At 60.3% G+C, this 57,671-nt stretch carries 49 protein-coding genes and 3 pseudogenes (1 of these 52 running past the window's edge); 36 read left to right on the forward strand and 16 right to left on the reverse strand.

Annotated elements, in window-relative coordinates; all coding sequences use genetic code 11:
• Positions 1–750: 750 nt before the first annotated feature.
• Together NKI50_RS07345 and NKI50_RS07350 are read left to right on the forward strand one after the other, a co-directional pair.
• Positions 751–1,350 (forward strand): thermonuclease family protein, encoded by a 600-nt coding sequence (locus NKI50_RS07345; RefSeq protein WP_352704221.1) that lies wholly within the window; start codon positions 751–753, stop codon positions 1,348–1,350.
• Positions 1,351–2,030: 680 nt separating this feature from the next.
• Positions 2,031–3,107, forward strand: a complete 1,077-nt coding sequence (locus NKI50_RS07350) for a type I restriction enzyme HsdR N-terminal domain-containing protein (protein WP_352704219.1) — start codon at positions 2,031–2,033, stop codon at positions 3,105–3,107.
• 687 nt (positions 3,108–3,794) lie between these two features.
• On the opposite strand, the gene gmd is transcribed toward NKI50_RS07350, so the two are convergent.
• The 3 genes and pseudogenes from gmd to NKI50_RS07365 form a co-directional block, all read right to left on the reverse strand.
• The gene (gmd, locus tag NKI50_RS07355; RefSeq protein ID WP_352716045.1) at positions 3,795–4,865 is read right to left on the reverse strand and encodes a GDP-mannose 4,6-dehydratase; all 1,071 of its coding nucleotides are present in this window, start codon (positions 4,863–4,865) and stop codon (positions 3,795–3,797) included.
• A 159-nt stretch (positions 4,866–5,024) separates the two neighbouring features.
• Positions 5,025–5,328 (reverse strand): annotated as a pseudogene (locus NKI50_RS07360) (nodulation factor ABC transporter ATP-binding protein NodI); the annotation flags it as partial.
• 320 nt (positions 5,329–5,648) lie between these two features.
• Positions 5,649–6,113: a hypothetical protein gene (locus tag NKI50_RS07365; protein ID WP_352716048.1), complete on the reverse strand. Its 465-nt coding sequence runs from the start codon at positions 6,111–6,113 to the stop codon at positions 5,649–5,651.
• Between the two features lie 853 nt (positions 6,114–6,966).
• On the opposite strand from NKI50_RS07365, the gene NKI50_RS07370 reads away from it, so the two are divergent.
• Positions 6,967–7,956, forward strand: coding sequence for a nodulation protein NodZ (locus tag NKI50_RS07370; protein ID WP_352716051.1), 990 nt, complete (start codon positions 6,967–6,969; stop codon positions 7,954–7,956).
• Positions 7,957–8,198: 242 nt separating this feature from the next.
• A complete protein-coding gene (locus NKI50_RS07375) occupies positions 8,199–9,614 on the forward strand; it encodes a mannose-1-phosphate guanylyltransferase/mannose-6-phosphate isomerase (RefSeq protein WP_352622068.1) in 1,416 nt (471 codons plus the stop codon).
• 1,105 nt (positions 9,615–10,719) lie between these two features.
• Here the strand turns inward: NKI50_RS07375 and NKI50_RS07380 are convergent.
• From NKI50_RS07380 to NKI50_RS07390, 3 genes are all read right to left on the reverse strand, one after another.
• Positions 10,720–11,490 (reverse strand): DUF3800 domain-containing protein, encoded by a 771-nt coding sequence (locus NKI50_RS07380; RefSeq protein ID WP_352716054.1) that lies wholly within the window; start codon positions 11,488–11,490, stop codon positions 10,720–10,722.
• Position 11,491: 1 nt separating this feature from the next.
• Complete coding sequence (locus NKI50_RS07385; RefSeq protein ID WP_352716057.1) at positions 11,492–12,247, reverse strand: DUF4145 domain-containing protein; 756 nt, start codon at positions 12,245–12,247, stop codon at positions 11,492–11,494.
• A gap of 865 nt (positions 12,248–13,112) precedes the next feature.
• Complete coding sequence (locus tag NKI50_RS07390) at positions 13,113–14,138, reverse strand: LacI family DNA-binding transcriptional regulator (protein WP_352716059.1); 1,026 nt, start codon at positions 14,136–14,138, stop codon at positions 13,113–13,115.
• Positions 14,139–14,342: 204 nt separating this feature from the next.
• On the opposite strand from NKI50_RS07390, the gene NKI50_RS07395 reads away from it, so the two are divergent.
• From NKI50_RS07395 to NKI50_RS07425, 7 genes are all read left to right on the forward strand, one after another.
• On the forward strand, positions 14,343–15,374 hold the full coding sequence (locus tag NKI50_RS07395; protein WP_352610209.1) for a sugar ABC transporter substrate-binding protein: 1,032 nt from the start codon (positions 14,343–14,345) through the stop codon (positions 15,372–15,374).
• A 38-nt stretch (positions 15,375–15,412) separates the two neighbouring features.
• Positions 15,413–16,429 (forward strand): ABC transporter permease, encoded by a 1,017-nt coding sequence (locus NKI50_RS07400; RefSeq protein WP_352610212.1) that lies wholly within the window; start codon positions 15,413–15,415, stop codon positions 16,427–16,429.
• A gap of 16 nt (positions 16,430–16,445) precedes the next feature.
• Positions 16,446–17,222 carry an ATP-binding cassette domain-containing protein gene (locus tag NKI50_RS07405; RefSeq protein WP_352610215.1) on the forward strand — a complete coding sequence of 259 codons (777 nt, stop codon included), beginning with the start codon at positions 16,446–16,448 and terminating at the stop codon, positions 17,220–17,222.
• Positions 17,222–18,196, forward strand: a complete 975-nt coding sequence (locus tag NKI50_RS07410; RefSeq protein WP_352610218.1) for an ABC transporter permease — start codon at positions 17,222–17,224, stop codon at positions 18,194–18,196. Before NKI50_RS07405 ends, NKI50_RS07410 begins: the two co-directional genes overlap by 1 nt.
• Positions 18,197–18,206: 10 nt before the next feature.
• Complete coding sequence (locus NKI50_RS07415) at positions 18,207–19,229, forward strand: Gfo/Idh/MocA family oxidoreductase (RefSeq protein WP_352610234.1); 1,023 nt, start codon at positions 18,207–18,209, stop codon at positions 19,227–19,229.
• 83 nt (positions 19,230–19,312) lie between these two features.
• Complete coding sequence (locus tag NKI50_RS07420; RefSeq protein ID WP_352716062.1) at positions 19,313–19,567, forward strand: MurR/RpiR family transcriptional regulator; 255 nt, start codon at positions 19,313–19,315, stop codon at positions 19,565–19,567.
• Entirely contained in the window at positions 19,564–20,523 is a 960-nt protein-coding gene (locus tag NKI50_RS07425; protein WP_352610224.1) for a sugar phosphate isomerase/epimerase family protein, read from the forward strand. Before NKI50_RS07420 ends, NKI50_RS07425 begins: the two co-directional genes overlap by 4 nt.
• An 87-nt stretch (positions 20,524–20,610) precedes the next feature.
• Here the strand turns inward: NKI50_RS07425 and NKI50_RS07430 are convergent.
• The 3 genes and pseudogenes from NKI50_RS07430 to NKI50_RS07440 all read right to left on the reverse strand — a co-directional run.
• A pseudogene (locus NKI50_RS07430) lies at positions 20,611–20,774 on the reverse strand (IS3 family transposase); the annotation flags it as partial.
• Positions 20,775–21,114: 340 nt separating this feature from the next.
• On the reverse strand, positions 21,115–21,390 hold the full coding sequence (locus tag NKI50_RS07435; protein WP_352639326.1) for a hypothetical protein: 276 nt from the start codon (positions 21,388–21,390) through the stop codon (positions 21,115–21,117).
• Between the two features lie 276 nt (positions 21,391–21,666).
• Positions 21,667–22,428: a helix-turn-helix transcriptional regulator gene (locus tag NKI50_RS07440; protein ID WP_352639328.1), complete on the reverse strand. Its 762-nt coding sequence runs from the start codon at positions 22,426–22,428 to the stop codon at positions 21,667–21,669.
• A gap of 148 nt (positions 22,429–22,576) precedes the next feature.
• Here NKI50_RS07440 and NKI50_RS07445 point away from each other — a divergent pair, with 148 nt between their 5' ends.
• Together NKI50_RS07445 and NKI50_RS07450 are read left to right on the forward strand one after the other, a co-directional pair.
• Positions 22,577–23,635: a sugar phosphate isomerase/epimerase family protein gene (locus NKI50_RS07445; protein WP_352716065.1), complete on the forward strand. Its 1,059-nt coding sequence runs from the start codon at positions 22,577–22,579 to the stop codon at positions 23,633–23,635.
• A gap of 9 nt (positions 23,636–23,644) precedes the next feature.
• Complete coding sequence (locus tag NKI50_RS07450; RefSeq protein ID WP_352639331.1) at positions 23,645–24,526, forward strand: alpha/beta fold hydrolase; 882 nt, start codon at positions 23,645–23,647, stop codon at positions 24,524–24,526.
• A 114-nt stretch (positions 24,527–24,640) separates the two neighbouring features.
• On the opposite strand, the pseudogene NKI50_RS07455 reads toward NKI50_RS07450, so the two are convergent.
• Both NKI50_RS07455 and NKI50_RS07460 read right to left on the reverse strand, forming a co-directional pair.
• A pseudogene (locus tag NKI50_RS07455) lies at positions 24,641–24,844 on the reverse strand (FAD-dependent oxidoreductase); the annotation flags it as partial.
• Between the two features lie 61 nt (positions 24,845–24,905).
• Positions 24,906–25,718: a class I SAM-dependent methyltransferase gene (locus NKI50_RS07460; protein ID WP_352639333.1), complete on the reverse strand. Its 813-nt coding sequence runs from the start codon at positions 25,716–25,718 to the stop codon at positions 24,906–24,908.
• Between the two features lie 143 nt (positions 25,719–25,861).
• On the opposite strand from NKI50_RS07460, the gene NKI50_RS07465 reads away from it, so the two are divergent.
• The 3 genes from NKI50_RS07465 to NKI50_RS07475 are packed head-to-tail and all read left to right on the forward strand — an operon-like array spanning position 25,862 to position 28,873.
• A complete protein-coding gene (locus NKI50_RS07465; RefSeq protein WP_352639478.1) occupies positions 25,862–26,971 on the forward strand; it encodes an ABC transporter substrate-binding protein in 1,110 nt (369 codons plus the stop codon).
• Complete coding sequence (locus NKI50_RS07470; RefSeq protein ID WP_352589389.1) at positions 26,961–28,040, forward strand: FecCD family ABC transporter permease; 1,080 nt, start codon at positions 26,961–26,963, stop codon at positions 28,038–28,040. Before NKI50_RS07465 ends, NKI50_RS07470 begins: the two co-directional genes overlap by 11 nt.
• Positions 28,034–28,873, forward strand: coding sequence for an ABC transporter ATP-binding protein (locus tag NKI50_RS07475; RefSeq protein WP_352639335.1), 840 nt, complete (start codon positions 28,034–28,036; stop codon positions 28,871–28,873). Before NKI50_RS07470 ends, NKI50_RS07475 begins: the two co-directional genes overlap by 7 nt.
• Before the next feature lie 88 nt (positions 28,874–28,961).
• On the opposite strand, the gene NKI50_RS07480 is transcribed toward NKI50_RS07475, so the two are convergent.
• Entirely contained in the window at positions 28,962–29,840 is an 879-nt protein-coding gene (locus tag NKI50_RS07480) for a GNAT family N-acetyltransferase (protein ID WP_023718606.1), read from the reverse strand.
• Between the two features lie 238 nt (positions 29,841–30,078).
• On the opposite strand from NKI50_RS07480, the gene argE reads away from it, so the two are divergent.
• From argE to NKI50_RS07505, 5 genes are all read left to right on the forward strand, one after another.
• On the forward strand, positions 30,079–31,203 hold the full coding sequence (gene argE, locus NKI50_RS07485; protein WP_352483201.1) for an acetylornithine deacetylase: 1,125 nt from the start codon (positions 30,079–30,081) through the stop codon (positions 31,201–31,203).
• A gap of 17 nt (positions 31,204–31,220) precedes the next feature.
• Entirely contained in the window at positions 31,221–32,144 is a 924-nt protein-coding gene (locus NKI50_RS07490; RefSeq protein ID WP_352483202.1) for a 2-hydroxyacid dehydrogenase, read from the forward strand.
• 14 nt (positions 32,145–32,158) lie between these two features.
• Entirely contained in the window at positions 32,159–32,515 is a 357-nt protein-coding gene (locus NKI50_RS07495; RefSeq protein ID WP_023718603.1) for a cupin domain-containing protein, read from the forward strand.
• Positions 32,516–32,688: 173 nt separating this feature from the next.
• Positions 32,689–33,732, forward strand: coding sequence for a tartrate dehydrogenase (locus NKI50_RS07500; RefSeq protein ID WP_352639336.1), 1,044 nt, complete (start codon positions 32,689–32,691; stop codon positions 33,730–33,732).
• Positions 33,733–33,750: 18 nt separating this feature from the next.
• Entirely contained in the window at positions 33,751–35,226 is a 1,476-nt protein-coding gene (locus NKI50_RS07505) for an NAD-dependent succinate-semialdehyde dehydrogenase (RefSeq protein WP_352483203.1), read from the forward strand.
• A gap of 156 nt (positions 35,227–35,382) precedes the next feature.
• Here NKI50_RS07505 and NKI50_RS07510 read toward each other — a convergent pair whose 3' ends face one another.
• Positions 35,383–36,072 (reverse strand): haloacid dehalogenase type II, encoded by a 690-nt coding sequence (locus tag NKI50_RS07510; RefSeq protein ID WP_352639337.1) that lies wholly within the window; start codon positions 36,070–36,072, stop codon positions 35,383–35,385.
• 426 nt (positions 36,073–36,498) lie between these two features.
• Between NKI50_RS07510 and NKI50_RS07515 the strand changes: the two genes are divergently transcribed.
• Entirely contained in the window at positions 36,499–37,875 is a 1,377-nt protein-coding gene (locus NKI50_RS07515) for an aspartate aminotransferase family protein (RefSeq protein WP_352639339.1), read from the forward strand.
• Positions 37,876–38,206: 331 nt separating this feature from the next.
• Here NKI50_RS07515 and NKI50_RS07520 read toward each other — a convergent pair whose 3' ends face one another.
• Both NKI50_RS07520 and NKI50_RS07525 read right to left on the reverse strand, forming a co-directional pair.
• A complete protein-coding gene (locus NKI50_RS07520) occupies positions 38,207–38,683 on the reverse strand; it encodes an Lrp/AsnC family transcriptional regulator (RefSeq protein ID WP_023718597.1) in 477 nt (158 codons plus the stop codon).
• A 10-nt stretch (positions 38,684–38,693) separates the two neighbouring features.
• Entirely contained in the window at positions 38,694–39,767 is a 1,074-nt protein-coding gene (locus NKI50_RS07525; RefSeq protein WP_352639340.1) for a tartrate dehydrogenase, read from the reverse strand.
• A gap of 846 nt (positions 39,768–40,613) precedes the next feature.
• On the opposite strand from NKI50_RS07525, the gene NKI50_RS07530 reads away from it, so the two are divergent.
• The 5 genes from NKI50_RS07530 (at position 40,614) to NKI50_RS07550 (ending at position 47,275) form a co-directional block, all read left to right on the forward strand.
• Positions 40,614–42,278 (forward strand): ABC transporter ATP-binding protein, encoded by a 1,665-nt coding sequence (locus NKI50_RS07530; protein ID WP_023718595.1) that lies wholly within the window; start codon positions 40,614–40,616, stop codon positions 42,276–42,278.
• Positions 42,279–42,301: 23 nt separating this feature from the next.
• Positions 42,302–43,972: a peptide ABC transporter substrate-binding protein gene (locus tag NKI50_RS07535; RefSeq protein WP_352639341.1), complete on the forward strand. Its 1,671-nt coding sequence runs from the start codon at positions 42,302–42,304 to the stop codon at positions 43,970–43,972.
• Positions 43,973–44,050: 78 nt separating this feature from the next.
• Positions 44,051–45,001 (forward strand): ABC transporter permease, encoded by a 951-nt coding sequence (locus NKI50_RS07540; protein WP_023718593.1) that lies wholly within the window; start codon positions 44,051–44,053, stop codon positions 44,999–45,001.
• 32 nt (positions 45,002–45,033) lie between these two features.
• The gene (locus NKI50_RS07545) at positions 45,034–45,912 is read left to right on the forward strand and encodes an ABC transporter permease (RefSeq protein WP_031193877.1); all 879 of its coding nucleotides are present in this window, start codon (positions 45,034–45,036) and stop codon (positions 45,910–45,912) included.
• A gap of 112 nt (positions 45,913–46,024) precedes the next feature.
• Positions 46,025–47,275 (forward strand): NAD(P)/FAD-dependent oxidoreductase, encoded by a 1,251-nt coding sequence (locus NKI50_RS07550; protein ID WP_502897710.1) that lies wholly within the window; start codon positions 46,025–46,027, stop codon positions 47,273–47,275.
• A 278-nt stretch (positions 47,276–47,553) separates the two neighbouring features.
• Here the strand turns inward: NKI50_RS07550 and NKI50_RS07555 are convergent, their stop codons facing one another.
• Positions 47,554–48,492 (reverse strand): ornithine cyclodeaminase family protein, encoded by a 939-nt coding sequence (locus NKI50_RS07555; protein ID WP_352639343.1) that lies wholly within the window; start codon positions 48,490–48,492, stop codon positions 47,554–47,556.
• Positions 48,493–48,613: 121 nt separating this feature from the next.
• Between NKI50_RS07555 and NKI50_RS07560 the strand changes: the two genes are divergently transcribed.
• The 9 genes from NKI50_RS07560 to NKI50_RS07600 all read left to right on the forward strand — a co-directional run.
• A complete protein-coding gene (locus NKI50_RS07560; RefSeq protein WP_352716079.1) occupies positions 48,614–49,651 on the forward strand; it encodes a GNAT family N-acetyltransferase in 1,038 nt (345 codons plus the stop codon).
• Positions 49,652–49,662: 11 nt separating this feature from the next.
• Positions 49,663–50,841, forward strand: a complete 1,179-nt coding sequence (locus tag NKI50_RS07565) for an alanine racemase (protein WP_352639480.1) — start codon at positions 49,663–49,665, stop codon at positions 50,839–50,841.
• A 59-nt stretch (positions 50,842–50,900) separates the two neighbouring features.
• Positions 50,901–52,175 carry an NAD(P)/FAD-dependent oxidoreductase gene (locus tag NKI50_RS07570; RefSeq protein WP_352639344.1) on the forward strand — a complete coding sequence of 425 codons (1,275 nt, stop codon included), beginning with the start codon at positions 50,901–50,903 and terminating at the stop codon, positions 52,173–52,175.
• Positions 52,172–53,626: an aldehyde dehydrogenase family protein gene (locus NKI50_RS07575; protein WP_352639345.1), complete on the forward strand. Its 1,455-nt coding sequence runs from the start codon at positions 52,172–52,174 to the stop codon at positions 53,624–53,626. Before NKI50_RS07570 ends, NKI50_RS07575 begins: the two co-directional genes overlap by 4 nt.
• 335 nt (positions 53,627–53,961) lie before the next feature.
• Positions 53,962–55,284, forward strand: coding sequence for an NAD(P)/FAD-dependent oxidoreductase (locus NKI50_RS07580; protein WP_352639482.1), 1,323 nt, complete (start codon positions 53,962–53,964; stop codon positions 55,282–55,284).
• Complete coding sequence (locus tag NKI50_RS07585) at positions 55,271–55,414, forward strand: hypothetical protein (protein ID WP_352639346.1); 144 nt, start codon at positions 55,271–55,273, stop codon at positions 55,412–55,414. Before NKI50_RS07580 ends, NKI50_RS07585 begins: the two co-directional genes overlap by 14 nt.
• A gap of 298 nt (positions 55,415–55,712) precedes the next feature.
• The gene (locus tag NKI50_RS07590) at positions 55,713–55,997 is read left to right on the forward strand and encodes an NAD(P)-binding domain-containing protein (protein ID WP_352716083.1); all 285 of its coding nucleotides are present in this window, start codon (positions 55,713–55,715) and stop codon (positions 55,995–55,997) included.
• 10 nt (positions 55,998–56,007) lie between these two features.
• Positions 56,008–56,358 carry an NAD(P)-binding domain-containing protein gene (locus NKI50_RS07595; RefSeq protein WP_352716086.1) on the forward strand — a complete coding sequence of 117 codons (351 nt, stop codon included), beginning with the start codon at positions 56,008–56,010 and terminating at the stop codon, positions 56,356–56,358.
• On the forward strand, positions 56,351–57,671 hold the 5' portion of the coding sequence (locus tag NKI50_RS07600) for an aldehyde dehydrogenase family protein (RefSeq protein WP_352639349.1). 179 nt of this gene lie beyond the right edge of the window; 1,321 of the gene's 1,500 nt are visible here — the first part of the coding sequence; it begins with the start codon at positions 56,351–56,353; its stop codon lies off the right edge, out of view. Before NKI50_RS07595 ends, NKI50_RS07600 begins: the two co-directional genes overlap by 8 nt.

Consider the following 57,671-nt stretch of genomic DNA (forward strand, 5'->3'; position numbering starts at 1 on the left):
GAGAAGCGGCTACGTTTCATGTCCTGGTCCTCTCGATGGGCCAGAACGAACTTCAAACCGGATTAGATCAGAGGGGCAAGGTCAGTTGGAATACCGAGTAAAAGTAAAAGAGTGGCAACGTCAAGGCGCGCCAATTTCACGAGGCGCCGCCATTCTCCGGAGGATGGAATTAGTTCACGGTGCTACCCGGGCGTAGGGAGCCTGTCAGGCAATCTGTCACATCGCTAATATTACAGATTTCCACGACGACTTAAATATCGATCGGCCGCCATACCACGTACGCAAAAACGGCGGCCACTGAGTGGTTTTCGCAGCGAACTTCCTGTCCATGTCGAAGTAAAAGACCAAAAATCGAGACCGCCAGCTCGCACGATTTTTTACCATCCGGGCAATTTCACGGCCTCATTTGCTTCCCCTTGCGCGCACATTAACATTGCGCGATGTTGTCTGCGCTATGGGAGGGCTTAGGCATGAAGGGGGTCGTGATCATCGGGACTTTGGCTGGCCGCCAGCCAGGGAATATGTGGGGCGTGAGCCCAACCGGCGGTTGATGTGATGGGCAAGATCACTCGCTTCGGCAGGCAATCCGCAGAATCTGGACGGCTAGGACCTCTCCGAGCGTCCATTTGGATTGCGACATGTTTAGCGGCTCTCGTGGCGGTCGGCTATATCAATGTGGGCCGTTCCGATTTGGGAAAACTCCAAATCCTTCGGTCTCTGGACGACCCGGGCCCGCTCGAGGGAGTCGCATTGGTCATTGATGGCGACACGATTGAAATTCATGGGCGGCGCGTTCGCCTCAACGGCATTGACGCTCCCGAAAGCAGCCAACTATGCGACGATGCAAAGGGCTTTCGCTACCACTGCGGTGCAAAGGCAGCAGCGGCCCTCCGCGAGTTTCTTTCGAAATCAAGGCCGACCCGCTGCCAGTTCGTCAGTTGGGATCGATATGGCCGTTACGTTGGCAGCTGTACTCGTGTGGACGCGGTTAGCGTTGCTGGCTGGTTGGTCGAGAACGGTCATGCGCTCGATTGGCCGAAATACAGCAGTGGAGCCTATGCCTCGCAACAGGCTGCGGCAAAGGCTTCAAAGCGCGGCATCTGGATCGGATTTTTTCAAGCGCCTTGGGACTGGCGCACTAACCACCGGGAGGCCGAACATTCGCCCAGCAAGCCACCACTAGGCCTGGTCAGCCCGCATGCTCTTGCGCAAAGTTGGTCCTGCCAACCCCGCCGAACATGCCCTCAGATCAGTTCATGTGACGAGGCAAATTGGTATTTGAACAACTGCTCCTGGGGCGGGAAGCTGGACCGCGACAGCGATGGCCTTCCGTGCGAGTCACTATGCTGATTGTGCTCAATGTCAGCTTGTGACCGACCCTGACCGGAGAAACCGGAGGCCTTCAGATGGTCGACATACGCTTGTTCGTGGATCGAACCACATTCCCAAAGGATTTCAAGAAATAGATCGAAAGAAACAGGTTTCCCAAGTGCTCCCTTTGCAACAGCCTTGATCCAGAGCTGTAAGATACCGGCAGGGTCAGGTGGCCGACGTATGTTGTGTTTTACGAGCTTCATACGTCAAAGTTTTAAGGGTAACGATGGGTTCAATCAAACGAAAACAATGGCCCGCACGCGGGTTTTCACATGAAGCTTAGCTTGAGGCACAGTACAGCGTCTCATTTCACAGGAATATTAAGACCTAAGAGCCCCTGAGAGGCTTTGTACCCAGTCGGATGGGTCAGTCGTGTAGGGCTCGGGCATACGTCGCCGGATTCCGCGCTGCGTGCTCGACCTCACAGCCATTTTGAACACATCGGTTGGTCGCACGGCATTCCGTCTCGACGAGCCGGGTAGCCTCCTCAGCATGTCGATATCGGACCGTGCACGTCAAACCGGCCATCGCAAATCGTTGAGCGCCCTTGTATGCGCGATGTGGCATTCGCCTCTTTCTAAGAGGCCAGATTACATTGACTTGCGCAAACGGAATTTTTGCACGATCTTACCTATCTCAATTTGGGGGAGGGGCTCATGAGTGTTGAAGAAAAACTTCGCGTTCTTGCTGATCGCATCAAGACGCATTCGAGCGCAATGCTTACAGAGGAGGCCTTAAAGACAGCGATAGTACTACCCTTTCTCTCAGCGTTAGATTACGACGTTTTCAATCCTGACGAGGTCATCCCTGAATTTTGTGCCGACGCAGTGGGGAAGAAGGGCGAGAAAGTTGACTACGCCATAAAAATTGACGGGGAAATCAGGATTCTTGTTGAATGCAAACCGATAACCACAGTTCTTGATCGAGTACATCTCGCGCAGTTATACAGGTATTTTTCAGTCACTAACGCAAAATTCGCCATTTTGACGAACGGTCGCGCGTTCCATTTTCATACGGACTTAGTTGCACCAAACAAGCTCGATGACCGACCGTTCCTCACGTTCGATCTTTCGGACCTACAGGGGCAATTGATCTCCGAGTTGAAGAAATTCGCGAAAGGGGATTTCAATGTGGATGGGATTCTGCAATCCGCTCACCGCTTGAAATATACATCGGCGATCAAGAAAGAAATTGGAAGCGTGATGGAGAATCCACCAGAGGATTTTGTGCGGATGGTGACTGGCGGCCTTTACCAAGGACGGTTCACCGCCCAGGTGAAGGAGCAATTCACACCCATGGTCAAAGCGGCTTTTCGCGAGATCGTTCGAGAATCCGTTCAGTCACGTCTTTCCACAGCGTTGGCCGAGACTGAGGTTTCAGAAATTGGCGCCGACGGACTTGGCGCCGACGAAGAGGTTGTGACCACTGAGGACGAGCGAGAGGGCTTCATGGTTGTGCGGGCAATCGTCCGGGACCTTTTAAAGCCAGCCAGGGTGATCATGCGCGATCAGAAAAGCTATTGCGGGATCCTGGTCGACAACAACAACCGTAAGCCCTTGGCCCGGCTGTGGTTTAACAGGTCGGTTAAATATCTTGGGCTTTTCGATTGTGAGAAGGAAGAGAAGGTTAAGATCGACTCGCTCGACGAAATCTATGACCACGCCGATCGCTTGCGAGCTACCGCGAAGGAATATCTTTCCGGGGCAATCGCGGCGCCCTCGATTGCTTCATGACTTTGAACGGTTCGGAAGTCCGCGCTACGCGCCTTCTTCGAAGCTTGATCCCGCGCGATGTGGCGCCCATGTGCCTTATCAACTTTCAATGGGCTCAGTCCGCCAGACGTCTTTCGGCAGATGAGCATGCCGGTTGTTTCCAGAATAAAAGTTGTTCCCGGCGAATTTGCCCCCCACTGATACTGACGACGCACGCGGTCGGTTGGCGGGTTCATGCTTCAGATGCGTGATGAGGCAATGGAAGGTCCGGGCGACGTGGGAAGGGCTCGTTGGTCTCGTCCCAACGAGCAAGTAGCGCCCCTAAGCTGACTCGCCGGCGGACACGGAGCGGTTGGCCGTGACGCCCGGGTCGGTTACGAGGCTAGAGCCAGAACGAGTCCCAGGCGTCAGCTCGTGGATGTGCTCCGGCCGTCCAACTCCAGTCGGGCTACGCCCTGCCTGCGTTCCAACCCGCCAGCATTCTCATTTTAATTGACGCAACGCTCACAGCTTCATTGTCGCGCCGCAGGTTCCGCTGTGGACCAATCAACTACAGACTGCCGGTTGGTTATGGGTCGGTAACGGAACTACCGCTTTCCGCGGCAACAACTTTGCAGTCTTCAGACGCCGAGGCGGCGTACAACAGCGCTACCCACCATACCCTTGTTGCCCGCGACCCACTACGGCTTTTTCGCTTCAGATCGTACATTATGCTTCCTTCATTATTACCGATGTCTGCATGACCTTGAGGTCTTCCCGCACCATTTCCGCGGCGAGCTCGCGCACGGATGTCTCATGCACCCAGCCGAGCTTCTCCTTCGCCTTGGTGGCGTCGCCCAGGAGAAGATCGACTTCCGTGGGGCGGAAGTAACGTGGGTCTACTTGGACCAGGCATCTGCCGGTCTCGACATCATAGCCCTTTTCGTCGACTCCCTCACCACGCCATTCGAGCTCGACGCCGACATCTTCGAAAACCCATTCGACGAATTGGCGGACAGGGGTCGTCTTGCCCGTCGCCAGCACGTAATCATCCGGTTGATCCTGCTGCATCATCATCCACATACCACGCACGTACTCACGCGCATGGCCCCAATCGCGTTGAGCATCGAGATTGCCGAGATAAAGCTTGTCCTGCTTGCCGAGGTAGATAGCAGCGGCGGCGCGGGTGATCTTGCGCGTCACAAAAGTTTCGCCGCGCAGTGGGCTTTCATGATTAAAGAGAATGCCGTTGGAAGCGTGGATACCATAGCCCTCGCGATAGTTGACCACGATCCAGTAGGCGTAGAGCTTGGCGGCGGCGTAAGGGCTGCGCGGATAAAAGGGCGTTGTTTCGTTCTGCGGTACGGATTGCACGAGGCCGTAGAGCTCTGAAGTCGAGGCCTGATAGAAGCGGGTCTTGTCCTTCAGACCGAGGAGGCGGATCGCCTCAAGAAGTCGCAATGTTCCGATACCGTCGGCGTTTGCTGTGTATTCCGGCGTTTCGAACGACACCCGGACATGGCTCTGAGCGGCCAAGTTGTAAATCTCGTCTGGCTGGGATTCCTGAACTACTCGGATGAGATTAGTCGCATCAGTGAGGTCACCGTAATGCAAAATTAGGCGCGGATCGGGATCGTGCGGGTCTTGGTAGATGTCTTCGATGCGACCCGTGTTGAAGGAAGAGGAACGTCGCTTAATCCCATGAACGATGTAGCCTTTTTCAAGCAGAAGACGGGTAAGATAGGCACCATCCTGTCCCGTTATGCCCGTAACCAGAGCAACTTTCCTGTTCTCGCCCATTTTTTTCCTGCTCTATTATAGTTGAATTTTCGAATCTGGCTCGCCACACCGCCAGCAAACTGCGGCCCGCCCCATACCCTGTGGTAGGATTTCGACAGATGCGGCGAGGAGCTCGTCATTGACAGTGTCAGCCAGCGAGCACACCTGCTCCTACTTCGAGGCATAGCAAAACAGAGTCTCGCCGCTAACCTGCCTAAGTCGCACATGCGGCCTGAGTGCCGAACTCAGCTCCGGGGTGAGCGACATAGATTTCAATCACGTCGCACCCGATTTGCTCATCAATCAGCGAGTGAGGACGCCCTTCTGGGATTCTACGTCCGTTCTCAAGCACGCACAGTCGGTTGCATAGCCGCTCCGCTTCTTCCACGAGGTGGGTGGCCAGTAGAATCGTCTTGCCTTGCGCCAACAGGGCAGTAGCCGTTCCCAAATAAAATGGGCGGGCATGTGGGTCCAAGCCGACACTAGAACTCCACCTTACCCTCGCGCTAACCAAGTAATCTTTCCCTGCTTCAGCGTCTTCTAATGGAAATTGTTTTGATCAGTGAAATCGATTGTTTGGATGAGGTGCATCCACAAAATGGATTGTTTGACAGGGCAGCGCGGCACCATCGGCGGCACAAAGTGGTGGGTGCTAGGTTTCGCTCCGCGCGAAGACAAAGTTCGTTTCAGTGGGCGGCTTGGGGCGAACCGCACATCTGAGGTGGCGGCGAAAAGCGCGGGTTGGGGCATACGTATTGACCTCCATGAATTTCGGGCGGCGAGCCGGAAAACGGTGGCTGGGCTTCAACGATGGAGGGACGAAGCGACCATGAAACTGTGTTTCATACTGTAGGCGATTCGCAGTGCGGCGAATTTGAACGGCTGCCTTTGCCAGCCCTCGCCATCGCATCCGGCGAAGGTCGTAGCTTCGTTTCCAGGTACCGAAGATCTTCTCGATCCGACTACAAATTCTGTGGATCGGTTGGTTCCAGGCGTCGAGCTTTCGGCCTCGTCGCGCCCCCACATAGCGGTTGCGACGATGCGCGGCCTTCCACCCTTGGCGCGCACCGCGTCGCCGAGATGATTGCCTCGGTAGGCGCTGTCGGCAAACCCTTCGCCGGGATTGTCGGGCAGAGCATCAGGAACAGCGTTGCCGTCCTCGGTGTGGGCCGTGACGGCGATCTCCTCGACAAGGGCCGTATCGGCGTAGGCACTGAAATGGGCTTTGAAGCAATGAAACGCTGGTCGGCCCTGTGCTTGACGCTTCATCGTCTTCGCTGGCCAAGGCGATGATCGCCGCATCGACAAGCGTGCCGGTCGTCAACTGGATCGCTGAACTGGCGGGTGATCTCGGCGAACAACAAGGTCATGAATCTCAAGAGCCTTTCGAAAACGGACGAAAGCGGGTTCGCACAGGTGTGGGCTCCGACACCGAGAACCCGCAGGACCGTCGGAACGATCCTCCACATGGCTGCAGACGCCAAAATTCCTCTCTCGGCCGTCGTCGCACAGCATCGCGTGCCAGTCGCTCAGTCCAGCCGGCTCGAAAGCTATCCGGCAGGAGTGGCGCCATGTTGGCGCACTTGAAAGCGTCAGAGGGCGCCGTGTCGCATCTTTCGATGGGACCGGACGCCATGATGGCCATAAATGACGTGGATGGCCTGCGCCTGACATTCGACGGCTGGCGGGTCCTGCACATCCGTCCTCCAGGAAACGCCCCGCAAATGCCATGTTACGTTGAGGCAGTTAAGAATTGGACTTGAAAAAGGGACTTTGTGGACTGCCTCGACCGGCTGTTTCGCTTAGCAAAGCGCGGCCCCACGTCAGCAGAGGCTCATCGTCAAGGAATGCCTTAGTATCCAACACATGGATGGGCCACATCCACGCAATCAATTTTACACATGTCGCCGCGCGCATTAGAGAACGCCGAATTTAAACCGGAAGCGAGTGTACCGGCGTCAAGATTTGCGAGCGTCACAGAGATAAGGATAGGCAGTGCTGAGGGAGCTCTTATGCCCCACGGCGCAGCCTCTACCAAATCGCCCGGCGTAACGGTCGACTAGTATCGACTAAGAGATCCCAAGCCAGATGCAACCTCGTCTCTGAAACGAGATTTCCGAAAATGCAGGTTAGTGGATTGGTAAAGCGCCGGTTCGTCGTCTCTCAGAGGCGTACGGGGTTCGGTGATTGTCTGTGGTCGCTGGCGGCCGCTTGGCGCTACGCTCAGCGGTCGGGACGAACGCTAGCCGTCGACTGGCGGGGGTCCTGCTATCTCGACCAACCCTTCACAAATGCCTTTCCGGTGTTCTTCCAACCGATCAATGACATCGCTGGCGTACCGGCTATTTGCGACGACCGGATCAACGACTTTTCCTTCCCTGGTCCATTCTTCCCGGAGTGGTGGAATAGGCCAGCGATCGAGTGCCTTTACCGCCCAGATGAGCAGATTTTCCAAGAGCGCGACGAGTTGGGCGAGCTCTTTCAGGCCGAACACGATGTCGAAGCGAGCACAGTAGTGTGTGACGCTTGTTTGATGTGGCGGTGCGATGAGGATGCAGAGCGGCAGGTGTTCCAGAGTGTCAAGCCTCGGCCTGAAATTCAAACACGCATAGATGCCATTTATCAGGAATGTTTTGAGGGGCACAGCGTTATCGGGGTTCATGTTCGGCATGGTAACGGTGAAGACATCATGGACCATGCGCCCTATTGGGCCGATCCGGAGTTCGCCGTTCGACAAGTGTGCACTGCGATTGATAAGGCTAAAGCGTTACCGCACCCCAAGCCTGTGCGGCTGTTCTTGTGCACGGACAGCGCGCAGATCCTGGATCATCTGTCGGCCAGGCTTCCCGATCTTCTCACCGTCCCCAAGCATTTCCGATCCGATCAAGATGGCCCCTTACACACTGCAGCACTCGGGATTGACGGCGGAATTTCCGCCCTCGTTGAGATGTATCTTCTCGGGCGCTGCGATACCGTAATTCGGTTTCCTCCGACGAGCGCCTTTACACGATATGCACGCCTTTTCGTACCACGGGTAATTGAGTTCGATCTGAAGGAGCCAAGTCGTTTGATTTTGATAGAGGACAGCCAAAGAATCTCTGGTCTCAGTTAAGACCCGCCACCTGCACAATTCGGCGGATGCAACCAACAGGCATAGTTGGTTGTCCATTTCTCATCGAGGCCATGGAAGCGTCGTACGATACCGATAGCGTCGTCATCTGAGGCCGTTCGGCAACGCGCGAGAACTTCGCTGTTACTCGGAGGCCGCAGACCAAGCCAGAGCGACGGCGATCGTGACGCTAACGCTCGAACGGGCGCGGGCAATCACTCCAGAGACGAAATCGAGGTTGTTATATGAAAGTGGTTCCCGTCATCATCAGCGGCGGAGCCGGATCGCGGCTATGGCCCGCCTCAAGGCAATCGCACCCTAAACCTTTCCTCAAAGTGGCAGACGGGCATTCACTGATGCAGCACACTGTGTTGCGCGTCGGTTCGATAAAGGGCGTAGTGGAACTCGTCGCCGTGACATCTGGGGAACACCTCTTCCTTACCAAGGACGAGTTCGACGAACTAGATTCCGTGGTCCTGCCACGCACCTTTCTGCTCGAGCCTGAAGGCCGGGATACGGCCGCAGCCGTTGCGGCAGCCGCCATCCATGCCAAGGCAACGCAAGGCCCTGACGCGATTCTATGCGTCTTCCCAGCCGATCACATGGTTGGCAACCTGCCTGCATTTTTAGACGTCATGTGCCGGGCCATCGAACATGCGAAGCTCGGGCGGATCGCCACATTGGGCATCACCCCAACCAGACCGGACACGGCATTCGGCTATATCGAAGCGGATGGTGAGAAAGTCGTCCGTTTCGTTGAAAAACCGGATCTGGACACAGCCAAAGCCTATGTTGCGTCCAAGCGCTTCTTCTGGAACGCCGGCATTTTCTGCTTTAGCGCACAAACCATGCTCGACGAGATGGCATCGCATTGCCCCGCGGTGATCCAGGCCGTCTCCGACAGCTACGAGAACGGCCGCTTCAGTCAAGGCGAAGGCTTTGCCAAAATCGAACTCGCGCCTGAGCATTTCGGCTCCGCCCCGCGAATCTCGCTCGACCACGCTGTCATGGAGAAGACGAACAAACTTGCCGTGGTTGCCTGCGACATGGATTGGAACGACATCGGATCCTGGAACGCAATGGCCGATTTGATCGCCGCCGACGAAAGCGGGAACAGGATACGCGGCGATGTGCATATGGTCGACACGACCGGCAGCTATGTGAGCTCCGACAAGCGCGTCATCGGCACGGTCGGTGTCAGCGATCTGGTGATCGTTGATTCCCCGGACGCTTTGCTTGTCGCATCCCGCGACCGTGTTCAGGACGTCAAGAAGCTGTTCGAGGGCCTCAAGGCTTCAGGACATGAAGCTCACCTGGTCCACAGCACGGTACACCGGCCGTGGGGTACCTACACGGTTCTTGAGGAAGGCGAGCGCTTCAAGATCAAACGCATCGAGGTGAAGCCCGGTCGGCGGCTGAGCCTGCAGATGCACTATCATCGTTCGGAGCACTGGGTCGTGGTCAGCGGCTCCGCGAAAATCGTCAATGGCGAGCAGGAGTTGTTCCTGGCGACAAACGAATCAGCCTACATCCCCTGCGGCCATAAGCATCGGCTGGAGAACCCAGGCAGAATTGACCTGGTGATCATTGAAGTGCAGAGCGGCGATTATCTCGGCGAGGATGATATCGTTCGCTTCGACGACGTATATGGTCGAACGTAGATTTCACCCGCATGACGAGAACGGTCAACGTGTCGCTGACTAATTACCACTAGGAAGGCCGTCTGCCCACTCAGGACCGGATGCTTGTGGAATCGGGAATTGACCAAGGCAGCGGCGAATGACCGCAATAGCCATCAGGGTGGGACAGCATAGTAACGCAACACAGTCCCACTGTCGAATAAGCCTTTGATATTTCTGACTTTCCAAGCACCTTCCGCGCCCACCAAAATGTTTAATGTCAATGGCTTATGGCCGACTTCGCTCTGAAGTGGGCCAAATCGGCCTCGCTATCCCCGCAGCACTCAGTTGATTAGAAAACGAGCAAGGACAGGGGGAGGGCGATCTTGTGCTGGCTTCTATGTCTAATCTTGCTCCTGTTCATCGTCAGGTTGTGTGCAGCCACACATAGAGCGGCTATCGCGAGGCTGGAAGGCCTCCGATCGATAGGTACGGCGAACGGCGGCAACGACGCGCGAATAGGATGGCTGAGCATATGATCGAGAATACCGCAGCTGCGGTCTAGCGCGAAATGCAGCGTCTGTGACTCATCGGTCATTGCAGCGCGATGAACCGGAAATCATGACCCTAAGCCGCGCTTCACCAGCCCATTTCGCTGCCCGATAGCCGACGTTCACCGCAACCAGCGTTCCTGACCCTAGGCAGACATTCGCAGCCTGATTTTGCTCCCGGATAGCGGACGTTCGCCGGAACCGGTATTCATGACCCGCAGCAGACCTATGTTCCGCGTGTCGCCAATGCCCGCTTTGCGCCTTAATTCCAGCCGTTAGCTCGTCGCTCTCTGACTCCTGTAAGCTGACAGTCTGCTGGCCCGATAAGGAGGTCGGTGTCCGAGGTAACATCAAGGACTACGGCTGGCGCTTCGGATGCCGCTTCGGCTACGAAGAAAAGGAGGACTTCATGGTCTCAGCCTCCGAATTCGGAGTCGGGTTCGTCAGGGTCTGCATCAGTGGCTCGATGGCGAAAGGCCGCGAGCGGACCCGGCAAACGAGATTCAGACGATCTTCCCCGCTCCGGACAACGAGCCGCTGCCGCAGAAGAAGCAGAGAAAGCTGCAGCGGCGTCCAATGGCTAACCGCCGCCATTTCTAGCGTGGCCAATACGGCTCGCTAATCGCGGCCAGCTCCGGCAGAGAATCCCGCATCTGGTCGGCGCTGACGAAACCGCCATAGGGCGGAACACGCTTGAGCCTTTGAACCACGGCGCCCGTAAGCACGGACGCCTCCCCGCCTTCTGCGACATGCCGAACTGACCAGGCTAGTAGGTCGGCCGCTTGAAGCGGAAGCTGGCGCTTGTCCGAGCCGAACGAAGGCTGCTGAACGAGAAGTTGCACCTGCTCAGGTGCGAGCGCCTGTTTCAGCACTTCCCACCAACTCACCGCATCCTCTCCGAGCAACCCTTGGTCGTCGAAAATGAACTCGACCGTTGCTCCGCTGATATCGAGGGAGCGCTTACCCAATTCGCCGATGAAGTTGACCGTTAGAACGACTACCTGGTTGTAGAGCAGAAAGTAGGGGCTATCGAGTTCGCGCCACGGCGACGCGCCTTTGATATGAGCGTCGAAGTCCTGCTTGTAGACCATCGCCGATATACGCGCGACCGCGTGCTTTTCGGCAACTTCCGCCAGCTCGAAAACTTTCTGATCGCGCAGCGCAGCCGGCCAACGTGCGAACTGCCCGCGCAGCGATATGGCCTCGCTCATCTTGAAGTAGTCGATGGCAGGCTCTTTCGCGAGCGCCTGTTGCCACTCAGCGCTGAACCGCGCCCAGCTTACATCGGGCGCGAGAAAGCCACCCAGGACGTATAGGCCGTCTCCGCCGTGGCTTCCGCTGTCGTCAAAATAGCCTTGCAGCAACATTCTAGGCCTTGATGCGCTTAGGCTTACCCCGTCTGGCAACCAGGTCCCGGCCTCGCCTTGCGAGGTCTTTCTTGTAGTGACTGCCGTAGAGGTCTTGCAGCGCTAACTGCATCAGCTCAAACGCAGTCAGGACGTCATCCCTGGCAACCTCTCCGGAATGACTCCCATGGTTCCCGACCCAACGCAGGGCATCCAGAACCTCTTTGTGTCCGGCGTTGGTTTGCGAGTATAGCTCGATACGTTTGGCGAACGTCAGAGGAACCCGCTTGCCCGTTCGGTTGTACTGCTTGACCCCTTGATCGTTTAGCGCCCGCTCGGCCGCTACACGCAGTTTGTTGGCTGTGGCCCCCAAGTCGGCCCAGAACAGGCTGAAACTCTGCTGAAGCGCTTCTCTGACCGCGTCTGGGGTATTGTCGGGCATTTCGCAAAGGGAAGGACCCGGATACATGAAGGTCGGCCGGAGTCGCCTTTCTGCAAAAGTACCGTTCGGTTTGTGAACTTCCTCAGCCTGGTAGGTCCCAACCGCCGACACGATTTCACCGCAGGTTCGCACGCTGCACTTCAGCACAAGGGTGAACCGACCCCAGTCCTCGTCGGGCGAGTAACCTCCACCTTCCGGGGCAGCGTAAAGCGGTCTTATTGCGGTCAAGCCGTTTTCGATCATGTTAAGATTGCCGCGACCGCACGTTGGGCAGTGAAAGGGAGGGATTTCGTCTTCGAGAAAACTCATGCGCCAAAGATTTCTTATTTCTGCCACCCGAACCTCCTAAAGCCGACGGCATTCATACAGCGACCGTCAGATCTGTGACAACTGCCCTCTCGCTCGAAAAGACATGTCCGCGTGACTGCCCGCACTTCGCCTCCCACGCACATCTGGCGATGCGACGAAACTCCCATGGCAGGCGAAGCAGAGCGGGATGACGGTGGTGTGCGGCGCCTTCAAGCCCATTCCGGCGCCCTGCGCGAGGCTAGCCGCCGGGACCGGTCGGCCGGTTGGACGTTATCCGAGATCGGAGCCGCCCGCGTCATCCTCCGGACCGAAGTGGTGGCTCCGGTGCTCGGTGAGAGCGCTCCAGTCGTCCGGACGGGGTGATCGCAGGACCGAGCGGTTTCGACGCCACCAAACGGCCGCTTCCTGCCTCACGTCACCCAGAAGCCGTCGGTCGGCAAGCGGCCCCATAACAGGACGTTGATTGTCTTCGCGCTGAGCGTCAGCAGTTGGCACTACCGCGTCCTTTCTCAGGAAGGCTGCACACCGACGCGATCTTCCTTTCGCCTTGCGCAAACCTCCCTTCCGAGGCGTTCAGTGCGTCGGCTTGGTGGACTGAGGCACTTCTGAGTGGGACAACAACATCGAAAAACATTGGAAAAGATTTGAATACTCTGAAGTCCCACTGATCTCTAACCAATTGATTTTTACGGCTTTCTGAATACCCTCCGGGCCCACCAAAAGTGTTCAATATCAATCGCTTATGGCCAACTTCGCTTTGAAGTGGGCCAATCCAGACCCGCTATGTCCCACGACTCAGGTGGGTTGACTCAATCTATGAGCTAGAAGGCGAGTTGTGCCTGGTCATCATGACCCGACGGCGACATTCGTAGGCAGAGCCATGGATGACCCCTCAAAGCCCGCAATTATATCGCGTATGGACCAGTATCTGAGAGTGCGCGGGTTCGGCTGTGAGGCCGTTGAGATTGTCCTTGATCCAGCGAGCGGCTGCGCCCAGTTCGCTAACGAAATCGTGCGAAATCACATAATCCATGATGCCTGCCTCGAGCAGGTTACGGGAATGGTTCGTCAGTTCGTGGCCAACGAATACAGTCTCGTGCGCTTTGCCGGCCATCTCCAGAGCCTTTGCCACGCCCCGGTTCGCTCCGGCCACATTGTAGATCGCGGCAGGGTGACCATTTGCCTCGAAATAGCGCGCCAGCTGCTCGCATGTGGTTTCGGGTCGGTCATCCGAGATCACGCGCTCTTCAACCTTCAGATACGGAAAATCCGACCGTAGCACCCTGCGAAAGCCCATCTCACGCTCCTGCTGGCAGCGAAACGGTACGCTCATGACGATCAGGATATTGTTGCGCTCCCTCGGCAGGGCATTGCCGATCAGCAGCGCGGCGACGCTGCCAGCAGCGTACTGATCATTGCCGACATAAACCGAGCGGCGCGAACTCGGCAGATCCGTCGTCAGGCATATTACGGGAATCCCGATGGTACGCAGCCTGCGAATCGCGCGGTTGATTGCCGGATGCTCGCGGGCGATGATCACCACGCCGTCCATTCCCTCGCCGCGCTGCTCGATCTGCCGTGCGAATGAGGCGGGCTCAACCTCACTGGTGCTCACAAAAACGCCGTCGATCTCGATGCTCGCAAGCGTGCGATTGGCCTCAGCTGCGGCCGAAGCCATCGCGGCGTTGAACGTCTCGCCGGAATCGCTGACCAGCAGAATGCGGAGCGGAGCGTCGCGCTCCTTGCTTTCGCTGCTAAGCTTTTCCAGTGCCGCCAGCACGCGCGCTCTTGTCTTCTCCCGAACGCCGCTGCGGTTGTTCAGGACCCTGTCCACCGTCGCCGGGCCCACCTTGGCAAGTGCGGCAATTTCCTGGACGGTAGGACCTTTCCAAAGCCTTCCAGGGGCGCTGTGGGTCATCGGAATCTCCTATGTTTGATTTAAAACACATCATTCCGGAAAAATGAGCTGCCCGCAACCGCAATGTTTTGAATGGCTTGTATACGCTTTGTGCTGCGCAGCAAATTTTGATGCAATTTACATCGTAAATGACCCATCGCGCCCGTTGAATGATGTTGTTTCAATCGGAATACTTTGCATCGTCTAACGGAGGGAGGAGCCCCCATGAACATCAAGAAATTGGCGATGCTTTCGGCCGTTCTGGCCGCAAGCGTGATCGCAGGCACAGCGGATGCACAGGACAGCGGCAAGCAGTACCGCTTCGTCATGGTCTCGCATATTGGATCGAACGATCCCAATATGAACTGGCTGACGCTGTCGCTGAAGGAGTTCGAGAAGAAATATCCAAACGTGAAGACGGAATACATCTCGACCAACAACTATTCAGTCCAGGAGCATGTCCGCCTTCTAGAGCAGGCCATAGCAACGCACCCCGATGGCATCGCGGTGCCCATAGTCAGCTCGGATGCATTCGAAGGACCGCTGCGCAAGGCGATCGACGAAGGCATCCCGGTCGTTGCCTTCAACATTCCCGATAGCCGACCAGCCGGCGAGCGCATTCCCTACCTGACCTATGTCGGCGGTGATGAATACCTGACGGGCAAGAAGCTCGGCGAATACGCAATCGAGCAGGCCAAGGAAGGCAAGATTCCGCAGCCCAAACACGTCGTGTGCGCCAGCCACGATTCCGCCCACCAGGGTCTCAAGGCGCGCTGCAAGGGCATGAAGGATGCAATGGAGGCGGTTGGCGCCAAGTTCGACGAGTTGTTCATCGGCGCCGAGCCAGCCGGCGCACGCAACGCGCTGCAGTCGTTCCTGCAGGCCAATCCGGACACGAACTACATTTTCACAGTGGCCGGCTGGTCCGCACCCTGGGCGTGGAGCGTCGCCAACGAGATGAACCTCGATCCCGACGTCGATGACAAGGGCATGACGATCCTGACGGTGGACGAGGGCCCTGTGTCAATCGAAGGCGTGCGAGCGGGACATTTGCTGGCGACCAACAGCCAGGGTTTTTGGCTCCAAGGTTATGCCCCTATGGAATGGCTCTACTGGAACAAGGAGTTCGGCTACGCGCCGCAGAGCGACATCCTGACCGGCCCCGTCATTATCAACAAGGGCAATGGCGATCAGTGGGCCAAGCAGGTCCGCGCCGTGTTCGGTGACAAGGCCTACGACGAGCAGAACACCTGGTAAAGGTTCCTCCCGAGAGGGGCGGCCGAATTCCTGGGGAAGTGGCCGCCCCTTCTTTGTCTGTTCGTCAAAAGCGCACGGGAACCGTGGAACACAATGCGATGAAACAGCTTGTTCGCAGCCAGGGATTCGGCGCGGTCATCGGCGTCGCGGTCATGCTTGCCGTCTTCACACTCATCGATTTTTCTGGATGGTGGACGGTTCAGACTGTGTCGAACGTGACGCAGTTCGCTTCCATCCTCGCCTTAGTGGCCATCGGCCAGGCGCTGGTCATCATGACCAAGGAAATCGACTTGTCGGTGGGTTCCGTCTACGGGCTGGCAGGAGTTTCCTTCATCACCCTGGAACCGGCACTTGGTGTCCCCGGTTCGTTGGTCTTGGCACTCCTCATTGCGGCGCTTGCCGGCCTGGTCCAGGGCGTTGCCGTGGTCAAGGGGCAGTTACCGTCAATGATCGTAACCTTGGGCGGCCTCTTCACCGCGCGCGGCATCATCTATGTCTGGACGGGCGGATCGGTGCACAACTTTTCTCCGGACGCACGCGCTCATCCTCTTACCCGTTTGCTCGGCGGTGAGCTGTTTGGGGTCGAAGCTGCGACCTTCTGGCTGATCGCGATTTCAGCGCTTCTCAGCCTGATGTTGTGGGCGACGCCGTTCGGAAACCGACTGCTTGCGACCGGGGGCGGGCGGGAAAGCGCCGAATCGCGAGGCGTTCGGACCGAAAGGGTCAAGATCGTCACTTTCGTACTCTGCTCGCTGCTGGCTGGCTTTGCCGGCATCCTGACCCTGTGCAACCAACCGCAGACCCACGTGACGCTTGGCGAGAACATGGAGCTCGAGGCAATCTCGGCTGCAGTCATCGGCGGCTGTCTGCTCACCGGTGGGCGTGGTTCGATCCTGGGAGCAATCCTGGGCGCACTCATCGTGGTGAGCTTCCGCTACGAGCTGATCGCGCTCGGAGCGCCATCGTCCTGGTACATCACATTCGTCGGCGTCGCGCTCATCGCGGCGGTCATCTTCAATCAGAGCCTGGCCCGGCGCCTCGGGCACAGCGTTTGATACAGGAGCGCGCCGAATGACGAACGATCATCCCCTCATCCAGGTCAAAAATCTCGACCTCTATTTCGGCGCCTTCCATGCGCTCAGGAACGTCTCCGTCGACTTCCACGCAGGTGAGCTGGTAGGCCTCGTCGGGGACAACGGCGCCGGCAAGACGACGCTGATCCGTGTCCTGTGCGGCATTCATGCGCCGACTTCCGGGGAGGTCTTCTTCGACGGCAGGAAGGTCGAGAAGTTCCATCCCAAGCTCGCCATTGATCAAGGCATCGAGACCATCCAGCAGTCGGTGGGACTTTGCGACAATCTGTCGATCGCCCGCAATTTTTATCTCGGGCGGGAGCCGGTGAAGCGCATCCTCGGCATTCCCTTTCTGGATTTCGCGCTGATGCGCGAGAAGTCGGCCCGCGTCATCCGGCAGTTCGGACTTCGCGACAACGTATCTGCTGACGATGAGGTGGAACGCCTGTCGGGCGGTGAGCGCCAGTCGGTCAAGATCGGCCGGGCGGTCGAATTCAAGAACCGCGTCGTCATCATGGACGAACCGACCAATCACCTGTCGGTACGCGAACGCGAACACGTCAACGAGCTTGCCGTGCAGCTCAAGGAACAGGGCCTGCTAGTGATCTACATCACCCACGACATCTTCCAGGTCCACAAGCTCGCGGACCGCATCGTCATCATGGAGAACGGCGCGAAGGTCGCCGACGCGTCCACTGATGCGATGACGGCCGAGGAGCTGGAGGAAGTCATCCGTCAGGGCGGCCGTGTGGTCGAGAAGCGGGAGACGGCCTGATGGCTTTGTCGGCCGCCAAACCCCTGATACGGCGTCACGCCGAGATCGGCATCTTCCTGATCGGCGCGCTCCTGGTCATCCTGTTCGCCTCGACCTCGGATGGGCGATGGGCAAACCTGTACAACATCGCGACGATCATCCAGGTGACGGCCACACTTGGCCTGATGAGCCTGGGGGTGGCGCTGGTCATCGGCACGGGCGAGATCGACATTTCCGTCGGCTCGACCTTCGGCATGGGGGCGCTGGCCTATCTGTGGCTCGCCGCGCATGTCGATCCACTGGCCGCAGCCGTCGCCGCAGCCATCGTGGGCGCGGCCATCGGCCTCCTCAACGGGCTACTCGTGACCCGGACCAGCACGCCGTCCCTCATCGTCACGCTCGGGACGCTGATGATCTTTCGCGGAATCGCCATCGCGCTGACAGAGGGTTTCTCTTTCTCCATCCCTTATGCCGCCCGCAAAGGCTGGAGCTATTTCTTGCTCGGCGGTGACGATTTCCTCGACTTCAACACCGCACTCTACTGGCTGATCGCCGTAGTCGCCGTCCTACTGGTGATGTTGAAGGCGACGCCTTTCGGCAACCGGCTGCTCGCCGTCGGCGGATCGGCAGAAAGCGCTCATTCCCGTGGCGTCCGCGTCGGCCGGATCAAGCTGTCGGCTTTCGTCCTGTGCGGAATGCTGGCGGCGTTCGCCGGCACGCTGGAGGCCGGCAAGCTCGGTTTCGCGGACGGCTCGATGGGCCGTCTCATGGAATTGCAGGCGATCGCCTCCTGCGTGCTCGGAGGATGCGTGCTGGCCGGCGGCCGCATATCGCTCCTTGGCGCGCTGATGGGTGCCTTCGTGCTGTCGTCCATTCAATCGTATCTCGTCGTCATGGGCGTGCAGCCGCAATGGTTCGTGCTGATCCTCGGGGTGATCGTGGTACTCGCGGCCTATGGCGACAAATCCCTTCGCCAATGGGCCCTCAGAAAATGAAAGCAGCAGCATGAGCGTCAGAATAGCCATCATCGGCGCGGGTATCATGGGGGCCGACCATGCTCGGATCGTGGCGGAGGAGTTGCCACGGGCAACCCTGCACGTCGTGTGCGATGCTTCGTCCGACCGAGCAAAGGCGGTGGCACAGGAGCACGGCGCGGCCGATGTTACCACGGATCCGGTCGCGACCATAAAGCGCGGCGACGTCGACGCCGTGGTCATCGCCAGCCCCGACGACACCCACGCCCCCTTGTCGCTGGCCGCCATCGAGGCCGGCAAGCCTGTGCTTTGCGAAAAGCCACTGTCGCAGGACGCGAACGAGTGCCTCCATGTGATCGAGGCCGAGGTCGCGCGCGGCCGACGCTTCGTCCAGCTCGGCTTCATGCGCCGCTTCGATCCCTCCTACCGCGATCTGAAGGCGATGTTGGACGATGGCTCACTTGGTCGCGCGATCATGATGCACAACTTCCACCGCAACGTGGAGGCGCCGGCGAACTTCACCGGTCAGATGGCCGTCACCAATTCGGCCCCGCACGAGTTCGACGTTGCCCGCTTTGTACTCAGTGCCGACTACAAGGCGATCTCCGTCTTCCAGCCTTCGGTCCTCGACACGACCAAGACCGGCGCGCCGGTCTTCATGGTGCTCGAGACGGACAAGGGCCAGCTCGTCAACATCGAGATCAACAACAATGCCGCCTATGGTTACGACGTTCGTGGCGAGCTCGTCGGCGAGAAGGGATCGGTCGTTCTGAATGCGCCCGTCTACACGCGCCGCAACGACCAATTGATGGCCTACGAACGCTATGCTTCCGACTGGCGGCCACGCTTCGCGGAAGCCTACAGGCTTCAGGACAAGGCGTTCCTGGAATTCGTCCGTTCTGGCGTGTTTCCGACAGTCGCGGCCGACGCATGGGATGGCTACTGCGCCGCGCGGGTGGCTGAAGCGGGAATCGAGGCGCTCGCGACCGGCGCGCGCGTGGGCATCACGATGGACGCCAGGCCGGATCTGTATCGACGATCGAAGCTGCCATGAAGGCACCTGTTGCTCCGGCAGTGTCGCGGTCATGCTTGGCAAGGGTTGCAGACGCTTCAGCTAACCGACAGCCGCCCGAGGACATGGCGGCGCTTAAGCAGTGGATAGGCCGCAATTCTTCGACCTTTTCCAGGCTGACGATCCGCATAGCCCGGTTCGCGCTGGAAAATCCGACCGAAGTGGCAATCGGTAACGGCGCCGAGCTGGCCACTGTCGTCGGCGTTTCCCGCGCCTCGATTAGCCGCTTTGCGTTGGCCTTGGGGTTCGAAAGCCATGCGCAGCTTCGCCGCTTCTTCCAAGGAGAAGTCATGTCGCGTCAAAAAAAGGATCTATCATGAAGCTGGGTTTTGTTTCCGACAGCCTTGGAGGCATGTCGTTCGAAGCGGTTCTCGACAACGCGGCGCGCCTCGGCGTCTCGGGTGTCGAGGTGAACACCGGCGGCTGGTCGACCGCGCCGCACTTCGACCTGGTGTCGATGAAGGCGAAGCCGGAAGCTCGACGGGCTTTCCTGAAGGCGTTCGGCGACAGGGGACTTGAGATCATCGCCCTCAACGCCAACGGCAATCCTCTGCATCCCACCCAGCCGGACCAGGCCGCGTGCCTGAAGGACACGATCCGCATTGCCGGAGAAATGGGCATCAAGACGGTCTGCACCATGTCGGGCTTGCCGGCCGGACGCGAAGGCGACCTCATGCCGAACTGGGTGGTCTCCTCCTGGCCGCCCGAAACGCAGGTGATCCTGCGCTATCAGTGGGGGGAGAAGCTGCTGCCCTTCTGGGCTGAGATCGCGGAGCTGGCGAAGAAGAGCGGCGTCGAACGCATCGCGCTGGAACTACATGGCAGCCAGTGTGTCTACAACGTTCCTTCGCTCCTCAAGCTTCGTGCGGCCATCGGTTCGGTGATCGGCGCCAACCTCGATCCCTCGCATCTGTTCTGGATGGGGGCGGATCCACTGATAGCAGCCGAAGCGCTGGGCGAGGCGATCTTCCACGTTCACGCCAAGGACACCATGCTTAATGCATCGGTTCAGGCGACCACTTCGCTGCTTGAAAACGGCTCGCTGATGGACATTCCCGGCCGCAGCTGGTCGTACGTCACGCTCGGCTTCGGCCATGGCGAGGAGTGGTGGCACAAGTTCTGCTACCGACTGAAGATGGCCGGCTACGACGGTTGGCTCTCTGTCGAGCACGAGGATGTACTGCTCAACAGCCTGGAAGGGCTCGAGAAATCGATCGCTCTGCTGAGAGGCGTGATCCCTCTAGCCGCAAGCGATTTCAGCCCGCAGGCGATCTAGAGTCGAGTGCTTATTTGCGAGGGGGTGCTCGGATGAAGATGCGCGCGCTAGTCGATCTCGACTTCGCCGTCCTCCCGACCGTCACGGCTTGCGAACCGTCAGCCGTTCTTCTCGGTAGAGCCGATAGATGCGGTTGATCCCCGATGGTTCGCCCTCCGGCGCAGCAGGATGAACAGCCGCCGGTAGCCGAAGCGGCTTCCCTCATTGGCAAGCTCGCGCAGCCTTCAGCGCAACTCCGTCTCCGGCGGGCGACCTCGCTCCAGAACCGGACCGTCTGTTTCCGCCCCCACTCAGGACCTCTGCACGCTCGACGTAAAATGTCCGTTCCTAGCGCTATCAATAGCGTCACGTAGCACACTGCAGGCGCTTCTCGTTCCGCCATCCTAGACGCCTTTGAGCGAGGCGCGTTTGGTGGGACAAAAACATTGAAAAATATTGGAACGGATTTTGAATGCAGCGTGGTCCCACCGGATTCTAACTTGTTGATTACGCTTATTTTCCAAACATCCTCCGGGCCCACCAAAGTCCATAATGGTGCCGACACGCTCGTCGTCGCGCCAGATCACCTCATTGCCGATCAGAATTGGCGCGCTATCGGCGCCGCCAAGAGAGAACTGAAGCAGGCGCGAGCGCGGCGCCTTGCCTCGCTGGGGCCTCCACGATATGGCGCCCTATGAAATCGTCTGGCTTGCTCCAACCGACAGCCAAGCCCAGGCCGGCCTCGATCGGGGTGTCCTCGGCGCCGATATCGATGCCCATAAGACGATAACCGCGCTCCAAGCGGCATGCGGCGACGGCATGAAGGCCGGCATAGCGGAGAGCGAATTGGTCGCCTGCCGATACGAGCAAGTCGTGCAGTAGCCGCACATCTCACATGGCCCTATACGTGGATTCCCCTCTGCGAGAGGCAGGGTCTCGGGATCCAATGCGGCAATGCGCTCCAGCGAGGGCAGCGCCAGAGCCGTCCCCGCGATGTCCTGGACAATTCCTCCCAGATCGCGAATTCGCCCTTCCCGATCCAGCAGTCCGGGACGTTCGGCGCCGGCAGGCCCGTAGCGAAGCAGTTTCATGCATGTGTCTCGATTGTCACTCGTTTCTTACTGGAAATCGCTTGCCGCATTGCGCGGCGGTACTGCTTCGGCGCTACGCCGGTTGCTGGCGGAAGAATCGTGAAAAATTCCCTTGGGCATCGAAGCCCAGATCGCCGGCTAGCCGGGTGAGGTTCGTTCCTTGCTGTCTCATGATCGAAATAGCGTGCTCGATGCGCAAGGTGTTCCAGTACGTACCTGGTGTGAGATCCATGTGGTCGCGGAACATCGAAAAGAAACGGGCCCGCGACATCCCGGCGTGGCGAGCGATCTCGTTAAGCGAATGCTCGCGGGCGATATCGGCCTGCATCAAGCGGATGGCCTTTGACAGGCGAAAATCGAGCGGGGGCCTTCCGTCGGCACTGTCTCGTCCGCCCTTCGCGGCGCCAAGCAAGCCGAGCAGCAGTGCTTCCATACGTGCGTCGATCTGGAGACCGTTGCCGCCGGCGAGGTCGCGCCCAATCCCGGCGGCAAGGGCCTGGCTTGTCCGGTCGAGCTTCAGTTCGACCGTCGTAAAACGGCTCGTCGGATCGGCCCCAGCGAGAATGGTCCCCAGCCAGCGCCGGTCAAGATAGAATGACAGCGTCTTAGCGCGGCCTCCCTGAGGTAGCGAGACGCTATGAGATACAAACGGCGCGATGAGCGTAGCCCGATCTTGATCGAACCCGCCGCGTTTCGACGCTACACTTAGCTCGATCGGGTCCCCTTCGAGCCAGACGCTGAGATTGGCCATCGAGTGCGCGTGCTCGGCTAGCGGATCCGAAAGCTCCAATACGCTCACATGGCCGAACGAGCCGTAGTGAAGCTCATAGATCAAGGACACGGCTTCCTCCCAAAGCGTGACCGATTGCTTCGCAATCAATCTATTCGTCTATTCTTGAGCGAGCGACCAATAATAGGATTGACTCGGCAGCGCAAGTGATTGTTTATCGATCGACAAACAAAGTGCACGAGGAGACCATGATATGAACACGATGAAGGGGCCTGGCCTGATGCTCGCCCAATTCAGTGCCGATGCCGCACCATTCAACAGCCTCGAGGGCATTGCCGACTGGTGCGCCAATCTCGGCTTCAAGGGTGTCCAAATACCGGCTTGGGATCGGAGGCTGTTCGACGTGGAAAAGGCGGCGGAAAGCCAGGCCTATTGCGACGACATCAAGGGTATCCTCGCTGAGCGTGGCATCGTCATCACGGAACTCGCGACCCATCTTTTTGGGCAACTCGTCGCCGTGCACCCGGCCTATGACGCGATGTGCGACGGCTTTGCCCCAGAAGCTCTGCGCGGGAAGCCCAACGAGCGAAGCGCGTGGGCCGTGCAGCAGGTGAACCTAGCGGCAAGGGCTTCGAGGAGGCTCGGGCTTAGCGCGATGGGAACATTCTCGGGAGCGCTACTGTGGCCCTATTTTTTCCCTTTTCCTCAGCGTCCGGAAGGGATCGTAGACATTGCATTCGAAGAATTGGCGAAGCGATGGTTGCCAATCCTGGACGCTTGCGAGGAATCAGGCATCGACCTCTGCTACGAAATTCACCCGAGCGAAGACCTGCATGACGGCGAAACCTTCGAAATGTTCCTCGAAAAGGTCGGAGGCCATCGGCGCTGCAACATCCTCTACGATCCGAGCCACCTGCTGCTGCAACAACTGAAATACCTGGACTACATCGACATTTACCACGAGCGCATCCGGATGTTTCACGTCAAGGACGCTGAGTTCAATCCGACCGGTCGACAAGGCGTCTACGGCGGATATCGGGGCTGGACTGACCGGGCGGGCCGCTTCCGCTCGCTGGGAGATGGCCAGGTCGCGTTCCGACCGATCTTCTCAAAACTCGCGCAATACGGGTTCGAAGGCTGGGCGGTTCTGGAATGGGAATGCTGCCTGAAGAATCAGGAAGATGGAGCTGCCGAAGGTGCTGCGTTCATCCGTGACCACATCATCAGGGTCACCGACGAGGTCTTCGACGACTTCGCCGGAACGGGTGCCGATCGGGATGCCAATCGCCGGATGCTCGGGCTGGGCGTGTAGGAGGAAGTCATGCAACGCACAACTGTAGAGAATGACTCTGAGGCCGGCTTCGTTCACGGCTACAGCGAGGTCGGCGACGTTCGCCTGCACCATGTTTCGGTCGGCGATGGACTGCCGGTCCTGCTCATCCCCGGCTGGCCCCAGACCTGGTATGTCTGGCGGCATGTCATGAAAGGCCTCGCCGAGGCGGGTTTCAAGGCTATCGCGGTCGATCCCCGCGGCATCGGGCAGTCGAGCCGGCCGGCTCGAGGATATGATACCGCGACCGCAGCGGCGGATCTGCACGGCTTGATGCGTTTGCTCGGATATGCGCGGTTTCAGGTCGTTGGCCACGACATCGGCAAGTGGATCGGCTACGCGCTCGCAGCCGATTTCCCGGATGCGGTGGAGCGCGTCGCTCTCATGGATGCGAGCATTCCGGGGATCGCCCCAAATGCCGAAATCTTCGGCCCTGTCGAGAAACTCAAGTTCCGCTGGCATTTCATGTTCAACCAGCTCTCTGACCTCCCAGAGATGCTGATCCAGGGTCGCGAGGCGCAATATCTCACCTGGATGTTCGAACAGTGGTCGGTTCAGCGCGAGGCGGTCGCGGTTGACACCTACATCGCCGCCTATTCAAGCCCGGGCGCCCTCAGGGCGGGCTTTTCATACTATCGAGCTATCCCGGAAACGATCGCCCAGAACACGGAGCGCCGGAAAACTCGACTGAAGATGCCGGTTCTGGCGATGGGCGGGGAGTTTTCCGCCGGCGACGGATCGCGCGCGATCCTCGTCGACGTGACAGAACAACTGCGCGGCGTCGTCGTGAAAGGTAGTGGCCACATCGTTCCGGAAGAGGCGCCGGAAGCTGTGCTTCGCGATCTTGTTCCATTCCTTGCGGGTACCGACTGAAATCTTGGGAATCCCTTTGGAGTCCCTTGAGGCCGGTCAAGAGCGAGAGGTGCCGATACGATGAATCCTTCTGTTGGCGGTGTCGGTCGGCCATATTGGGGCCTCTCGATGGAATCAAGTTAGCATGTCCTTTAGCCGATAATAGGTGCCTACCATCGGCAGGAACCACGGCCTGCCGGTATGCAGCGGGACTGCATTCCAGTGCATGCCATCGATTGGATTGGTATCCGTGCGGCCCATTGCAATGTCTGCTAAAACACTTCCGATCAGCGTCGATAATTGCGCGCCATGCCCCGAATAGCCCATGCCGTAGATCAGGCGGCACCGAGTAGCTGGGGGCTGGCGCCACCGGCCTCCGGAGCACGATGCCCGATGCTGGTCAGCATGTCGGCGAACCCATGCGCAAGGCCGGCTTCGTCACGCAGATCGCGTAGCGATGTTGCATCGACCGTTCCAGGACCTTGAGGAAGTTCATGTGCCGCGCCTGCGCGCGATGAATCGCGCCGAGCCGGGTGTCGACCACAGGTATCTCGAAGCCAGCCTCGACGAGAAGCGCGCAGACCTCGTCCGCTTTGGCGCCGTGCGAAAAGTGGAGCCGTGACAGGATGCTGCGATGGCGGCCCACCATCGCCTGATCCACTCCGTGGACTGGCCCGACTGTCCGGCCAACAGCCCTTTCCAGGACTTGTCGCAGAGGGGTTACCCAGGTCCTACTGACGAAATCACCATCAATGATCAGCAGCCGTCCGCCAGGCTTGAGCAGCGAGAACCATTCGGCGAACGCCGCTCGCGGATCCACCAACGTCCAGACGAGATGACGGGTGACGAGGACGTCGTAGCTTTCTCCTTTTTCAAGGGTGCGCTCGGCGTCGCCGATCAGAAACCGGATGCCGCTTTCCCTCTGCGTCGCCTTTGCACGCGCGCGGGCAAGCATGGCCTCTGACCAATCGAGCCCGGTCACGGCATAACCCAGGTCGTGCATGAGATGGGATACAACCCCGGTGCCGCAAGCGAGGTCGAGCGCGCGACGCCCATCCCCGGGGCCCAAGTGCTTGAGCATCAGCCTGTGCCAGGCCATGCGTTCCCGCTGTGAGTAGATTTCATGCCCCACCGAAAGGTCGAATGTTTCGGCGCGCGTCGACCAATAGTCGCGTATCTCGTCCCGCAGCGAATAATTGGGCTCGCCCGCCATTCCAGACCCCTTGTCGTCGTACCAGTCTGGAATTGCTCTAAAAGATATTTCTTGAGAATTGAAGTCATCTTTTATAAGGCACCTCTGGCTAATCCACTTCAAGAGAGGGCGCGATGAATTTCGGAAAGGTCCCAGCAGGGACGATGGCGGCCGCTATCGTCGCCCTGTCGATGACGCTGGCCGCCAGGGCCGAAATGGTTGCAGTGACTGACATCACGGGCCGCCAGGTCGAGGTGAACGTCCCGGTCGAGAGGGTAATCCTAGGTGAGGGCCGGCAGGTCTATCTCGTCGCGGCGCTCGACACCGAGGACCCGTTCAAGCGCATCGCTGGCTGGCGCGAGGATTTTAGCCAAGCGGATCCGGACAACTACGCCGCCTATCTCGAAAAATTCCCCAGGATGGCGGAGATCCCCACCTTCGGCGGTTTCAAGGACGGCACTTTCGACGTCGAGCAGGCGGTGTCGCTCAAGCCCGACGTCATCCTGATGAACATCGAGTCGAAGCAGGCCACGGAAGACGCCAAATATATCGAGAAGCTCGCCGCCGCCGGCATTCCGTTGGTCTATGTCGATTTCCGCGAGCGTCCCTTTACCAACACCGAACCCAGCATGCGCCTGTTCGGCAAGCTGTTCGGCAAGGAGGAGCGCGCCGAGGAATTCATCACCTGGCGCGCCGCCGAGATCGCGCGCGTTACCGACGTCATCGAGAAGGCCAAGCCGGAAAGGCCCAAGGTCTTCATCGAACGCGCCGGCGGCTATTCGGACGATTGCTGCATGAGCTTCGGCGACGACAATTTCGGCAAGTTCGTCGAGATGGCGGGCGGCGACAACATCGCCAATGACATCATCCCCGGCACGTTCGGCACACTCAATCCCGAACAGATCATCGCCTCCGACCCGGATCAGATCATCGTCACCGGCGGCTCGTGGGAAGCCTATGTGCCGGGCGGTGCCTGGGTCGGCGTCGGGCCCGGCCGTGATGAGGCAGAGGCGCTGCGCAAGCTGAAGGCGCTGACCGAGCGGCCGGCGCTGACCGGCGTGAAGGCCGTCGAGGACGGCGCCGTGCATGCCATCTGGCATCAGTTCTACAACAGCCCCTATCAGTTCGTCGCCATCCAGCAGATGGCGAAGTGGCTGCATCCGGATCTTTTCGCCGATCTCGATCCCGAGGCGACCTTCAGGGAGTTGCACGAGAAATTCCTGCCCGTCGCATACAGGCCCGGCCACTGGGTCTCGCTGACCGATGTCGATTGAATCGACGGCCATCAGCACCGCGCTCGACAGCACCGATGGACGAGGGCGTTACCGCGCTCTCGTCTGGCGGCGGCAGTTGATCCTTGCCGGCCTCGGCGCTGCCCTGCTCTTCAGCCTGTGCGTCGACCTTGCGGTCGGTCCCGCCCGCTACGGACTTGCCGAGGTCGTGCGGGCGCTTGTGTTTCCCGACACGGTGCCGCAGCAGGTGCGCGTGGTGCTCTGGGACATCCGCATGCCGGTAGCCCTGATGGCCATCGTCGTCGGGGCGGCGCTCGCCGTGGCCGGCGCACAGATGCAGACCATCCTCAACAACCCGCTGGCGAGCCCCTTCACGCTCGGCATATCCGCCGCCGCGAGCTTCGGCGCCGCGCTTGCACTTGCCTTCGGGGTGAGGCTTATCCCCGCCGCAGTCGAATATGTAGTGCCGATTAACGCCTTTGTGATGGCGATGCTGGCGGCCTTCCTCATTCACGTGCTGAGCGTAAAGCGCGGCGTCAGCGCGGAGACCATCGTGCTGCTCGGCATCGCGCTGGTTTTCACCTTCAATGCGCTGCTCGCGCTCGTCCAGTTTTTCGCGTCGGCGGAAGCGCTGGCGGCGGTCGTCTTCTGGACAATGGGCAGCCTCACCAAGGCCACCTGGCCCAAGCTTGCAGTCACCACATTCATTCTCCTCGCAGTCTTACCCATTTTCGCCCGGCGCACCTGGGCGCTGACGGCGTTGAGGCTTGGTGAGGACAAGGCGGCCAGCTTCGGCGTCAAGGTCGGCCGCCTGCGGCTTGAGACGCTGATTCTGGTGAGCCTTCTCGCCGCCATCCCCGTTGCCTTCGTCGGCACCATAGGCTTTATCGGACTTGTGGGCCCGCACATCGCGCGCATGGTCATCGGCGAGGACCAACGCTTCTTCCTGCCCGCCTCGGCCCTGTCGGGTGCGCTCATCCTGTCGGCCAGTTCGGTCGTCAGCAAGTCGCTTATCCCGGGGACGGTCTTCCCGATCGGCATCGTCACCTCACTCATTGGCATCCCGTTCTTCATCTCGCTCATCCTGTCTAGCACGAGGCGCTCATGGTGACGATCCGGCTCGAGGCGCTCGGCGCGCGCTACGGCACGAGCCTCCGGCTTCGGGATGTGACGACGCCAGCGTTCGAGGGCGGAGACATCGTGGCGGTGATCGGTCCGAATGCCGCCGGGAAGTCGACGCTCTTCAGGCGCATCGCCGGCCTCCTGCACGGACCGGGAGCAATGCATGTCGAGGGGGCCATTCGCGGGAAGAGCGGCATCTGCTACATGCCACAGGAAACGTCCGCCAACGCGGTGCTCACCGTCTATGAGTCAGTGTTGCTCGCCCGCAAGCAGGGTATGGGATGGTCTGTGAGCGACGATGATCTGGCTCGCATCGACGAGACCCTGGCGGCGCTCGGCATCGCCGATATCGCTTTCCGCAACATCGGCGAGCTTTCCGGCGGCCAGCGGCAACTCGCCAGCCTGGCACAAACGCTTGTGCGTGAGCCCGAGGTCCTGCTGATGGACGAACCGACATCAGCACTCGATCTGTCGCGGCAGGTGGAAGTGCTCGGTCTCATGCGGGAACTTGCTCAGGCGCGAGGCATGGTCGTGCTGATCGCGCTGCACGACCTCAATCACGCCCTGCGCTTCAGCGATCAGACAATGGTCATCGCGGACGGCCGGCTGGTCGCATGCGGGTCATCGCCGGACGTCATCACATCCGATCTGCTGCGGGACATTTATCACCTCAGCGCGCGCATTGAGCCCTGCTCGCGCGGCATCGGCCATGTCATCGTGGATGGCGTGGCGGATGGGCGTCGGACGGTCATAATGCCGGCAGCGGAAACCGAATCCGGGATTAGGAGCAGATTCGAAGCGGCAGCCATTCCGGCCGCGTGACGGCAACCGCATTATGCCGGTTGATCGACGCGCGCACTGATCGACCTGATCCTCTGGCCGCTGGTTGAAGGCGACAGTGTGCTTGCATTCAACTCAAGGCGTGGCCGGCCAATCCATAGACCCAAGGCCCATTGTCTTCCCGGTTCAGAAAGCGGTGCCCTTTGGACATGGTCGTAACGGTCTCGGCGATGCCGAGGCCGCACTGCTGGAGAAACGCGGCAAACACGCCATCCTTCTCGCGCGTATCGACGCGGGCGAACCGTCCTGCCAGTTCCTTCAGATGCACGGCTGTGAGATGGACCGCGTCTAGATCGTTGCGCGCGACCATGGGGCCGATCACGTGGCCACGCCCGAACTCGCGACACATGGAATAGCCGACGATCTCGCCGCCACGGCTCAAAGTGCAGATTGAGGCATCGGCCGCGAGCAACGCGAGCAGCCTCTCGCGGTTTGTCCCAAACGCGCGCGTATCCAACGCCGTGATCTCCTTCAGCCTGTCGCTCGATAGCGCCTGCAATTGACCGTCCAGGGCCGGCATTGTTGGGGGTGTCTGTGGGACCTCCCCCTGGCGCATGTATACGATCGCCTCGGTCGTGAAACCGAGTGAGACATAAAGAGGATAGGCAGCATGGGTAGCATTGAGTGCCAAGTTGCGATCGCCGCATTGCTCGAGCACCAAGTCCATGAGCCATCGGCCGCCTCCTTGCGCTTGCGTGCGCGGCGTTGTGATCACTACGCCGATGGTGGCGAAATCGTCCCCGTGGGGAAACCACATCGCGCTCCCGAAAACGCGTCCAATACCATCAACGGCAACAATGCCGCGGCCGGCGCGGCGCAGAAAGTCCCAATCCTTCGGCCGATGAGGCCAGCGGACTGAGATCGACAGCGCGTGCAGTAGCTTGACGTCGACATCATCAATGTCCCGCGCGACCAGTTCGAAGGATTTCAGGCGTACTGATCTCTGCATCTCAGTCGATCCGGTCCTTCAACGAATGCGCAAGGCACGCGGTGCTAAGGCTCCGATTGCCATGTTTGCGACAGGCCTCTTTTGCAGCATCTTTACAGGGGAAAGCCAGCAGGTTTCGCTGGTTTGAGGTGCTTTTTCGCAATCTTCGGCCAAAGCACGGCGCGATTCGGCAGGGAACACTTCTCCATACGGGTAGGCTGGTCGCGATCGGTGATAGTGTGCAAGCAGAGCGACCGCCATGAACGTGGAAGAAATCCTCGCGACTCTGGTTGCATTTCCCTCTGTTGTGGGCACGCCAAACAGCGCGATCGTCGATTGGATCCGCGACTACTGTCAGGCGGCAGGAGCCGAGGTGACAGTTCTCCCCGGACCCGAGGGTGACCGGTCCAACCTCTTCGTCACGATCGGCCCGCGCCAGGCTCGGGGCTATATCATCTCTGGACATATGGATGTCGTGCCGGCCGGCGAGCCGGAATGGAGCTCGGATCCGTTTGTCCTGCGCCGCGAGGGCGGCAGGCTTTACGGCCGCGGCACCACCGACATGAAGGGCTTTCTCGCCTGCGCATTGGCCGTGCTTCCCGAACTTTTGGCGATGAATCTGCGACAGCCAGTTCATCTCGCGTTCTCCTATGACGAAGAGGCGGGTTGCCGTGGCGTGCCGCACCTCTTAGCGGCGTTGCCGAGCTTATGCGAGAAGCCGCTTGGCGCGATTATCGGCGAGCCGAGCCGGATGCAGCCTGTGCGCGCGCACAAGGGGAAGGCGGCCGCACGGCTCGAGGTGATCGGGCGATCCGGCCATTCGTCACGCCCCGATCTCGGACTCAATGCGGTGCACGCCATGGCCGGTGTCATCACGCACGTCGTGGCCTATGGCCAATCCCTCGCCGACGGGCCGTTCGATGATAATTTCGAGCCCCCATATTCTTCCTTGCAGGTGGGCGTCATCGCCGGTGGACAAGCCGTCAACATCATCCCCGACCGTTGCACCGCTGACGTCGAGGTGCGTGCCGTGCCCGGCGTTTCTCCATCCTCCCTGCTTGAGCCGGTCAAGGCCCGGCTTTTCGATCTGCGCGACAGTGGCTTCGATGTGGCGTGGCACGAGTTGAGTTCCTATCCCGCCCTTGCGCCCGCGAATGGGAGGGATCTAGCGGCCGTTATGACGGAGCTGACGGGGCAGGAGCCGCTGACAGCCGTCAGCTTCGGTACGGAGGCCGGGCTTTATCAGCAGGCCGGAATCGATGCGGTCATTTGCGGCCCCGGCGATATCGGCCGTGCCCATCGTGCCGACGAATATATCGAGATCGGTGAACTCGCCGCTTGCCGGAAGATGATCGAGGGGCTCGGCGCGCTTCTTGCGGCCTGAAGGAAGGGGCGGTCACCATGGCGTTTCTTTTCAATTCCGATGCCGCGCGTGCCGCGGTCTTCCGCGAGATATTTGCGCGCCAGATCCCGGATCTGGAATTCCTCCATTCCGGCGATGAAATGGAGCCAGAGAAGGTGCGCTATCTCATTACCTGGACGGTGCCGGACGAGATTTCGCGCTACCGCAATCTGGAAGTGCTGTTTTCCACCGGCGCGGGCGTCGACCAGTTCAAGCAGGACGTGGTGCCAAGCCATGTGAAGCTGGTGCGCATGGTCGAGGATGGCATCATACGCATGATGCAGGAATACGTCGCGCTCGGCGTGTTGGCGCTCCACCGGCAGATGCCCGCCTATCTCGAGCAGCAGAAAAGGTGCCTCTGGCAACCGATTGCCGGTCGACAGGCGGCCGAACGCCGGGTTGGCTTCCTCGGCCTTGGCATGCTGGCCCGCGCGGCTATCGAGCGCTTGAAGCCGTTCCAGTTTCCGCTTGCCGGGTGGAGCCGCAGCGAAAAGCGGATAGAGGACGTCGCCTGTTTTCACGGCAGGGACCAACTCGCGGGCTTTCTGAAGCAAACGGATATTCTCGTCTGCCTGCTCCCGCTCACGGAACAAACGCACGGCATGCTCGATGCAGAGTTCTTCGACTTACTGCCCGTCGGGGCGCAGCTGCTGCATGTCGGCAGAGGTCCGCAACTAGACCAGGCCGCGCTGATCAACGCGCTCGACATCGGTCATGTATCTGCGGCGATGCTTGATGTCACTGATCCAGAACCGCTCCCGGAAGACCATCCGCTCTGGTCGCATCCGAAGGTGATGATAACGCCGCATATCGCCTCGGTGACGCAACCGCATACGGCGGCACAATCCGTCGTGGACAATATCCGGCGCCACCGCGCCGGAGAAGAACTGATCGGCCTCGTCGATCGGACACTCGGCTACTAACCAGGAAACATCACATGTCACTTCTGATCACGATCGACACAGTTCCAGACTTCGCGCCGAAGGAGGCATTACCGGCTCCGGAGCGGCTCATTTCCGGCACTCCATCCTTCAAGACCTGGGCGCAGGATGCCTCAAAAGGTGAGAAAGTTCTGACCGGCGTCTGGGAAGCGACGCCCGGCGAGACGCATTCGATCAAGGGAACTATCTACGAGTTCTGCCACATCGTTTCGGGTCTCGTCGAAATCGAGGAGAAGGGCGGTGAGACCAAGACCTACCGCGCCGGCGACAGTTTCGTGATGAAGCCGGGTTTCGTCGGCGTCTGGCGCACGATCGAGACCGTACGCAAGATCTACGTCAGCGTTTATGACTGAGTTCAGTGCTCAAGGTCCGGCCGAATAGAGCGCGCGGCGGTTCCAGAACAATCGGCTTTCCAAGTTCCGCCTGACGCGATTCGACGCCGTCGGGCGGCTCATCCTCGACCGAAAATGCGGCGGGCGATCCACTATTGTTCCGATGACGCTAGTGCGAACGAGGACCTCCATCAATGAAGACCTACAAGATAGCGCTCATCCCCGGCGACGGCATCGGCAAGAACGTGACGCAGGCGGCATGGCAGGTGCTGCAGGCGGCGGCTAAGCGGGGCGGTTTCGCCCTTGCTGACACAAGATTCCCATGGTCGTGCGCCTACTACCTGGAGACCGGTGCAATGATGCCGTCAGACGGCATCGAGACACTTCGAAAATTCGATGCGATCTATCTCGGCGCTGTGGGCTGGTCCGCAGAAGTGCCCGACTCAGTATCGCTTCACGGATTGCTCCTGCCGATCCGCAAAGGGTTCACGCAGTACGCCAACATACGACCGCACCGGCTGTTGCCGGGCGTTCAGGGGCCCCTCCGCTCCGATGGTTTCGACATCCTGTGCATCCGCGAGAATACGGAAGGCGAATATTCCGGCGCCGGCGGGCGCGTCCATTCCGGCACAGCCAATGAGGTCGCGATTGAGACAGCAATCTTCACGCGTGCGGGTGTCGAACGGATCATGCGTTTCGGTTTCGAACAGGCGCGGGCGCGCCGCAAGAAGCTGGCATCTGTCACCAAATCCAACGCGCAGAAACATTCCATGGTTTTCTGGGATGAGGTCACGCGCGAGATAGCGAAAGACTATTCCGATGTAGAGGTCTCGCACTACCACATCGACGCCATGGCTGCCCGCATGGTGCTGGCGCCGGAAAGCCTCGACGTAATCGTCGCCTCGAACCTGTTTGGCGACATCCTCACTGATATTGGAGCGGCCATCCAGGGCGGGCTGGGTTATGCCGCCTCTGCCAATATCAATCCCGATCGCAGCGCGCCTTCCATGTTCGAGCCGGTCCATGGTTCGGCGCCCGACATCGCGCATCTCGGCGTCGCCAATCCGATCGCCGCGATCTGGTCCGGTGCGATGATGCTCGGGCATCTGGGTGAGGGGAAGGCTGCGGCAGAAGTGATGTCGGCGATCGAGTCCGCAACCGCGCGGGGGATTGGCACGATCGCAGGCAAGGACAGGACTGAAACAATCACGCAGGCCGTGCTGGCAGGATTAACCTGAAAGAGCAGAGGAAAGACCATGAATGCGATGACGAAGATTGGTATGTTCAACGATTCCGACCTTTTCCGCCAGCAGGCGCTGATTGGCGGTGTCTGGTGGGATGCGGAAACGAAGGGCGTGGTCGATGTCATTGACCCTGCCAGCCAAAGTGTTCTCGGCACCGTTCCCGAAATGGCGGAGAACGAGACGAGAGCCGCAATCGACGCTGCGGCTGAGGCCTTCAAAGGCTGGAAGAAAAGGACCCATGCCGAGCGTGCAGGATTTCTGGAGCGCTGGCACGACCTCATCCGCCAGCACGAACAGGATCTCGCGCTCCTGCTGACGCTGGAACAAGGCAAGCCGCTTGCCGAGGCGTTGGCGGAAATCCGCTACGGCGCATCTTTTGTGAAATGGTTTGCGGAGGAGGCGCGCCGGATCGGTGGCTCGACCATTCCGTCACCCACGGCCGATCGCCGCATTCTGGTGCTGAAAGAACCCGTCGGCGTCTGCGCCATCATCACGCCGTGGAATTTCCCCAACGCGATGATCACGCGCAAAGTAGCACCGGCGCTGGCCGCAGGTTGCACGGTTGTCATCAAGCCGTCGGAATTTACGCCATTCTCGGCGCTCGCGCTCGGCGTCCTGGCGGACCGAGCCGGCATCCCGGCAGGCGTTATCAACATCGTAACCGGCATGCCGGCGGAGATCGGCAAAGAGCTGATGGCCAACGAGACGGTGCGCAAGATCTCGTTCACCGGTTCGACCCGCGTCGGTGCGCTGCTCATGCGTGGCGCGGCCGATAGCATCAAGCGGCTGAGCCTGGAGCTTGGCGGCAACGCGCCCTTCATCGTCTTTGACGACGCCGATCTGGATAAGGCAATTGAAGGGGTGATCGCATCCAAGTTCCGCAATGGCGGTCAAACCTGCGTTTGCGCGAACCGGATTCTCGTGCAGGAAGGCGTTTACGCCGCTTTCGCCGAAAAGCTGAGCCAGCGCGTCACGCGGATGAGGGTTGGCGCAGGGACCGACGAGGGCACTGAGATCGGCCCGATGATCAACGCGGCCGCGATCGACAAGATCGAGCGTCACATCGCGGATGCACAGGCGAAAGGTGCGCAGATCATCGCCCAGAGCGAGACGGTGCCGGAGGGCAAGCAATATGCACGGCCCGTCGTGCTGGGAGAGGCTACTACCGAGATGCTCCTGGCATCGGAAGAGACGTTCGGTCCGGTGGCGCCGCTTTTTCGCTTCGAGACGGAGGAAGAGGCCATCGCCATCGCGAACGGTACGCCGTTCGGCCTTGCCGCCTACTTCTACACCGACAACCTCCAACGGTCATGGCGTGTTGCCGAGGCGCTGGAGTTCGGTATGGTCGGGCTCAACACAGGCATGATCTCGACCGAGGTTGCGCCTTTCGGCGGTGTCAAGCAGTCAGGAGTGGGGCGCGAAGGATCGCAGCTCGGCATCGAGGAATATCTCGAGGTCAAGACGCTTCATGTTGGCGGGCTTAACTAGTTATCTTGCAAGCAGGTGGAAACACTTGCAGCCCCTAAAGCGTTGGAACAACAAAGAAAGGGGCGGTGAAAACCGCCCCTTTCTCTATTGCGACCAGTGATTATTAACGTTTTGGGAGCACCTCAGTCTGGCGCGACTGCGCCAGCAAACAGACGTTCAGGCGAATTCCCGAACGGGCTCCAGTCCGACGGCGCCGGCCAGACCGCCGATATCCTTGATTTCGGTATATTCGTAGAAGGGGTTTGCAGGCTCGTGGCCGCGGTTCACCCAGACCTTGCTCTTGATACCGAGATCATAGGCGGTCATGAGATCATAGCGAAATGAGGACGACACGTGCGTAATGTCCTCCGGGCCGCAGCCGAGCTTCTCGAACATATATTCGAAGCCCTTCATCAAAGGCTTGTAGGCGCCGGTCTCCTCGGCCGTGATGACCATGTGGAACGGTGCGCCGAGTTTTTCCACGTTCGACATGATCAGGCTCTTCATGGAGTTCGACAGGATCACCAGCGGGATTTCCTTGGCGACCTTGGCCAGGCCCGCCGGGACATCCGGGTGCGGACCCCATGTCGGCACTTCCGCATAGATGCGCTGGGCATCCTCGGGCCGGAATGCGACGCCGTTGCGTTTGCAGGTCCGTTCCACAGAATTGTGCACGACCTCGCTGTACGGCTTCCAGGCGCCAAGAACCTCATCGAGGCGATAGGCCGAGAAATCCCTGATGAACTGCGCCATCCCAGCTGGGGAGAGCTGCGCGCCGTATACGCGTCTCGCCGCGCCGGCCATGTCGAAGTTGGTCAGTGTACCGTAGCAGTCGAAGGTGATGTATTTCGGTCTGAACTGGGTCATGAGCGTCGATCCTTCCAATCCTGTCGGCACTGCGTGCCTTTAACAGCAAGGATCATAATGAGAACCGGAGAAGACTAGTCGCCGCATTTGATGCGCCCTGAAGCAGATTGTTTTGTATTGCGAGAGAGGTTTGGCAGAGAGTTGCGCCTGAGTTCGTTCGAGCTTCGGCGGGAGCGCGACCCTTCAGCCGTGCGTCGGCATTAGATGCGGCGCCGGCGGCAAAGGAAAGTCAAAACGCCTATCGCTCAGGTTCTGGTCGGGAGGAACTGCTGTCCTCGGCAGCCTATCTTGGACCTAGAGAATTCAGGCCCGGAATGAACGTGACCGCGTAGCAGATCACGCTGGAAAACGAGCTGAAGGACGAAACCACACCACACCCGACTTATGCTCTCGTCAGTCAGGCACTACGCTGAATCGGAGGAAGAAATGCTGGCAAACTCACTGATCGAACTCGATCGCGCACATCTGGTTCACCCGTTTTCATGCTATCGGAGCCACGAGGAGACGGGCGTGCGGGTGCTCAAATCCGCCAAGGGCGCAACAGTGACCGACGCAAGCGGGAAGACCCTGCTGGACGGATTCGCCGGTCTATGGTGTGTAAACATCGGATACGGCCAGGAAAGCGTCGTTGAAGCAGCCGCAAAGCAGCTAAGAGAGCTTCCCTATGCGACGGGATATTTCGGGCTGGGATCCGAGCCGGCCATTCGCCTTGCTGCCAGGCTCGCCGAACTAGCGCCCGGCGATTTGAACCATGTCTATTTCACGCTTGGCGGCTCCGACGCAGTCGACAGTACGATCCGCTTCATTCGCTATTACTACCATGCCACGGGTACGCCGCAAAAGGACCAGTTCATCTCGGTCGAGTATGGCTACCATGGATCCTCGACGGCAGGGTCAGGTCTGACCGCGATCCCGGCTTTCCATGCGGGTTTCGGCGTGCCATACGACTGGCAGCACAAAATTCCTTCGCACTACGCCTATCGCAATCCGGTCGGTTCCGACCCGCAGGCGATCATCGATGCATCGGTCGCGGCCCTGCGGGCCAAAATCGCGGAACTCGGCGCGGGCCGCGTTGCGGCCTTCTACGCCGAACCCATCCAGGGTTCGGGCGGTGTCCTCGTTCCACCGACGGGTTGGCTGAAGGCTCTGCACGCCGTGTGCAAGGAACACGACATTCTGTTCGTTGCCGACGAAGTTATCACTGCCTTTGGCCGTACCGGCCCCCTCTTTGCCTGTGAGGAAGACGAGGTCGTACCGGATTTCATGACCACGGCGAAGGGACTGACCTCGGGCTACGTGCCGATGGGCGCCGTCTTCATGTCGGACCACGTCTACAATACCATCGCGGACGGAGCCGGCAAAGCGGCCGTCGGCCATGGCTATACTTATTCGGCCCATCCCGTGAGCGCGGCGGTCGGGCTCGAATGCCTGCGTCTCTATGAAGATGGCTTGCTCGAGAATGGGCGCAAGGCCGGGAAGCGCCTGATGGAAGGCCTTCGCTCGCTCGCCGACCACCCGCTGGTTGGCGACATCCGCGGTCGCGGCATGCTGGCAGCAATCGAGTTGGTCACCGACAGGGAGCGCAAAACGCCGCTGCCGGCGGCGGCCGATCCGGGGCGCCGCATCTTCGAGCGCGCGTGGGCGAACGGCCTTGTCATCCGCTCCTTCAACAGCGGCATCCTCGGCTTTGCGCCGCCGCTCTGCTGCACCGAGGACGATATCGATGGAATCCTCGAACGTACCCGAATGACGCTGGATCAAACCCTCGAAGACAAGGACGTTCGGTCAGCGATGAAGGGATGATCATTGCCATCGCCGAAGCGACCTCGGTCACTGCGGTAGACGCCTAATGCATGTCGCGCAAAAGTGTGCAGCGGTTTTGCGATAACGACATGCATCAAAACAAGAACCTAAAGAAAACAAGAACCTAAAGCGCGTCGCACGAGGCCGGTTGAACGCGACGCGCGTTAGCGCCCCGAAGCAAATCCTCAGGTGATGCCGCCGTCTGCCAAGTGCAAAGCAATTTGCCGGTATGTGGAATCTCTTGCCGTTGCACAAGCGCAGCGACAACAGCAACAGCAACAGGGAGCGCTGGCGCGCGGCTCTCCAGGTCCAAGACTGCGGAGCAGCTTTCTCATTTGTCGAAAATGATGTCGAGAGGCAAATGGGATTTCACGATTGGGGACTTCAGCACGACGAAGCTGAAATATTTGTCGATTCCGATATCCAATTCGATCATGCGCTCCATGATCGTCTGGTACTCGCTGATGCCCGCTGTGACAAACTTCACTAGGTAGTCGTAACCGCCTGAAACCAGATGGCATTCGATGACAGAATCGACTTTCTGAATTGCGGTGAGAAATCTCGCGAAGTCGTTCTGTTGATGGTGCTTGAGCGTGACTTCGGTGAAGATCGTTAGAGTCTGTCCGAGCTTGGACACGTCGATCTGGGCGGAATAGCCGGTGATGAAGCCTTCCGCCTGAAGCTTCTTCACCCGCATCAGGCAAGGGCTCGGCGAAAGGTTGACCAGGTCGGCTAGCTCGACATTCGTGACCCGCCCGTTCTTTTGCAATTGGGATAAGATCTTGATGTCGATCTTGTCGAGCTTCATTGGAAACCTGTCACACGTTCGAACCGCGGATCGTCCGGCAGACGGCGTCCGTCACTTCCTGCGTGGTCGCTGTCCCTCCCACGTCGGGCGTCAGCACCCCTTCACTCGTCGCCGTTTCCACAGCGCTCATCAACCGGACGGCCGCTGCGCTCTCGCCCAGATGTTCGAGCATCTGGGCAGCGGTCCAGAAGGTGGCGACCGGGTTGGCGATACCCTTGCCGGCGATGTCGAATGCCGAGCCGTGAATTGGCTCGAACATCGAGGGATAGCGCCGCTCGGGATCAATGTTGGCGGTCGGTGCAACGCCGAGACTGCCCGCGAGCGCGCCTGCAAGGTCCGACAATATGTCGGCGTGAAGATTGGTGGCGACGATCGTATCTAGGCTCCGAGGTTTCAACGTCATACGCACTGTCATAGCATCGACTAGCATCTTGTCCCACGCGACGTCGGGGAATTCCCGCGCCACCTCGGCTGCGATTTCGTCCCACATTACCATGCCGTGACGCTGCGCGTTGGATTTCGTAACAACAGTCAGGAGCTTTCGCGGCCGTGACTGCGCCAGCCGGAATGCATAGCGCATGATGCGGGTGACGCCGACGCGCGTGAAGATCGCGACCTCGGTTCCGACCTCCTCGGGGAGGCCGCGATGGGCGCGGCCGCCGTGGCCCGAATACTCGCCCTCGGAATTCTCACGCACGATCACCCAATCCAGATCGCCAGGGCCAACGCCCGCCAGCGGCGAAACAATCCCGGGCAATATCCTGGTCGGCCGCACGTTGGCGTACTGATCAAAGCCTTGGCAGATCGGCAGCCGGAGGCCCCAGAGCGTGATGTCGTCGGGCAGATCGGGAGCGCCTACCGCGCCAAAGAAGATGGCGTCGAAGCGCTTCAGTTGCGCCACTCCATCTTCGGGCATCATCCGACCATGGGCCTTGTAATAGTCTGAGCCCCAGTCGAAGTGCTGGACGCGCAGCTTGAAGTCGCCGCAGCGCTGCTGCAGCACCTCAAGCGCCTGGAGACCTGCGGCAATCACCTCCGGGCCGATCCCGTCGGCAGGAATGGCGGCAATCTCATATTCGCGCATCGTTACTTCCCTGTTTTTGGTGCTGGCCGCCTCGTGACCTCAATCTCGTGCGCGACCGATTGTACCTTGGCAAGACGGTCTTCTCAGAATTCAGTGACCTGGCCCCACGCCACGGTCTTCAGGCGCTTCGGTCAACTAGGACGCGGATCGACACTGGTCTCGCTGCCCAAGCGCAGCCTAGCGTATGGGCCTCAGCCGTAAGCCGTGAACTTTGTACGAGGGCGGAACATCCTGCCGTTTGAGGCATGAAAGACGGGCAATTGTTGCGACGAATGACCGGTTGGGTCGCACCTCACCTGCGGAGTCGATCATACACTCATTGCATCGGATCGACCCCGGATGAGTATGAGGGTGACACGGTAATGAAGTTTGCTTCCTACTGGCCCGATACTTCGGTTCCATTGGCGGATCCGTGGCCGATCCGGTCTCGGGGGATTTCGAGGTGGCCGTGATTCACACCGGCAAGCCATGGTTTCCTCCCATGCCTCCCACGGTAGGCACATACTATCGTCTGAAGGATGCGGTCGCGTGACCCGGGCGGCGGAAAACGCGCAGAGTGAAATGCCAAATTTGGCCTCCTTTGCAGAAGTTCCTGCTGCCTGCGTGCTAAGTTTCAACGACTCTGCCGGCCAGAAGGGGTCACACTCATTGTCGACTAAGGTCCGTTACTCCCCGGACATCCGCCAAGAGGCAGGCAGGCTCCGCAGGGCCACGACAGGGAGGCTTGAAAGTGAGCCGGAGAGCTCACGATAGGGAACAGTTTGACCGATTGATCGCCACGAGGCGGAGATCGAAAACGCAATCCGCAGCGGGCTAAAGAGCGCGGCTGAGAAGGGAGAGGTCTCGATGATCGCCAGCATCCAAGCTGTAGCTCCTCATGAAGTTGCGCTTTCGGTGCGCGACCTGACCGTAAGCCTGCCGGCCGGCATGGAGCGGGTCCATGCGGTCGAGAATATCTCGTTTGATCTGAAACGCGGCCAGATCCTCTGCATCATAGGCGAGTCCGGATCGGGTAAGTCGGTCACGGCGAACGCGATCATGGGGCTTCTGCCAAAGGTGATCCGCCTCTCATCGGGTGTCATCCAGCTGGAGGGGATGAACATCATCGGCATGTCGCCAGACAAGCTGCGCAACCTGCGTGGACGGGTCGTGTCGATGATCTTTCAGGATCCGCTCTCAGCGCTCAATCCCCTGATGACGGTGGGCGCGCAGATTGACGAGGTCATGGCCGCGCATGGCTTCGGTACGCCACAAACCTGCCGCAACCGCGCCGTTGAGCTGCTCACTGAAGTGGGCCTACCAGATCCCCAACTCATGTATCACCAGTATCCTTTCCGGCTTTCGGGCGGGCAACGGCAGCGCGTCATGATTGCCATGGCCTTGGCGCTCGAGCCGACGGTGCTGATCGCCGATGAGCCAACCACCGCCCTCGACGTCACCACCCAGGCACAGATCCTGCAACTGATCAGCGACATTCAGCGGCGCAAGGGCATGAGCGTGATGTTCATCACCCATGATTTCGGTGTGGTGGCAGAGATCGCCGACAGCGTCGTGGTGATGGAAAAGGGCCACATCGTCGAACAGGGTAGCGCCGAGCAGGTGTTGAAGTCGCCCAAGCATCCTTATACCCGGCGCCTGATCGCGGCCGTACCGCATTTGACCGGCGAAGATCGCCCTCGTCTGGAGTCGGCCAGCAAGGAGCCGATCCTGAAGGTTGAGGGTCTGGTGAAGACCTATCGTGGTGGCAGCGCGCTGTTCGGCGCGCAGCGGACTGTGACAGCGGTGAACGAGGTCTCGTTCGAACTCGCGCCCGGCCGCACGCTGGGGGTCGTAGGCGAGAGCGGTTCGGGAAAGTCGTCGCTGGGCCGGCTGTTGATCAAACTGCTGGACAGCGACGGCGGCGGGATTTTGTTCGAGGGATCTGACATAGCCAAGCTTTCCGAAGCGAAGTTCCGCCCTCTTCGACCGCGGATCCAGATGATCTTCCAGGATCCCTTCGCGTCGCTGAACCCACGCTCAACGGTTGGCCACATCATGACGGTAGGGCCGGTGGCACACGGGATGCCTTATGCCCAAGCGCGCGAGGAAGCGCGTGCGCTCCTGGCTCATGTCGGTCTCGATGCCGGCGCCTTTGGCCGCTATCCGCACGAGTTCTCGGGTGGGCAACGCCAGCGCATCGGCATCGCTCGTGCGCTGATGTTCAAGCCGAAGCTGCTCATTGCCGACGAGGCGGTCTCCGCACTCGACGTCTCGATCCAGGCGCAGATCCTGCAGCTTCTGGACCAGATCCAGCGCGAGACCGGCGTGTCGATGGTTTTCATCACACACGACCTGCGCGTCGCCAGCCAGATCTGCGACGAAATCGCTGTGATGCAGAAGGGCCGGATCGTCGAGCGCGGACCGCCCTCGCAGATATTCCTGAACCCGCAAGCAGCCTACACGCGCCAACTCGTAGCGGCAATTCCAGGAGAGCGGCCGGGCAATGCCCGTCCAGTTGCAGCAAACGCATAAGAAATAACAAGAGAGGAACTACCATGACCAGAAATTCATCGACTACGTCCAACTACTCGAGGCGCGAAGCGCTGCGACTGATGGCGATAAGTGGGGCTGCAGGCCTCATCGCGCCCAACCTGCTGGGCAAGCCCGCCTTCGCCAAGACCCCTCCTGCGGGCCCGGCCGGTCGCGTCGTCGTCGGCCTCTCGCAAGAGCCGACCGTGTTCAATCCGTTGATGGCGCATATCGAAGTCGATGACGCGGTCCATTTCTCGGTTTTCGACGCGCTGGTCCGCATGGATCCCCAAGGTGGCCTACATCCAAACCTCGCAGCCGAGGTGCCAAGCCAGAAGAATGGCGGCATTTCGGAGGACGGTCTCAACTGGCGCATCCGGTTGCGTGACAATGCCCGCTGGCACGATGGTGAGCCCTTCACGGCCGAGGACGTGAAATTCACCCTTGAGCTCATCACGAACCCGAAGTTTCGCGCTTGGCGCACGAGCGGCCATTCGCTCGTGCAGGACATCACAGTGGTTTCGCCCACCGAGATCACTTGGCGGATGAAGGAGGCTTTTGCGCCCTATCTTTCGTTCTTGGCCGAAACCTTCATCGTGCCCAAGCACATTCTGGAGAAAGAGGCCGATCCGAATACAGCCGCGTTCAACCAGGCGCCAGTCGGCACCGGCGCATTCAAATGGAGCCAGCGCGTCGCGGGCGATCATATCGAGCTCGTCGCCAATCCTGAGTACGCGGGCGAGGGCCCCTATATCGAGCAGCTCATCTTCAAATACATCCCCGATATGACGGTGCTCTACACGCAGTTCAAGAGCGGCGACGTGGACCTGGTCGATCAGTCGTTCATCACCGCCGACCATTATACTGAAGCCCGCGAACTACCAGACCGCGTGGTGACACTGGAGACAGGAGCATCCTTGGAGTCGATCTACCTCAATTTGGGCCGCCCGCAGTTCAAGGAGTTGGCAGTGCGCCAGGCGCTCTACGCCGCGTTGGACAGGAAGGCGATCGTCGACACGATCTATTACGGCGTGGGCACTCTCACCGAGACCTTCATGCCGAAGGAGTCCTATTACTACGACCCGAACCTGCCGGTTCAGGAGTTCAATCTGGACCGGGCGCGCCAAATCCTGGATGAGGCCGGCTGGGCGCCGGGGCCGGATGGAATCCGCGCCAAGGATGGGGTGCGACTGTCCTTCTCCAACTCAACAACTTCTGGCAACAACCTCCGCGAGCAGACGCAGCAGTTCCTGCAGCAGACGTTTGCCGAGATCGGCGTCGAGATGACGATCTCGAATTTGCCGGCTGCAGTCATGTGGGGCGAGTTCTGGCTGAAGTCGCAATTTGACACCGCCATGGTGGGCGTCACCTATCTGATTGCCGCGGACCCCGACGCCACAAACCGGCTCCATACGAAGGCAATCGCCGCTCAAGGCGGACACGGTTCGAACACCGGGCAATATTCCAACCCTGAAGTCGATGCCCTGCTCGAAAAGGGTGCTCGCAGCTTCGATCCGGAAGAACGGCGCGGGATCTATAATCGCGTGCAGGAAGTGGTGCGCCATGATCTGCCCTTCCTGCCGCTGTTCGCGTACACAATCGTCCTTGGGCGCAAGAAAGGGTTGGACGGCTTCGAGCCCAACGCCAACACCCGCACCGCGTCGTGGGATGCCGCGGCCTGGCAGTGGAAGGCCTAATCCACGCAGTTGCCGCCGCCCGATCCACTGCGGCGGCGGCAACACACTAAGATCATCAACCCACAATGGAGGACTCGGATGCGCGGCTTCCTGCTCAATCGCCTCTCGCAGAGCCTGGTGCTGCTTGTGATCGTCTCGATCATCGGCTTCGGCATTCTGAACCTCCTCCCCGGCGGCCCCCTGGCACAATTCGGACTCGATCCCGGAATGACCCAGCAGGATATCGAGCGCCTCAAGGGGCTGCTGGGCCTTGATCGCCCTATATGGATCCAATATCTGGACTGGGCATGGCGGCTGGTGCGGGGCGACTGGGGTCACTCCTTCCGCGACGGAGCGCCGGTATTGGAGATCATTGGCAGCCATCTGTTCGCCACGCTGCTGCTGATGGGGTCCTCAACCGCGATTGCGATCTCCATTGGCGCCTGGATTGGAATTCGGGGCGCCACGCGCCGCTACTCACTATTCGACTATCTCGCAACCGTTGGCGCCATGGTCGCATTGTCGGTCCCTACCTTCTGGTTCGGCCTCGTAGGCATCTACATCTTTTCCTTGAAGTTAGGCTGGCTGCCCGCGGGCAATATGTCCGAGATCGGCGATAGCTCGATCCTGGGCTATCTCCACCATCTGATCCTGCCAAGTGTCGTATTGTCGCTGGTCCATGTCGCGATCTGGAGCCGCTACATGCGGACGGCGACACTCGACGCCATTAGCCAGGACTTCGTTAAAACGGCTCGGGCCAAGGGGTTGAGTGAACGCCGGATTCTGATGAAGCATGTCGTTGGCAACGCGCTTTTGCCGATGATTACCTTGGCCGGGATGCAGCTTCCCAGCATTCTGACCGGCGCGCTGGTGACCGAAACCGTCTTTACCTGGCCGGGAATGGGACGGTTGTTCCTCGATAGCCTTGGTTACAGCGACTATCCGGTTGTGATGGGGCTACTGATGTTCTCCGCCATCCTCGTTCTGCTTGGAAACCTGATCGCCGACATTGTCGTCGCTATTGTCGATCCGCGCATTCGTCTGGCCTGAGCGCGCAACTTCCCCGACAGGAGACAGCCGATATGACCGCTCTCACCGCAAATGCAGCTCCAAGCCGATGGAGAAACAACCGCGCGGCACTTCGTTTCATGCGGCATCGCTTGGCGCTGCTCGGGTTGGCGATGATCATCTTCCTGAGCCTCGCTTGCGTCCTCGGCCCCCATCTCCTGCCTTATGACTCCCTGTACATCGATCTGCGGGCCCGCTTTGCCCCGCCGCTCACGGGTTATCACTTTCTAGGTACCGATCCGCTCGGCCGTGACCTTGCGGCAAGACTCTTGATGGCGGGACGAATCTCGCTGCTGGTGGGTTTCTTCGCCATGGTGTTGTCGACGCTCATCGGCACGCTGGTCGGCGTGATTGCAGGCTATCGCGGCGGCTGGGTTGGGGCGGCGCTGATGCGCACGGTCGATGGATTTCTGTCGTTCCCATCGATCTTTCTGCTGCTGGCGCTGGCTGCGGCACTGAAGCCCAGTCCTGTGATGATCACCATCATTATCGCCCTCACCAGTTGGATGGAGGTTGCCCGCATCGTCGAAGCGGAGGTCCGCTCGTTACGCGAACGCGAGTTCGTCCTGGCTGGCCGAATGCTGGGGCTGAGCGGCACGCACATCATGTTCCGCGAGATACTGCCCAACGCAATGGGCCCGATTATCGTCGCTTCCACCTTGACGGTCGCGCGCGCCATTCTCATGGAAGCCTACATCAGCTTCCTCGGCTACGGGATCCAGCCGCCACTGCCCAGCTGGGGCAACATGCTCAATGGCGCCCAGCAATATCTGGGCAGCGCACCTTGGCTGGCAATCATTCCCGGAGCTGCAATCACCATCGCGGTAACCAGTTTCAATTTCATTGGTGACGGACTGCGCGACGCGCTGGACGTACGAGATGACCATATTTGAGGTACCGCGACCGATCGCTTTCTTAATCCCTGGAACATCAAGAGAAGTCAGTCACGTGCACGAGCCCAAAATCGAGAAGAACACGCCCTATTGGTGGGAAGCGGCGCCCGTCATGCCGCTGCCGCGGAAGCCCCTCGCAAAAAAGCTTGACGTGGCAATTGTCGGCGCCGGTTATGCCGGGCTTTCGGCCGGGCTTGTGCTGGTGCGCGAAGGACGCTCGGTCGCAGCCTTTGATACGATGAATCCGGGCGAGGGTGCTTCTACACGCAACGGCGGAATTACCAGCGGAAGCATCCGGCCGGACTATGCCACGATCACCCGGCGCTTCGGTGAAGAGAAGGCCATGGCGATCGAGGCCGAGGGCAAGATCGCGCGCGAATTCCTCTACGACTTCATCAGGACCGAAGGGCTGGACTGCGACTTCCGACTGGTTGGCCAGTTCAAGGGCGCTTTTGGATATCAACAGTATGAGAAGATGGCGCGCGGCGCCGAGACGCTGGCGAAGAAACTGGGGATCGAGTCCTTCGCCGTTCCGCATGCTGAGCAGCGAAATTATATCGGAACCGATTTCTACCGCGGCGGAACCGTTCGGATGGACATTGGCGCGCTGCACCCCGCAAAATTCCACGCTGAACTCCTGCGGGTGGCGCTCGCATCCGGGTTGACGGTCCATTCGCATACAGTGGTCAAGTCGATCGAGAGGAATGGTTCGGGGTTCCGCGTCGCGACTTCGGCAGGGACGGTGGATGCACTGCAGGTTCTGGTCTGTACCAACGGCTATACCGACGGCGCCGCTCCCTTCCTTCGGCGCCGCCTGGTTCCGGTCCGCAGCCGGATCATCGTGACCGAGGAACTTGCGCCCGATGTCATGGCGCGACTGATGCCGAAGCTGATGACGATCACCGAGAACCGGCAACTCGGTTTCTATTATCGTCCCTCGCCCGACGGAAAACGCATTCTGCTGGGGGGACGTGACAGTTCTCGCGTCGGCGACCCGGCGGCGCCGAAACTTCTCCTACGCAAGGGCCTCGTGAACCTTTTCCCGGAGTTGGAGAACGTGCGCCTTTCGCATTGCTGGTTCGGCAATGTGGCGATGAACCGAGACATGCTGCCCCGCATCTTCGAAAAGGACGGTATGGTCTATGCAACCGGCTTCTGCGGTTCGGGCGTGGTCTGGGCGCCATGGATCGGTATGCGTGCGGCGCACAAGCTGATGGGGCATGGCGAGCAGTCGCGCACGGCGTTCGACTTTCGACCGCCTTCGGCCATCCCGCTCTATCGTGGCAATCCGTGGTTCATGCCGGCGATTATCCAAGGCTATCGGTTGCAAGACCGTATCGCCTTCTGGCGCGCCAGCCGCTGATCACCGGAAATATCAGGACATTCTCCAGGTTGGATTCGGCCTGGATTGTAGCTGCCCTACCGTGGCTGGAAAGAAAGCATCACCGAACTGCGACACGCGCCCATTCCGATCGCAATCGGTTTTGCGACATCCGGGGCGATCCGTGGTTCATGCGGGCAACCCTTGGCGTATCCGCCGCTGACACGACTGCAGACTCGCGCGGGACACGTTGTTGCCGGAGAGCACTCAAGCAGGGCGGAAAAATCCGTCGGGGCCGGGACCTATCGGTGCGAAGCTGATCAGGGTTGGGACGCCTTTGCGCGGATCAGCGCGTCGGCCATGTAGAGGTCCTGTAGGGAAATACCGGAACTGTCGAAAACCGTGATCTCGTTGTCGAAATGGCGTCCGGGCGCACGCTTTTCAATGACGTCGCCGATTGGTGTTACCGCAAGCACGCCGGCGTCGATCTCGTCGCGCACGTGTTGGAACTCGCCGATCTGGACGGACTGGGAAAGCAGATCACAAAACAGACGTGCCTTGGGAAACAATTCGCTCGGCAATTCGCGCTTGCCTGGAACATCCGACCCCATGCTGGCGATATGGGTTCCGGGTCCCACCCAAGCGGCATCGAACAGCGGTTCGCGTGAGGGCGTCGCAGTCACGACGATGTCGGCCGCGCGCACGGCGTCTTCGGGCACGGCAGCGCGCGCATCCAGGCCTCTTTCGCCGATCTGATCGACAAGAGCGTCGCGTCGCGACGAAGGCCGGGCGACGACCAGCACGGTTTCGATTGGGCGGACGCGTGCCAGCGCCATCACTTCGAAGCCCGCCTGGTTGCCGGCGCCGAATATCGCCAGAACCTTGGCTTGCTTGCGCGCAAGAAGATCGGCCGCGACCGCGTCGGCGGCGGCCGTCCTGTAGGCGTTGACCTTCCCGGCCTCGATTACGGCGCCGAGTCGACCTGTATGCTGATCGAGCAGCACGATGGTGGAGTTGTGGCGGGGAAGGCCACGTGTCGGGTTGCCCGACCAGAAGGAGCCGATTTTCACTCCGGTCAGGTCGTCCGACGAACCGGATTTGATTGAGAAAGTATTGGTCGCATCATGCGTGCGCCCGAGAACAGCAGGAAAGACCCAATTCTGCCGCGATGCTGATGCCACGAGAGCCTGCCGCGCCGCCTCGAAAGCAAGTTCATGCGTGACGAGGGCGGCTGACTCCTCTTCGCTGATGTAGATCATCCAAAATTCCTCCTGAGCATCAAGCGTTTCATCGCCGGGGAGTGTTGCGGCTATGCCATTGCCATTGGGGATCGTGCGGACGTGACGCCGATCGCGGGCAACCACGAAGCGGCGATTCAAAGTGCCAGGTATTCCTCGCCTGATTTGCGCGATTTGGCATGCCGAGGAACTGCCTAAAACGAACAATCCCGCTGATTTGAAGGGGCAAAACAGCAGCGAAATCTGTCCGCCGGGCGCGACTCTAAGGTCCGACTTCAATCCGACTCTGGATCAAGTGACAGCGTTGCACCTTATGACCGTTGAGCATGACAGAGATATCGTCAGCGCCCCGACCGAGCTGATGAAATTGGAAACCCGCCATTTGCCGGGCGCGCTGAAGCTGTCGCAGGAGATGGCCTGGCCCTACCGCCAGGAGGATTGGGAATTTGCCCTGATGGTCGGCAATGGCCTGGTCCTCGAGAGGGCAGGACAGGTGATTGGCACGGCCATGTCCTGGAACTACGGACATTCCTATGCCACGGTCGGGATGATCATAGTTACTGGCTCCGCGCAAGGCGGTGGCAACGGCGCCCGGCTCTTTGATGGATTGCTTGAGGCGACACACGGCCGCAACGTGCTGCTCAACTCAACCGAAGAGGGGCTGGCGCTCTACAAGCGACGCGGCTTCACTGCCTGGGGCACGGTGCTTCAGCACCAGGGCTCGCTGACTGTCCCCGTGACGCGGAGTACCGGCGACGACATCCGTCAAGCGACAGCCTCCGACCTCACGCCGATCCAGGCCTTCGACGAATCGGCCACGGGCATGCCCCGGCTGGCGATGGTGGCTGCGCTCGCCGATGTGGGCAACGCACTGGTCATTGAGCGCAGGGGACGGATTGCAGGCTACGCTATCGCGAGGAGGTTTGGCCGCGGCTATGTGGTCGGCCCTTGTGCAGCCGAGAGCGACCAAGACGCGCGGCTTCTGATCCTGGCCCAGCTTTCGAAGCTTCACGATCAATTCGTTCGCATCGACGTCTATGCCGAGGATGGATTGGGTGACTGGCTTGAGAGCCTTGGCCTTCAGCGGTCCGGCAGTGCGACCGCCATGGTCAAAGGGCAACGGCCCGCCGTCGAGGGGCCAGCCCATATATATGCATTGGCAAACCAGTCGTTCACTTAGGAAATGAGATGATGAACAAGGTGGCGGCAAACCTGGCAGTGAGCGAGACGGCTAGGACGATCGACGCCTTGGTCACCCCGGCGCTGCTTCTGGACCGTGGCCGGCTCGAGCAAAACATCCAGGGTCTGGCTGGGCGCGCCAAGAAGCTTGGCGTGGTGCTGCGCCCGCATATGAAGACGGCCAAAAGCATCGACGTCGCCCGATACGCGTTCCACCGCGAACCCGGTCCGATCACGGTTTCGACCATCGCCGAGGCGGAGTATTTTGCGGGCCATGGCTTTCGAGACATGACCTATGCGGTCGGCATCTCGCCGGCCTCGGCCATGCGTGCCATGAAGCTTTGTCGCCGAGCCGGCGCTGATGTGAAGCTGTTGCTCGATTCCGTGGAGCAGGCCGACGCCCTGGCCGGCGTGCGCGAAGCCACCGGCATGACGCCATCTGTTTTCATCGAACTGGACTGCGATGACCATCGCGGTGGCTTGAAGCCGGACGACCCGAAGTTGCTCGACGTGGCCAGCAGGGTCGTCGCTGCCGGTGCCAACCTCGCCGGCGTCCTCGCCCATGCAGGCGAGTCCTATGGCTTGAACACGCCCGATGCGCTGGTCAAGGCAGGCGAGAACGAGCGTTCAGCCACCGTTCGCGCCGCTGAAATCCTGCGCGCCCATGGCCATGCCTGCCCGATCGTCAGCGTCGGCTCGACGCCGACAGCGCATTTCGCCGACAATCTTGATGGAGTCACCGAGCTGCGCGCTGGAGTCTACATGTTCTTCGACCTCGTCCAGCACGGGGTTGGGGTCTGCAACCGCGACGATATCGCCATTTCCGTATTGGCCACGGTGATCGGCTCCAAGCCGGAAAAGGGATGGGTGCTGGTTGACGCCGGGTGGATGGCGCTTTCGCGCGACCGGGGAACCGCAAACCAGCAGATCGACCAGGGTTACGGGGTGGTCTGCGACGAAAAGGGACGGGTGCTTGAAGATGTGATCGTGGCCCAGGCCAGCCAGGAACACGGCATCCTCGCCATTCGTGCCGGTTCTGGAAAGTCCATGCCCGAGTTGCCGCTCGGGTCTCGGGTCCGGATTCTGCCCAATCATGCGTGTGCGATGGCCGCCCAGCATGATTTTTACAGCGTCGTCAACGGGGACAGCCCCAAGATTGAAGCGCGCTGGGAGCGGATGCGCGGCTGGTAGGCGCGCGCAACTATGCCTCGGATGTCGCCCCACTCCAATCAGCACTGGTGGTTAAGAAAATGAAGTTTACTTCTTACTGGCTGGATACGTCTCAGCCGTTCAGTGAACGGTCGTCCAAACCGCTCGAAGGCCACTACGACGTGGCGATTGTGGGCGGCGGCCTGACCGGCTCCTCCGCCGCGCTGGCCATTGCCAAAAAGGGCGCCAGGGTTGCCCTGTTGGAGGCCGAAACGATCGGCAACGCCGCGTCCGGCCGCAATGGCGGGATGTGCAACAACGGCTTTGCCCAGAATTATGCAATCATGGCTGGCAAGCACGGCAAGCCCGCCGCAAATGCGCTCTACAAGGCTTTCGACGCTGGCGTCGATATGGTCGAGCGGTTGGTGCAGGAAGAAAAGATCGACTGCAGCTTCTCCCGCGTCGGCAAGCTCAAGCTTGCCGCCAAGCCCGAGCATTACGACATGCTGGCGCGCAGCCAGGAACTGCTGGCGGCCAATGTCGATCCCGAAACGAGGATGATCGCGCGCGACGACCTGCGAACCGAAGTCGGCACCAACCGCTACCATGGCGGGCTGCTCTTTCCCAAGAGCGCGGGCATGCATGTCGGCCGGTTCGTCCGGGGCCTCGCGACCGCCGCTGCCCGGCGTGGCGCAGACGTCCATGAACGCTCGCCCGTAATGGCGATGCGCAAGGTTTCAGGCGAGCATGAGGTAACGACGCCAAAGGGCAAGATCGTCGCGCGGCAGGTCCTGTTGGCGAGCGGCATTTCCCAGGTTGGTCCGCTCGGCTGGATCCGCCGGCGCATGATCCCGGTCGGCGCATTTCTGATCGTGACCGAGCCGCTATCGCCCGACCACCTTAAGCGCCTCATGCCGACCGGGCGCATGGTCGTCGACACGCGCAATCTCGTTGTCTACTGGCGGCTCACGCCGGACAATCGCCTTCTGTTCGGCGGGAGGGCGCGCTTTGCCGTGTCCAACCCCCAATCCGACGAAAAAAGCGGCCGGATACTCAAGGCGGCGATGGTCGAGGTCTTTCCGGAACTGGCCGGCACCCGCATCGGCTACTGCTGGGGCGGCATGGTCGATATGACCCGCGATCGCCTGCCGCGGGCCGGAGAGCGCGATGGCATCTATTACTCGATGGGCTATAGCGGACACGGGACCCAGATGTCGACGTTGATGGGCACCATCATGGCCGACGTCATGGACGGGCGCCCCGAGCTCAATCCCTGGAAGGATTTCGACTGGCCAGCGATCCCCGGTTATTTCGGGCGCCCCTGGTTCCTGCCGATTGTCGGCGCCTACTACCGCATGAAGGACCGTGTAGGGTGATGACGCCTCTCGAACACCTGGTCCGCAACGGCCACCTGGACAAGTTCTTCATCGACGGTCAATGGGTTGAGCCGAGCGGCACCGCGACGGGCGTCGTCGTCAATCCCGCCACAGAAGAGGTTGTGAGCCAGTTTCCGCTTGGAAATGGCAAGGACGTTGACGCGGCCGTTGCAGCGGCCCGCCGGGCATTCGCCACCTGGAGTCGGACCACGCCAGAAGACCGCGCGGGTCTGCTCGATCGCCTGCAAGCGCTGCTCGAGGCGCGCGGCGAACTGCTGGCTCAATGCCTGAGCCTCGAAATGGGCGCGGCGATCGGCTATGCGCGCAGCTCGCAGGTGCCGCTGGCGATCACGCATGTTAAGGTCGCTCGCGATGTGCTGACAGACTTTCGCTTCGTCAAGCAACGGGGGCAAACCGCCGTCACCCACGAACCGATCGGTGTCTGCGCCTTGATCACTCCGTGGAACTGGCCACTTTACCAGATCACCGCCAAGGTTTCGCCGGCGCTCGCTGCAGGCTGCACGATCGTGCTGAAGCCGAGTGAGCTTTCTCCCTTGGACGCCCTGCTGTTCGCCGAGGCAATCGAGGAAGCCGGCTTCCCTGCCGGGGTTTTCAACCTCGTGCAAGGTGATGGTCCAGGCGTGGGTATGGGTCTCGCCTCCCATCCGGATGTCGACATGATCTCCATTACCGGGTCCACCCGCGCGGGCATTGCGGTGGCCCAGGCGGCAGCGACGAGTGTCAAGCGCGTCGCGCAGGAGCTGGGCGGCAAGTCGCCGAACGTGATCCTGCCGGACGCAGATCTCGATCGCGCCGTTTCTCTGGGCGTATCCGCCGCCTTCCGCAATCTCGGCCAGTCATGCAGCGCCCCGACGCGCATGATCGTGCCACGCTCGCGGCTCTCCGAGATCGAGGCAATCGCCAAAAGGGCCGCAGCCCATATTGTCATTGGCGATCCTCTTTGCGAAGCCACAACTCATGGTGCAATCGCAAACCGTGCCCAATTCGACCGCATCCAAACCATGATCGGCGTCGGCATTTCTGAGGGCGCCAGGCTCCTCACCGGCGGACGGGGCCGTGCGCACGATCTGAACGTCGGGTTCTATGTGAGGCCGACCATCTTTTCCGACGTGCGCACGACCATGCGCATTGCCCAGGACGAGGTCTTCGGGCCAGTTCTCTGCATCATCCCTTATGACACAATCGAGGAAGCCGTCACCATCGCCAACGACACGGTCTACGGTCTGGGGGCTCATGTGCAGGGCCAGGATGTGGACGCCGTCAAGGACGTGGCCTCGCGGATCCGCTCCGGCCAGGTGCATCTCAACTACCCGGCCTGGGATCCGCACGCCCCGTTTGGCGGTTTCAAGCAGTCCGGAAACGGACGCGAATATGGCATCGAGGGCATGTTGGAGTATCTCGAGGTCAAATCCATCCTCGGCTATTTCTAGGCAGGCGGGCCTACCGTTGCGAAAAGGTCGCTACCGTCGCGCTGCCGGGCCGGGGCAACACAATCGCGGCAGCGCCGCAGCTGGCGGCATCTTGCTGGAGTCCACGATTTCCCCATTGAGCCTGCCAAGGACCGTGGGAAAGACACGAGGCGCAGCGATTTTTCGGCAGTCCACGGAGCACCAGGACAGTTCGAGTGGGAAAACTGACACTACGAAAGAAGCGCGCGTTCCGTGTCACGATATTCGGCGCAAAATACCGAAAATCGGCGCCAGTCGGAGCATTTCTGCGGCACCAATCGCCGATACTGCTAGCTCCATTGATCGCCGAGGCCGCCATGTCCCCTGTTATCCACCAAATCAGTAGCGATAAAGCGCTACCCGAGTCAGGAGACGTCGTGGTGGTCGGCGGCGGGATTGTCGGCGCCAGCGCAGCCTATTTCCTGGCGCGGCGCGGCCTGTCGGTGGCGCTTGTCGAAAAGGGGTATGTCGGCTGCGAACAGTCGAGCCGGAACTGGGGCTGGTGCCGTCGGCAGAACCGCGATGCACGTGAGTTGCCGCTTGCCAATCTGTCGATGCGCCTGTGGGAAGAGCTCACCAAAGAGATTGGGCACGACCTTGGCTTCCGCCGTTGCGGGCTCACCTATGCGACGAACGATCCGAAGCGGCTCGCCGAATGGGACAAGTGGCGCGAGGTTGCGCGGCGGTTCGACGTCAATACGCGGATGCTTACCGCCGACGAGGCTGCTGCCGCCGTTCCAGCGGCGGGCGGCAAATGGCTGGGCGGCGTCTACGCAGCAGACGATGGCAAGGCCGAACCCTGGCTTGCCGCCCCTCGGATCGCCGAGGGCGCGCGCAAGCATGGCGCGACTATTCATCAGAACTGCGCGGCACGCGGCCTGGATATCACCAATGGGCAAGTGAGCGGCGTCGTCACCGAGAAAGGCCTTATCCGCACCAGCGCGGTGCTATGTGCCGCCGGCGCCTGGGCTTCTGCTTTCCTGCGCATGCATGCGGTTTCGCTGCCGCAGGCCAGCGTCCGTCAGACCGCCTTACGGACCGCTCCTGCACCGGATTTTGGCGAGGCTGTCTATACTTCCGACTTTGCCATGACGCGCCGGCTCGATGGCAGCTACACGATCGCGGTCAGCGGCAGGGCGACCCTCGAGATCACGCCGCAGGGGATCCGCTATGTCCGCCCGTTTCTGCCGATGTTCATGAAACGGCTGAAGGCCGTCGAGATCGGCATAGGCCGCTCGCTCTTCCAGGGCCCGGAAACACTCCGTCGCTGGCATCTCGACAGGCCGACCCCCTTTGAGCGAATCCGCGTCCTCGATCCTGCGCCGGACAAGCGGATGGTGGCAACCATTATGACGCGGGTAAAAGCCCTGTTCCCCACCGTTGCCGATGCCGGCGTCGTGTCCTCTTGGGGTGGATATATCGACTCCACACCGGACGCCGTACCCGTGATTTCACCGGTGGACAGCATCGGTGGAGTGTTCGTCGCCGCAGGCTGTTCCGGACACGGCTTCGGCGTCGGCCCTGGAATTGGCCATCTGGCGGCGGATCTGGTCGCAGGTGACGCGGCAAGCGTCGACCCGACTCCATTCCGCTTGTCGCGCTTCACGGACAAATCGAAAATTCAAGTTGGCGACTTCTGAGCGCAATCTGAACCGTTTCGTGATCGCTCTGGCCGATGCGGTCGCACAGGTGCATCGCAAGGAGCTCGCGCTGCAGGAGCTGACGGTCGCGGATACGTGCGGCCAGGTGATCAGAGGATGGGCGAGATGATCCGTGATCTTCCTTGCAACTATGCCGCGGTCCTTCTGGCAAATCACGGCTCGGAATTGCAGCCCAAGACCTGGAGCGCGCCGTCGACGGAGCCGAGGAACTGGAAGAAACCGCCAACGTCTGTTGCAAGGCGCCGGAAGAGGATTCTCACGCGGGACCAGGTTGATGAACTGGTCCAAACATCCAGTTCCGCCGCCGATCCATGTGACGAGTGCGCCCGATCGTGCAAGGGCAATTCGTGAAATAAGCGCGACTGCAATGGTGCTAGGCAAGCCCGACCGCGTGTCGGGAGGCAGTTGTGAAAGTTGCGATCATCGGACCAGGCTCGCTCGGCAAGGCCTTGGCGAAATGTCTTGGCCTCGCCGGGCACGAAATTCGTCTCAGCTTCAGTCGCGACGAAGGCAAGTTGCGGGCAATCGCGGCAACCCTCCGTGTCGGCTTCGGTGCCCCTGACGAAGTAGCGAGATGGGCCGACGTAATTGCCCTGGCGACGCCATGGCCGGCTCTCGAGTTGGCGATGGACGCGCTTGGCGATTTGTCCGGCAAGATCGTCTGGGACAAATACGAATGCAGTCGCGCCTGACCTTTCCACGATGCTGCTAGGCACTACGACGTCGGTAGGCGAGGAGGTTCAGAGGCGCGCGCGGGGCGCGCTTGTCGTCAAGTGCATTCCGACCTTTGCCGAATTGCTTGACAGGGGTGATCCGCGTCTCAACGGCGATCCGGTGACGAGCTATGTCGCCGGCAATGACGCAGATGCCAAGGCGGCGATTTGCCGGCTTCTCGCCGATCTACCGACAATGCCGGTCGATGTCGGCGATCTCACGGCCTCGCGCCTGATCGAGCCGATGATGCTGCTATTGGTCCAACTCGCCTATCGGCGCGGGATGGGGCCGAGAATTTCCTTCAATCTCATTCGACAGGACGGACCGGTTCATGACTGATTATCTACCCGCGCGGCGCAAGGCGATTCCAGTAGGACGTCTGCTGATCGATGGCCAATGGCGCGATGCTGTCAGTGGCGAGACGTCGACGACTTTTGATCCGACCACGGAGGCGGCGATCACCAATATTGCGAAGGCTGGCGTCACCGACACAAGCGATGCCGTCGCGGCCGCGCGGCGGGCTTTCGAGCAAGGACCCTGGGCGCGGATGCATCATGAGGAGCGCGCGAAGGTCCTGTTCCGCATCGCCGATCTGTTGGACGAGCGCGCCGAGGATTTCGCGGTGCGCGAGGCGATGGACATGGGTATGCCCTATCGCGATTTCCGCGATATCATCATGCCGCACTGCTCGGGACTGTTCCGCTTTCATGGCGGGCTCGCCATGAGCGCAATGGACGGCGCCTATCGTACCAGCTACGAACCAAATATCAGGATCCTGACGCGGCGTGAGCCGCTCGGCGTGGTCGCTGCGATCACCCCGTTCAATTTTCCCCTCGCGTTGTCCTGTTCGAAAATCGCGCCGGCACTCGCGGCGGGTAACACGGTCGTTCACAAGCCTGCGACCGACACGCCCCTGACGGCCCTCGCCTTGGCGCAAGTCATCCTCGACGCGGGCGTACCGCCAGGCGTCTACAATCTCGTCACCGGCCCGGGCGGCACCATCGGCGACGCGCTGGTCAACGATGCCCGCGTCGACAAGATCGCCTTTACCGGGTCGACCGCCGTCGGCCAGGGCATCATGCGCAACGGTGCCGGGACGATGAAACACCTGACGATGGAGCTCGGCGGCAAGAGTCCCAATATCGTTTTCGCCGATGCCGATATCGATGCCGCGATACAGGCAGCCTTCTGGGGCATCTTCTGGAACAAGGGCGAAGTCTGCGTGGCCGGATCGCGCCTGCTGGTCGAACGCGCCTGCTATGACGAGGTCGTCGAGAAGCTGAGCGCCATGGCGAAGTCGGCGACGCTCGGCGATCCGCTGGACCCTGCGACGATGATCGGGCCGATCGCGTCGCGCGGCGAGTATGACAAGGTCTTGAGCTATATCGAAGAGGGCAAGCGCACCGCGCGACTGACCGCGGGCGGCGGCACCCGCCAGGTCAACGGCAAGGGCCTTTTCGTCGAGCCGACTATCTTCGCCGGTGCGACCAACGACCTAAGGATATCGCGCGAAGAGATTTTCGGCCCCGTCCTGCCGGTGATTCCATTCGACAGCGAGGAGGACGCGATCCGGATCGCAAACGACACGAGCTACGGGCTCGCCTCGGGCATCCAGACCAGCGATCTCGGCCGCGCCTTGCGGCTCGCCGACC

Origin of the sequence: Mesorhizobium sp. M0563 (assembly GCF_040321065.1) — a bacterium.
Lineage (GTDB): Bacteria > Pseudomonadota > Alphaproteobacteria > Rhizobiales > Rhizobiaceae > Mesorhizobium.

Coding starts and splice junctions, on each gene's coding strand:
- NKI50_RS07350 (WP_352704219.1), top strand. CDS start 2,031: ATGAGTGTTGAAGAAAAACTTCGCGTTCTTGCTGATCGCATCAAGACG.
- gmd (WP_352716045.1), bottom strand. CDS start 4,865: ATGGGCGAGAACAGGAAAGTTGCTCTGGTTACGGGCATAACGGGACAG.
- NKI50_RS07365 (WP_352716048.1), bottom strand. CDS start 6,113: ATGAAGCGTCAAGCACAGGGCCGACCAGCGTTTCATTGCTTCAAAGCC.
- NKI50_RS07370 (WP_352716051.1), top strand. CDS start 6,967: ATGCAGGTTAGTGGATTGGTAAAGCGCCGGTTCGTCGTCTCTCAGAGG.
- NKI50_RS07375 (WP_352622068.1), top strand. CDS start 8,199: ATGAAAGTGGTTCCCGTCATCATCAGCGGCGGAGCCGGATCGCGGCTA.
- NKI50_RS07380 (WP_352716054.1), bottom strand. CDS start 11,490: ATGTTGCTGCAAGGCTATTTTGACGACAGCGGAAGCCACGGCGGAGAC.
- NKI50_RS07390 (WP_352716059.1), bottom strand. CDS start 14,138: ATGACCCACAGCGCCCCTGGAAGGCTTTGGAAAGGTCCTACCGTCCAG.
- NKI50_RS07395 (WP_352610209.1), top strand. CDS start 14,343: ATGAACATCAAGAAATTGGCGATGCTTTCGGCCGTTCTGGCCGCAAGC.
- NKI50_RS07405 (WP_352610215.1), top strand. CDS start 16,446: ATGACGAACGATCATCCCCTCATCCAGGTCAAAAATCTCGACCTCTAT.
- NKI50_RS07410 (WP_352610218.1), top strand. CDS start 17,222: ATGGCTTTGTCGGCCGCCAAACCCCTGATACGGCGTCACGCCGAGATC.
- NKI50_RS07415 (WP_352610234.1), top strand. CDS start 18,207: ATGAGCGTCAGAATAGCCATCATCGGCGCGGGTATCATGGGGGCCGAC.
- NKI50_RS07420 (WP_352716062.1), top strand. CDS start 19,313: ATGGCGGCGCTTAAGCAGTGGATAGGCCGCAATTCTTCGACCTTTTCC.
- NKI50_RS07425 (WP_352610224.1), top strand. CDS start 19,564: ATGAAGCTGGGTTTTGTTTCCGACAGCCTTGGAGGCATGTCGTTCGAA.
- NKI50_RS07445 (WP_352716065.1), top strand. CDS start 22,577: ATGAACACGATGAAGGGGCCTGGCCTGATGCTCGCCCAATTCAGTGCC.
- NKI50_RS07450 (WP_352639331.1), top strand. CDS start 23,645: ATGCAACGCACAACTGTAGAGAATGACTCTGAGGCCGGCTTCGTTCAC.
- NKI50_RS07460 (WP_352639333.1), bottom strand. CDS start 25,718: ATGGCGGGCGAGCCCAATTATTCGCTGCGGGACGAGATACGCGACTAT.
- NKI50_RS07465 (WP_352639478.1), top strand. CDS start 25,862: ATGGCGGCCGCTATCGTCGCCCTGTCGATGACGCTGGCCGCCAGGGCC.
- NKI50_RS07470 (WP_352589389.1), top strand. CDS start 26,961: ATGTCGATTGAATCGACGGCCATCAGCACCGCGCTCGACAGCACCGAT.
- NKI50_RS07475 (WP_352639335.1), top strand. CDS start 28,034: ATGGTGACGATCCGGCTCGAGGCGCTCGGCGCGCGCTACGGCACGAGC.
- NKI50_RS07480 (WP_023718606.1), bottom strand. CDS start 29,840: ATGCAGAGATCAGTACGCCTGAAATCCTTCGAACTGGTCGCGCGGGAC.
- argE (WP_352483201.1), top strand. CDS start 30,079: ATGAACGTGGAAGAAATCCTCGCGACTCTGGTTGCATTTCCCTCTGTT.
- NKI50_RS07490 (WP_352483202.1), top strand. CDS start 31,221: ATGGCGTTTCTTTTCAATTCCGATGCCGCGCGTGCCGCGGTCTTCCGC.
- NKI50_RS07495 (WP_023718603.1), top strand. CDS start 32,159: ATGTCACTTCTGATCACGATCGACACAGTTCCAGACTTCGCGCCGAAG.
- NKI50_RS07500 (WP_352639336.1), top strand. CDS start 32,689: ATGAAGACCTACAAGATAGCGCTCATCCCCGGCGACGGCATCGGCAAG.
- NKI50_RS07505 (WP_352483203.1), top strand. CDS start 33,751: ATGAATGCGATGACGAAGATTGGTATGTTCAACGATTCCGACCTTTTC.
- NKI50_RS07510 (WP_352639337.1), bottom strand. CDS start 36,072: ATGACCCAGTTCAGACCGAAATACATCACCTTCGACTGCTACGGTACA.
- NKI50_RS07515 (WP_352639339.1), top strand. CDS start 36,499: ATGCTGGCAAACTCACTGATCGAACTCGATCGCGCACATCTGGTTCAC.
- NKI50_RS07520 (WP_023718597.1), bottom strand. CDS start 38,683: ATGAAGCTCGACAAGATCGACATCAAGATCTTATCCCAATTGCAAAAG.
- NKI50_RS07525 (WP_352639340.1), bottom strand. CDS start 39,767: ATGCGCGAATATGAGATTGCCGCCATTCCTGCCGACGGGATCGGCCCG.
- NKI50_RS07530 (WP_023718595.1), top strand. CDS start 40,614: ATGATCGCCAGCATCCAAGCTGTAGCTCCTCATGAAGTTGCGCTTTCG.
- NKI50_RS07535 (WP_352639341.1), top strand. CDS start 42,302: ATGACCAGAAATTCATCGACTACGTCCAACTACTCGAGGCGCGAAGCG.
- NKI50_RS07540 (WP_023718593.1), top strand. CDS start 44,051: ATGCGCGGCTTCCTGCTCAATCGCCTCTCGCAGAGCCTGGTGCTGCTT.
- NKI50_RS07545 (WP_031193877.1), top strand. CDS start 45,034: ATGACCGCTCTCACCGCAAATGCAGCTCCAAGCCGATGGAGAAACAAC.
- NKI50_RS07550 (WP_502897710.1), top strand. CDS start 46,025: ATGCCGCTGCCGCGGAAGCCCCTCGCAAAAAAGCTTGACGTGGCAATT.
- NKI50_RS07555 (WP_352639343.1), bottom strand. CDS start 48,492: ATGATCTACATCAGCGAAGAGGAGTCAGCCGCCCTCGTCACGCATGAA.
- NKI50_RS07565 (WP_352639480.1), top strand. CDS start 49,663: ATGAACAAGGTGGCGGCAAACCTGGCAGTGAGCGAGACGGCTAGGACG.
- NKI50_RS07570 (WP_352639344.1), top strand. CDS start 50,901: ATGAAGTTTACTTCTTACTGGCTGGATACGTCTCAGCCGTTCAGTGAA.
- NKI50_RS07580 (WP_352639482.1), top strand. CDS start 53,962: ATGTCCCCTGTTATCCACCAAATCAGTAGCGATAAAGCGCTACCCGAG.
- NKI50_RS07595 (WP_352716086.1), top strand. CDS start 56,008: ATGCTGCTAGGCACTACGACGTCGGTAGGCGAGGAGGTTCAGAGGCGC.